The sequence below is a fragment of the Janthinobacterium sp. GW822-FHT07H10 genome (assembly GCF_058798675.1).
The window spans coordinates 246,981-294,391 of the sequence record NZ_JBXAKS010000008.1 but is presented as its reverse complement, the minus strand read 5'-3'; the positions used below and the strand labels follow the sequence as shown (position 1 = coordinate 294,391).

Here is a 47,411-nt window from a genome sequence, read left to right as displayed (position 1 = left end):
TGCCCGAGGCCGTAAAGCTCAGCTGATAGACAGGCTTGCCGGCCGTGCCGACGTCGCGCACCACCGCCTTGCCGGCGTTTTCCGGCGCGATGCTCAACACGGTGGCTGCCGTGAACGGGCCGCCCGTGGCGCCCGCCGTCAAGTCGACATTGACCGTCAGGCCGGCCACCACCGTGGCGCTCTGGCTCACCACCTGCGGCATCGGATTGACGGCGACGCTGGCTTTCACCGGCGCCGAAGTGCCGAAAGCGTTCGACAGGGTGTAGCTGAAGCTGATGTCGCCGCTAGTACTGGCGGCAGGCGTGTAGATGATGTCCATGCCGCTGACCACCGCCGTGCCGCTCGTCGGCGCCGTGGTGATGGTCACCGCCGTGAACGGGCCGCCCGTGGCGCCTTCCGTCACGTGCAGGGTCAGTGATGCGCCGGGTTCGAGCGTGACGGTCTTCGCCACCGGCACTGGCACCGGCTGCGGCGCCACGCTCAGGCTGACCGTAGCCGGCGCGGAAATACCGCCCGCCCCCGTCACGGTGTAGCGGAAGCTGTCCGGACCGAAGTAGTCGGCATTCGGCACATAGGCCACCTTGAAGGCGCGGCCGCTGCCGCCCCCTGCCGCGCCGGTCGCGACGACCGTGACGCGGCCATGCTGCGGCGGCGTGACGATGGTCACATCCGTGATCGGGCTGCCATCGGCAGAAGCGATCGTCAGGCTCACTTCCTGGTTGGCCGTGGTGGTCGCCGTTTCATTGACCACCGGCGGCGGCGCCTGGTTCACCTGCAGGGTCAATGCCTGTTGCACCGTGAACTGGTTGGCATCCTTCGCCTGCAAGGTGAAGGCAAAGCTGCCGGCCGCCGTCGGCGTGCCGCTGACGACGCCCGTCGCCGTATCGAGTGCCAGGCCGGCAGGCAAGGCACCGCCGGCAAGCGCATATGCGTATGGCGCGACGCCGCCGGCCGCCGTGAAGGCCTGGCTGTAGGCGTCGCCGACGCGGATGCCGGCCAGGCTGGCTGGCGTCAGGGTCAGGGCCGGCGCGGCCACTGCCAGCGTATAGCTGTTGGTGGCGCTGAACGGCGCGCCCACGCCGGTGCTGCTGTCGGTGACCTTGATGCCGAAGTTGAAGCTGCCCGCCACATTGGTGGTGCCGGACAGCACGCCGGTGGCCGCGTTCAGGCTCAGGCCCGTCGGCAGACTGCCGCTGCTGATGCTGTAGCTGTACGGCGCCGTGCCGCCCGCCGCCGTCAGCGTCGCGCTGTACTGCGTCGCCACCGTCGGATTGGGCAGGCTGGCCTGCGGTATGTTGACGCTAGCCGACCCAACCACCACGGTATAGCTTTGCGCACCGGTGAACAGATGCGCATCTTGCGCTTGCACGGTCAGCGTGAAGCTGCCCGCCTCCGATGGCGTGCCGCTCAGCAAACCGCTGCTGCTCAGGGTCAGGCCGGCCGGCAGGCTGCCGCTCGTGAGCGTGTAGGCATACGGTCCGACGCCGCCGCTGGCCGTCAGTTGCTGGCTGTATGCCGCGGCCGCTGCCGCTGCCGGCAGCGTGCCCGGCGTCAGCGTGATCGTCGGCGCGCCGATGGTCACCGTATAGCTGTTGGTCGCGCTGAACGGCGCTCCCACTCCCGTGCTGGCGTCGCTGGCACGCAGGCTGAAGCTGAAACTGCCCGCCACGGTCGCCGTGCCGGACAGCACGCCGGTGGCCGCGTTCAGGCTCAGGCCCGCAGGCAGGCTGCCGCTGCTCACGCTGTAAGTGTACGGCGCCGTGCCGCCCGCCGCCGCGATGGTGGCGGTATAGGGCGCTCCCGCCGCTGGATTCGGCAAGCTGGCCGGCGTCAGGCTGACCGTGGGCACGCCCACGGTAATGGTCACGGTGGCTGGCGCCGACGTGCCGACGCCGTTGCTGGCCGTATAGGTAAAGCTGTCCGGCCCGCCATAACCGGCCGTCGGCGTATAGGTGATGCTGGTGCCGCTGGCCGTCGCCGTGCCGTGCGAGGCAGCGGAGGCCACGGCCACGGACGTCGCCGCGCCGCCGCTGAGGTTCAGGGTAATCGGGTTGGCGCTGCTGCCGTAGGCCACGCTGGCGCTGACGGCGCCGGCAACGGGCGCGCCGGCCGCCACGGTGACGGAATAGGCGCGCGACCCCGTGTAGGGCCCGGCGCCGGTGCTGCTGTCGGTGGCCGTGACGGTAAAGTTGTACGGGCCTGCCGTCGTGGGCGTACCCGACAGGGTGCCGTCCGGCGCCAAGCTCAGGCCCGCAGGCAGGGTGCCAGCGGTGATGGCATAGCTATGTGGCGCCGTGCCGCCGGTGGCAACAATGCCCTGGCTGTAGGCGACGCCGGTCGTCATCGCAGGCAAGACCGATGGCGCCACCGTGACCGTCGGCGCCGACACCGTCAGCGAATAAGCGCGCGCGCCGGAATACGGGCCGCTGCCCGTCGAACTGTCCGTGGCGCGCAAGGTAAAGTTGAAGACGCCGCCGGCCGTCGGCGTGCCCGACAGCACACCGCCGCTGGACAGGCTCAGACCCGCAGGCAAGGCGCCGGCGCTGACCACATACGCGTACGGCGCCATGCCGTTCGCTGCCGTCACGTTCCTGCTGTAGGCCGTCCCCACGGCGGCTGCGGGCAAGGTGCTAGGCGCAATCGTGATGGTGGGGCCGCTGACCGTGATCGTCACGGTGGCCGGCGCCGAAGTGCCGCTGCCGTTGCTGGCCGTGTAGGTAAAGCTGTCCGGCCCGCCATAACCGGCCGTCGGTGTGTAAGTGATGCTGGTGCCGCTGGCCGTTGCCGTGCCGTGCAAGGCGCCGGACGCCACGGCCACGGACGTCGCCGCGCCGCCGCTCAGGTTCAGGGTGATCGGATTGGCGCTGCTGCCGTAGGCCACGGTGGCGCTGACGGCGCCGGCCACGGGCGCGCCGGCCGCCACGGTGACGGAATAGGCGCGCGCCCCCGTGTAGGGCCCGGCGCCGGTGCTGCTGTCGGTGGCCGTAACGGTGAAATTGAATGGCCCTGCCGCCGTCGGCGTGCCGGACAGGGTGCCGTCCGGCGCCAGGCTCAGGCCCGTGGGTACGCCGCCGCCGGTGATGGCATAGCTATACGGCCCCGTGCCGTTCGCGGCAACGATGCCCTGGCTGTAGGCGACGCCGGCCGTCATCGCCGGCACGGTTGTCGGCGCAATGGTGATGGTCGGCGCGGAGACCGTCAGCGTGTACGCGCGCGTGCCATTGGCGGCCAGCGAGTCCGTGGCGCGCACGGTGAAATTGAAGGTGCCGCCGGCCGTCGGCGTGCCCGACAGGCTGCCTGCGCCGGACAGGCTCATGCCCGCAGGCAGGCTGCCGGCCGTGAGCGCGTAAGTGTACGGTGCAGTGCCGCCCGTCGCGCTCAGGGTCGTCGTCGAGTAAGCCTGGGCCACCGTGCCATTCGGCACAGTGGCAGGCGACAGCGCGATGGCGGAAGTGATGGTGACGTTGTAGACGATGGGCTGCCCCACATCGTCCCTGATGGTAAACGTGTCCGATGTCGCGCTGAGATTGGTATTCCGGTAGCGCACGGCATTCGTGACATTCGAATCTTCCAGCGTGCCATGCTGCGGCGGCACCAGGGTGCCCGTCAGGCCAAACTGAGAACAGGCCGAATTGAGATAACTCTCGTAATATTCATCTCCCGCCACCACAGTGATGGCGCGCGGACTCGGGCAGACACTGGCGGCCTCGGCCTCGTACGAGCACAGGGACAGCACGGCAAACAGCAGGGCCGCCGCCAGTCGCATCAGCCACGACGGCCATCGCAGCATGGCAAGCGGCGTACTGCGCGTGCCGGGTCCTGAATAGTCAATGCCGCGGGCAGGTGCGGTCAACCATCCAAATTTCGCGAAATTTAGAGACATTATCTTCTTTCAGTACATTTTTAAAACCGGACCTTGCCCGGATATGGCAACGCTGACATCCGCGCCATCCCCAACTGAAAGGCTTCCCAGCATGCTTGAGCCTTGCTTTGCGTCAATATATGCTACTACGAGCGACAAATAACGCAACTCCAGGATGTTGTCAAAAACAACTACATTTAACAATAATCAATTGTCGTGCGTAAATATACTCACTGATAGCCCATTTAACAACAATCTTGGCATGGCGCACCGTAACAGACCGTATCTTTCACCAGTCGTTGCCGTGGATATTGAGGAGCGCCGGCGCCGCAGCACCATATTTTATATAGGAAAAATCAGGAGATTACCGCGCATTCCGTTGGAAAAATGAAATTTGCCTGACAAACACCAAGTAAGGAAGCGGTGCATCATTTCCTTGTCGCAACGGTACGGTAGCGTTGCTGGCAGAACACAACTGGACGCCTGCGCATGCCGCATGGACAGCGCGCGGCGCAATCCGCACCGCGCCTCCCAGTGCAGGAGGCTGTCACCTTGCTAGCGACCCGCCTGCCAATGCCATGCGTGCCGCCACTTCAGGCGGGCGGCACGGCGCACCGGGCAGGGCGCCCGGCAAGCCGCGCCGCTGGCATTGCGTGCTTACTGCATCGCCGCCTGCAGGCCCGGCGCGAACTCGGCGCCGTGCTTGATTTGCGCGGTGGAGGCCTTCAGGGCGGCGCCGATCGGCTCCGCGCGGCCATCGAGGCATTTGCCGAGGAAGTTTTCCGTCACCGCGTTGAAGGCGATGTTATTCACGGGCCGGGCAAAGCCATGGCCCTCGTCGGGGAACAGCACGTAGGTGACGGGTATGTCCTTGGCCGCCATCGCCGCCACGATCTGGTCCGACTCGGCCACGTTCACGCGCGGGTCGTTCGCGCCCTGGCCGATGAGCAGCGGGCGCTGGATATGCTGCGCAAAGTTCAGCGGCGAACGCTCCTTCAGCAGCGCCTTGCCCTCTTCCGTGTTCGGGTCGCCCATGCGTTTGTAGAAGCGCTGCTTGCCCGCTTCCCAGTACGGCGGGATGGTTTGCAGCAGGGTAAACAGGTTGGACGGGCCGACGATGTCGACGCCGCAGGCGAAGGTCGTCGGCGTGAACGCCATGCCGGCCAGCGTGGCGTAGCCGCCATACGAGCCGCCCATGATGGCAACCTTGTCGGCGCTGGTGACGCCGCTCTTCACCGCCCATTGCACGGCGTCGAGCAGGTCGTCATGCATCTTGCGGCCCCATTGCAGGTCGCCGGCCGAGATGAACTGCTTGCCAAAACCCGTCGAGCCGCGGAAATTCACCGACAACACCGCATAGCCGCGGTTGGCCAGCCACTGGTGATAGCTGTTGTAGCCATACGTGTCGCGCGCCCACGGGCCGCCGTGCACCAGCAGCACCATCGGCACCGGGCGGGCCGGCAACCCGCCAGCCCCCGCGGCGGACGCTGACGGCAAGGTCAGGTAGGACACCAGGGTCAGGCCGTCGCGCGCCTTGATTTCCTGCGCATACATGGGCATCAGCGGCGCGCCTTCCAGCTCGGGACGCGTGACATACAGCCGCGTCAGCTTCTTGCCCTTGCGCTCGTACAGCCAGCTCGACACCGGCGCCGTGACGGCGTCGACGGCGACCAGCCATTTATCGTCGGCATCGGTACGCGACGTCACCGTGAACTGGCCCCGCGTATGTTTCTTCAGGTAGGCCAGGTCTTCCTTCAAGTCCTCACCCAACGGCAAATAATCCTGCTGCAGGTACTCGACCGCATAGGCTTGCACGCGGCCCGTGCGCGTATCGTACAGCGCGTCCGAAATATCGGCGCGCGCATCCTGGGCCACCAGCGTGCTCTTGCCGCTGGCGACATCCTGCGCCAGCAGCGCCGACGTATTGCGGCCGCGCGAATCGGTCCAGTACAAGGTCTTGCCGTCGGCCGTGAACGCCAGCGGCGCCGTCGTCTGTGCGTCTTCCAGGCCCACATCGGCCAGCGGCGTGGCCTCGACCTTGCCATCCGCGACGCGGTAATACGCCGTGCCGCCATCGCCGCGCGCCTTGCTGGCGATGCGCAGATTGAGCGATTCGTCGGCCACGTAGCCGCCATAGCCGTCGTTCTGCTGCACCAGGGTCAGCTTGCCGCTGGCCAGCTCCAGGCTGTACACGTCGTGCCAGCGCGCATCGCGGTTATTGATGCCGACGAGGATGCGGTCCTTCACCTTGCTGCTGATCTGGATTACGCGCACGCGGGTTTTCTCGAATGGTGTGTAATTGATCTGCTTGCCGCTGGCCACATTCACGCCGTACAGCAGGAAATTCTCGTCGCCGCCCTTGTCCTGGATGAACAGCAGCGTCGTCGAATCGGGCGACCAGAAGCTGCTGCGGATGGGCCGTACCTTTTCCTGCGTCAGCGGGCGCGCCTGGGCAGGATCGCTGGCCGGCGCCACCCACACATTGAGCACGCCATCGCGCGGCGCGATCCAGGACAGCCACTTGCCATCCGGGCTGATCTTGCCGCCGGACTTGCTGGGATTGCCAAAAATCTTCGCCCGCTCGATCAGCGGCGCCTCCTTGGCAGGAACTTGGGCGTGCGCCGGCAACACGCTGGCGAACAACAGGACAGGCAGGACATAGCGAATCATGAACACCTCATGGTGGATAAATGAAGGGAAACAGCACACGTGCATGTGCCAGCAAATCATAGGCGAAAGCCGTGTTGCCAGCTTGACTACGGCGACCGGAGACGGAAATCGGGGGACAGGATGGAGAAAACGGGGGATGAAGCGATCTGTCGAGCCTGCACGGCAAGCCGATGCGCCTGCATATCGCGTTGTCGGCCAGCCTGCGGCCCGATAGCGACAGATGCGCCAAATCGCGCCGCCGCATGCGCTCGGGCTTCCTGGCGCTTGCGGCAATGACGGCAATGGCGGAGTAAAAATGCTGAGCCTGACAGCCGATGTGCAAGCGATTGCGACGACATCCAGACCGGCCACCGTTCGCGCATGCGGCGATCAGCCGCGGTCGCGCTCAAGTGGCGGAGCCCTCCCCAACAGCTCGGCCTGGCCACCCGCTTGCGCGCCGCGCCAGCAAACTGCGCCAGTCTCGCTGCTGCCTGCGCGCCGGTCGGGCCCGGGCAGTCCGCCCTTTGCAGCGGAATGCGACATGGCGGTCGTTCGGTACCGGCGGCGGCATCCCGGCCAAGCTGCCGCCGTACACCTGATGGCGGCCGCTGACAGTGTTTCCTGGACAGTTAAACCACAGCAGCGCTGAACGTTTCGGGCTGCCGCGCAAGCAGATGAGACAGCCGTTGAAGACCCGCCTGCAAGCGCCCACGGTCCTTGATGCTGCCCAAGGAGATCCGAATTGCATTCACGTATGCGCTGCCCGTTGCGAATGCCTCCGCCGGCGTGACCGCGATGCCGGAGCTGGCGGCGGCCCGCGCAAGCTGCGTAGAGTTCCAGTACGCCGGCAACTCGAGCCATACATGCAGGCCGTCGCCAAAGCCGCTGTAGCGTCCCGCCAGAATATCGCGAGCCATCCGGTGGCGCAGGCGCGCCTCCCTGCGCACGCCTTCCATCAATCCGTCAGCCGAACCGTCGAGTATCCACTGAGTGGCGAGGGCGGCCGTCAGAGGGGCGGCCATCAGCGCAAATGACCTTAGCGCGACCAGGAAACGTTCGCGCTCGACCGGGTCGCGTATCAGCACGAAGGCGCCCCGCAAGCCGGGCGTCAGGCATTTCGACAGGGTTGCGATGTAGTACACCTGTTGCGGGGCAAACGTGGCAATCGGCGGCGGCGGGGCATCGGCAAGGAGCCAGTAGGGATCGTCCTCGACGATGCGTACATTGCGGCGCTTCGCGATGCCGGCGAGCTCCTTGCGCCGGCGCTCCGGCATGGTGATGGCGGTCGGATTCTGCAGTGTCGGATTGAGGTAGACCAGCCCGGGCTTGTGCTGGCGGCACGCTTCCTCGAGCATCTCAGGCACCATCCCGTGCCTGTCCGCTGCCACCGCAATGACGTGCCGGCCGAACTGGGTCGCTGCGGCACGCAAGCCGGGATAAGCCACGGGCTTCGCCAGGATGACGTCGCCAGGCGCCGTCAGCGCAATGATCAATGCGGCGATCGCCGCTTGCGCACCCGGACAGACAAGCAGCTGCCCTGCATCCACATGTCCAAACATCGGCGCCAGCCATGTGGCTCCAGCCTTGCGGTCGGACTCGCTTCCCCCGCCCAAGTGGTAAGTCATCAGTAATTCATTGTCTGCCCTCATCAATACTTGAGACAGACCTTGTTTCAGCATATCGTCGAAGTCCACGCCATCCGGCGGTGGCGGGGTATTCATGCTCAGGTCGAAGATCGCGGTCAATTCGACTTTTGGCGCCGCGACATATGTGCCCCGGGCGCCGCGGCCCTCCAGCAAGTTGCGGCGCCTGGCTTCGTCGTAGGCGCGCGTGATCGTCGTCAGGTCGACATCCAGCCGTGCCGCCAACTGGCGCTGCGGAGGCAGGCGGTCCCCCGGGGCCAACGATCCGTCTGCCACCGCCGCCTGCAAGGCATCCGCAATCTGCAAGAAACGTGGCCCCCTGTTCCCGGCCAATCGCGGCAACCAGATAGTCAAATCGTCATCTTGCATGGTTTTCAACTGGGACATTTTGTCTCAATGTATGGAAATTGTTTTCAAGTAGTATGCTTCAGAACGTGGAGCAATACCATTCTTGCATGGCCGTTGCCGACGTTTTCTCCTCTCTCATCTGCATTGGCAAGCCACTGCGCCGGATGCCATTGTTATTTCATGGCTAGCTATAATGAAAGATTCAAACAGGATGCCTGGGGGGATGGCTGGAACAGAAGCTGCTGACGCAGCGTTTTGAGGTAGCGCTCCTCATGGTAGATAGTGTCAAGTAATAGACTGGAAATACTCAAAATGATGGATTGGACCCCTATAGTCTTCGTGACGTTCAAGGCTCTCGTGCTCTGCACGGGCATGTTCTTCGCCATCAAGTGGCATTACGATCAAGGGAAGAAGGACAAGGACAAGGCGAAGCAGAATCGCGCGGTGCTGCGCGCGAGCGGCAAGGTGGTCGCCATCTTCATGCTATCGCTGCTGGCCTTGGGGATCGTCACCTTCGTCGTCGTCAGGATGGCCGGTTTGGAGATGACCTTCCCCTGATGGCAAGGAATGGCCGGCCGAAATCCAGTGATGCGGCGGCGATCGGGCAGCGGCGATGGGGCACATCGCTGTTAGCCCCTGATGGCTTGCCGATTAATCGTCGCGCGGCGATGCCGATGCCATTACCAGCGCGGGCCCTGCCCCGCCTGCCGATGCGGCCGTGGGCATTGGCACATTGCCCCTGAATTTGATTTGATGTCATCTCTGCGCAGCGGGCCCACCCGGCGGCATTGGATGTAGGCTGCCCATCTGTCACGCGTAAACGGAAAAACCCAGCACCGATATTAGACAATTATCTAATATACAGTGCTGGGTTTCTATACAGCTTGCGCCGTAACTCCTTGAATCTAATGGTCGGGGCGAGAAGATTCGAACTTCCGACCCCATGCACCCCATGCATGTACGCTACCAGGCTGCGCTACGCCCCGACGAGGTGGGAATTATAGCAGAGGCTTTTAGGTTTTTGCCATGCTTTCCGCATGATTCATATCGAACTGCGCAAACTTTTTTGCATGGCCCCGGCAAGCGCCCTATTCGTTCAGCAGCAGCGCCGTCAGGACGATGCGAAAGCCCGCGATCAGCGGCTCGACCTTCACCGTCGGATTATGAATGAAGCGCACGGGCAAGCCCTGGTAAATGGCGACCAGGGCATTCAGCCGGCCTTCCAGCATTTCCTCGTCGGCCGGCAAGCCGCGCTTGATGCGCGCATCGCGGATGATGGAGAGAAACAGCTGGCGCGAACGCTGGTCCGAGCATTGCAGCATTTCGGCGATCGCCGGATTGCGCGACGCCTCGGCAAAAATTTCCAGCGGCATCATCCACGTTTTCGGGTCCAGCGCTTCGAGCACATGCTCGCCCGCATTGTCGATCACGGCCTGCAGCGGGTCTTCGCGCTGCGCCAGGTCCTGCATCAGGTTCGACACCCGTTCCGTATTCTGCATGACGAAGGCGGCGATGATCGCATCCTTGCTGTCGAAGTAATTATAGATGTGGCCCGCGCTCATGCCGGCCGCTTTCGAGATCTCGGCCATGCTGGCGCCGTGGAAGCCGCGGCGGCTGAAGCAACTCTCCGCCGCATCGAGCACCTGCTTGCGCCGCGTGTTGGCGCGCTCGGGATCCGGATGCTTCTTTTCAACTTGGTTCATGATTTTCCAGTAGCGCGCCGGCCCTGCCCTTGCGGGCAAGGCCGGCGTCGGCGTCCCCGTGATTATTGGACGCCGCCAGCCGCCGCGACGGCTGTCTGCTCAGGTTGCCATCCGCCGCCCAGCACCTTGTACAGGGTCACCAGGTTGGTCGACTTGGCCAGGCGCGCCGTGATCAGGCTTTGCTGCGCCGTGTACAGCGCGCGCTGGGCCACCAGGGCGTTCAGGTAGGACTCGGCGCCCTGCTTGTAGCGCGCATCGTGGATGGTGTAGCTCTTCGTCGACGCTTCGACCAGCGACTCCTGCGACTGCAGGCGCTCGTCGATCGTGCCGCGCTGGGCCAGCGCATCGGACACTTCACGGAAGGCGACCTGGATCGCCTTTTCGTATTGCGCCACGGAGATTTCACGCTGCACCTTGGCGATATCGAGATTGGCGCGGTTCACGCCGCCATCGAAGATCGGCAAGCTGATCTGCGGCAAGAAGCTCCAGGTGCCGCTGCCGCCCTTGAACAGGCCGGACAGGTTGTCGCTGACCGAACCCGCCGTCGCCGTCAGCGAAATGCGCGGGAAGAAAGCCGCGCGCGCCGCGCCGATGTTGGCATTCGCGGCGCGCAGGGTGCGCTCCGCCGCCAGCACGTCGGGACGGCGTTGCAGCACATCCGACGGCACGCCGGCCGGAATGTCCGTCAGCGCCGTCACAGCGCCAAACTCGGCTTGCGGCAGCAAGTCGGCCGGCACGGGGCCGCCCACCAGCAGGACCAGCGCGTTTTGATCCAGCGCAACCTGGCTCGTGTAGACGGCCACGTCGGAACGGGCCGATTCGACACTGGTCTGGGCATCGTACTTGTCCAGGCCCGAGGTGGCGCCGGCACTGAAGCGGCGCACGGCCAGGTCATACGACGACTGCTGGCTCTTCAGCGTGTCCTGCGCCACGCGCAGGCGCTGCTGGTCGGCCACCAGGTTCAGATAGGTGCTGGCCACTTCGGCCACCAGGCTGATCTGCTGTGCACGGCGTGCTTCTTCCGTGCCCAGGTATTGCTCCAGCGCGCTATCGGACAGGCTGCGCACGCGGCCGAAGAAGTCCAGCTCGTACGCCGACACGCCCAGGTTCGCCGTGTACTGGCGGTTGATGGACGCTTCGCCCGTCGGGCTGGCGTTTTTCGAGATGCGCGTGGCCGACTGGCCGCCGGACGCCGACAGGGTCGGGATCAGCGCGGCGCGTTCGATGCCGTAGGTGGCGCGCGCCTTCTCGATGTTCAGGATCGAGACGCGCAGGTCGCGGTTGTTGGCCAGCGCCAGTTCCAGTACCTGGCGCAGGCGCGCATCGGCAAAGAACTCGCGCCAGGCGACGTCCGCCACCGGCTTGGCGTCGGCGGCGGCCGTGTCGGCCTTGTAGGAAGGACCGGTCGGCCACGCCGTCGGCGCCGGCGCTGCCGGACGCTCGTACGTGGGAGCCAGGCTGCAACCGGCCAGCAAGGCCAGTGCCGCCATGGAGAGTAGCGTTTTTTTCATATTAATGCGCATCCTTAGAAAGCGTGACGGCTGGCGCACCAGGCGTGGCGGGCGCGTCCGACTTCGAGAAGAAGCCGCGCACCAGCACGAAGAACACCGGCACGAAGAAGATACCGAGGAACGTGGCCGTCAACATGCCGCCCAGCACGCCGATACCGATGGCGTTCTGGCTGCCGGAACCGGCGCCGCTGGAAATAGCCAGTGGCAACACGCCGAGACCGAAGGCAATCGAGGTCATCAGAATTGGGCGCAGGCGCAGACGCACCGCATGCAAGGTCGCGTCGATCAGCGACATGCCCGATTCCTGCATTTCCTTGGCGAACTCGACAATCAGAATCGCGTTCTTCGCCGACAGGCCCACCACCGTGAGCAAGCCCACCTGGAAGTACACGTCGTTCGACAGGCCGAACATCCACGTGCCGAGCACGGCGCCTATCACGCCCAGCGGCACGACCAGCAGCACCGAGAACGGAATCGACCAGCTTTCATACAGCGCGGCCAGGCACAGGAAGACGATCAGCAGCGACAGCGCGTACAGCTGCGGCGTCTGCGAACCGGATTCGCGCTCTTCCAGCGAAACGCCGGTCCAGCTGAAGCCGATGCCAGGCGGCAGCTTGGCCACCATCTCTTCCATCGCGTTCATGGCGGCGCCCGTGCTTTGGCCCGGTGCCGGCGTACCGAGAATCTCTACCGACGGCAAGCCGTTGTAGCGCTCCAGGCGTGGCGACGCGTAAATCCACTTGCCGGTGGCAAAGGCCGAGAACGGCACCATCTGGCCAGCGGTATTGCGCACGAACCACTTGTTCAAGTCTTCCGGCTGCATGCGCGAGCTGGCATCGCCCTGGATGAACACTTTCTTCACGCGGCCACGGTCGAGGAAGTCGTTGACATACGAACTACCCCAGCCGACGCTCAGCACGCGGTTGATCTCGGCGATCTGCAGGCCCAGCGCGGTGGCTTTCTGCTGGTCGATCTCGATCTTGTACTGCGGCGTATCTTCCTGGCCGTTCGGGCGCACACCCACCATGGCCGGGTTTTGCGAAGCCATGCCCAGCAGCTGGTTACGCGCCGCCATCAGGGCGTCATGGCCGACACCGCCGATATCCTGCAGCTGCATGTCGAAACCGGTGGCGTTACCCAGTTCCAGCACGGCAGGCGGGGCGAAGGTAAATACCATCGCGTCCTTGATCTGCAACAACTTGCCCATGGCGCGACCGGCCACGGCAGGCGCCTTTTGCTCCACGGCCTTGCGTTCAGCCCAGTCTTTCAGGCGCACGAAGGCGATACCCGTGTTCTGGCCGTTACCGCCGAAGCTGAAACCGGCGACGGCAAACACGGAAGCGACGTTGTCTTTCTCGCTGTTCATGAAGTGGTCTTCGACCTGTTCGATCACTTTCAGGGTGCGCTCTTGCGTGGCGCCCGTCGGCAATTGAATCTGCGTAAACAGGATGCCCTGGTCTTCTTCCGGCAGGAACGACGTAGGCAGACGCATGAAGATGAACACGAGGCCGGCCAGCAACAGCACATACAGCAGCATCGAGCGGGCGCGGTGGGTGATCATGGCGCCAACCATGCCCTGGTATTTGTTGCTGCTGCTGTCGAAGCTGCGGTTGAACCAGCCGAAGAAGCCCTTGTTCGTCGCGTGATGGCCTTTTTCGACCGGTTTCAGCAGGGTGGCGCACAGCGCCGGCGTAAACACCAGCGCGACGACGACGGACAGCACCATCGACGAGACGATCGTGATCGAGAACTGGCGGTAAATCACGCCCGTCGAGCCGCCGAAGAAGGCCATCGGCACGAACACGGCCGACAGCACCATGGCGATACCGACCAGCGCGCCCGTGATCTGCGTCATGGACTTGCGCGTCGCTTCCAGCGGCGACAGGCCCTCTTCGCTCATCACGCGCTCGACGTTTTCCACCACCACGATCGCATCGTCGACCAGCAGACCGATGGCCAGCACCATGGCGAACATGGTCAAGGTGTTGATCGAATAGCCGAACGCATTCAGGATGCCGAAGGTACCGAGCAGCACGACCGGCACGGCCATGGTCGGGATCAGGGTGGCGCGGAAGTTCTGCAGGAACAGGTACATCACGAGGAATACCAGGATGACCGCTTCGACCAGGGTTTTAACCACTTCTTCGATGGACAGTTTCACGAACGGGGTCGTGTCGAACGCCACCTGGTAGCTCATGCCTTCAGGGAATTGCTTGCTCAGGTTGCCCAGCATGGCTTTCGCCGCGTTGGCCGTGTCGAGCGCATTCGCGCCCGTCGCCAGCTTGATCGCCACACCGGTGGCCGCATGGCCGTTGTAGCGGGCCACGGTGTTGTAGTTCTCGCGGCCCAGTTCCATACTGGCCACGTCCTTCAGGTGCACCATGGCGCCGTCGGTGGTGGTTTTCAGCAGGATGGCACCGAACTGTTCCACCGTCTGCAGACGGCTCTGCGCCGACACGGTGGCGTTCAGCTGCTGGCCCTTGACGGACGGCGTGCCGCCCAGTTCACCGGCCGACACTTCCGCATTCTGCGCCTGCACGGCCGTGATCACGTCCGCCGGCGTCAGGTTGAAGCTTTGCAGCTTGGCCGGGTCGAGCCAGATGCGCATGGCGTACTGCGAACCGAACAGCGTCACATCGCCCACGCCCGCCACGCGGCTGAGCGGATCGACGACGTTGGCGGCCACATAGTCGCTCAAGTCGGTCTGGTCCATCTTGCCGTTTTCGGAAATGAAGCCGAACACCATCAGGAAGTTCTTCGTGGCTTTCGACACGACGAGGCCCTGTTGCGTGACAGCCGTCGGCAGCAGCGGCGTGGCCAGCTGCAGCTTGTTCTGTACCTGCACCTGGGCGATGTCAGGATTGGTGCCGCTGGTAAACGTCAGCGTGATGCTGATGCCGCCAGTCGCATCGCTCGACGAGGCCATGTAGCGCAAGCCGTCGATGCCCTTCATCTTTTGTTCGATGACCTGGGTGACCGCATCTTCCACGGTCTTGGCGGAGGCGCCAGGGTAGGAGCCGCTGATCGAAATCGACGGCGGGGCGATGCTCGGGTACTGCGCGATCGGCAGGCTGAGGATCGAAATCACGCCGGCAAGCATGATGACGATCGCGACCACCCAGGCAAAAATCGGGCGGTCAATGAAAAAACGGGCCATTAATATTCTCCTGAATTAGTGGGCGCTGGCAGCCGATGCTGCGGCAGAGGCTGCAGCGGCAGGCGCGTCAGCGGCCTTGGCCGGCACGGCAACGGCCGGGGCGCCTGGCTTGACTTTTTGCAAGCCTTCCACGATCACGCGGTCGCCTGCGGCCAGGCCGGACGTCACCAGCCAGTCGGTGCCGATGGTGCCGCTGGTGGTCAGGATGCGTTGTTCAACCTTGTTTTCCTTGTTCAGGATCAAGGCCGTGGCCTGGCCTTTCTGGTTGCGCGTCACGCCCACTTGCGGCACGGTGATGGCTTTCTCGTCGACGCCCGTTTCCAGCTGTGCACGCACGTACATGCCTGGCAACAATTCGCCTTTCGGGTTCGGGAACAGCGCGCGCAAGACCACGTTGCCGGTGGTCGGATCGACCGTCACGCCGGCGAACTGCAGCTTGCCCGGTTCGCTGTACTTGCTGCCGTCCGGCAGGATCAGGTCGACCTTGGCCTGGCCTTCGCCGACTTTTTTCAGCGAACCATCGGCCATCTGGCGCTTCAGGCGCAGCAGGTCCGTGCTCGACTGCGTCACGTCGACATAGATCGGGTCCAGTTGCTGCACGGTCGTCAGGGCTTCCGCCTGGCCCGCCGTGACCAGCGCGCCGGCCGTCACGGTCGAGCGGCTGGTGCGGCCGCTGATCGGCGCCGTCACGGTGCTGTATTTCAGGTTGATATTCGCCGATTCCAGCGCCGCTGTGGCGGACTCGACGTCTGCCTTGGCTTGCTCGAAGGCGGCCACGGCATCATCGTATTCCTGGCGGCTCACGCCTTCGATGGCCACCAGCTCCTTGTAGCGGGCCGCTTTCGGGCCGGCCGTCAGCAGGTTGGCCTTGGCTTTCGACAAGGCGGCCTTGGCCGAATTGGTGGCAGCCTGATAGGTGGCCGGGTCGATCTGATACAGGGCCGTGCCCACTTTCACATCGCTACCCTCGACGAACAGGCGCTTCTGGATCAAGCCGCCAACTTGCGGACGCACATCGGCGACCTGGTAGGCATTCGTACGGCCGGGCAATTCGGCACTCATCGGCAACGCGGCCGGATTAACAGTAAACACGACCACCTGTGGCGCTTGCTGCGCATGAGGTGCTTCCTGTTTTTTACTGCAGCCGGCCATGATTACAGTGGCGCACAGAACGGCAATAGCGCCGCTCGTACGCGGCGACGTCAAGGAAAAGGTTGGTTGCATCTTGGACTTTCTGAAAAAGAAGCTGGCTAGTGTCGTTAGAAATGACTAAATTTATTAACGCAGATCAAAGAATGAACGATCATTCTAAAATCGTCAAGCATCGTTACAATTGAAACATAGTAACTATCAAGCGAATTTTATTATCAATGATGCAATAAAATGACGGCAACAACAGGGATAGCGCGCTGGCAGGGTCAGTCGGAAATCAGGCTGGCTGCGGCAAAACGGCAATGCGGGAAAGTTGGATTGAGTGAATACTGTAGCAGGGTAAGGCGATCTTTGCTGAAGCAAGCGACATGTGCGCAACACGCGCTACGCCAGCCTTCGGCACCGCGATAAATATTTACCAATGGTATCGAAAAGGCATGACCGGTGCAGGTGCGCTAAGATGGCTGTCCACAGCTGGCCATGACAGGGAGCGCGGCGATGACAGCACAGGCGCAGGCGGCAATGCCACCGCAGGACGCGGCCGGCCAGCTTGCGCCGCCACTGTTGTCGACGGGGGTGCCGGGCCTCGATACCGTGCTGGCCGGCGGCCTGCTTGCCGAACGCCTGTACCTGGTCGAAGGCGAACCGGGCACGGGCAAGACGACGCTGGCGCTGCAATTCCTGGTCGAGGGCGCGCGCGCCGGCGCACCGGTGCTGTACCTGGCGCTGGCCGAATCGGAAGCCGAATTGCGCGCCGCCGCCCTGTCGCACGGCTGGGACCTGGCCGGCATCGCCATCGAAGAAGTGGCGCCCAGCGACGACATGCTCGACCCCGAACGCCAGTACACAATCTTCCACCCGTCCGAAATCGAGCTGGCCTCGACCAACCAGCGCATCCTGGCCGCCATCGAAAAGCACCGCCCCGCCCGCCTGGTGCTCGACTCGCTGTCCGAACTGCAGTTGCTGGCGGAGAACCCGCTGCGCTACCGGCGCCAGGTCGTTGCGCTCAAGCAATATCTGGCCAGCCGGCACTGCACCACCCTGCTGATCGATGACCGTTCCGCCCTCGACGACGGCTTGCAAGTGCGTAGCGTGGCCCATTGCGTGATCTCGCTGGAGCTGCAAAACCAGGCCTATGGCAACGACCGGCGCCGCGTGCGCGTGGTGAAATACCGCGGCGTGGCGTTTCGCGGCGGCACGCACGACTACCGCATCGCCCATGGCGGCCTCATCGTCTACCCGCGCCTGGTGGCGGCCGACACGCGCCGCGACGGCGACCACCGCCGGCTGTCGAGCGGCGTGCCCGCTCTCGACGCCATGACAGGCGGCGGCCTGGAGGAAGGCATGAGCACGCTTATTTCCGGCCCGGCCGGCAGCGGCAAGTCCACGCTGGCGGCGCAATTCGTGCACGCGGCCACGTCGCGCGGCGAGCCGTGCGCCATGTTCCTGTTCGAGGAAGCGCGCAGCAAGCTGCTGAGCCGGGCCGACAACGTGGGCATGCACCTGCAGGCGGCGCTCGACATCGGCCTGCTGAGCGCACAGCAGATCGATCCGGCCGAGCTGACACCGGGCGAATTCGCCCAGGCCGTGGTCGACGCGGCGGAGCGGGGCGCCCGGGTCATCGTCATCGATAGCCTGAACGGCTACATGCACGCGGTGCCCGATGAGCGCTTCCAGAGCACCTACCTGCATGAACTGCTCAATTACCTGAGCCAGCGCGGCGTGGCCACCCTGCTCGTCGGCGTGCAGCAAAACATGCTGGGCACGTCCATGACCACCTCGGCCGACGCCAGCTACCTGGCCGACAGCGTCATCATGCTGCGCTATTACGAAACGGAGGGCGAGGTGCGGCAAGCCATTTCCGTCTTCAAGAAACGCGGCAGCGCGCACGAGCGCAGCATCCGCCGCTTTGAAATCGCCGCGCAGGGCATCCGCATCGGCCCGGCCCTGGCCGGTTTCCACGGCATCCTGACGGGCATGCCCACCATCGGCGGCACGCCATTTCCCTAGGGCTCGCCATGGAACAGCGCATCCTGATCTACGCGCCGGCCGGCCAGGATGCGGCGCTGGCCGGTCAGGTACTGGCCAGCGCCGCCATCGCCAGCCAGGCCTGCCGTTCGGTCGCCGAACTGGCCGGGCAACTGGCGCTGGGCGCGGGCGGCGTGCTGACCGTCGACGAGGCGCTGCATGCGGGCGCCTGCCAGGTGCTCGACGACTACGCCCGGCACCAGCCGCAGTGGTCCGACCTGCCCATCCTCCTGCTCACGCATGCGCGGCTCGATTCCCTGCCCCTGCGGCAAGCCATCGCCACCCTGGGCAACCTGACCCTGCTGGAACGCCCCGTGCACGTGCTGACCCTGATCACCTCGGTCCATGCCATGCTGCGCGCGCGCCAGCGCCAGTATCAGGTGCGCGAGTCGCAACAGCGCAAGGATGAATTCCTTGCCAGCCTGGGCCATGAACTGCGCAATCCGCTGGCGCCCATCAGGACCTCGGTGGCCCTGCTCAGCCACCTGTATCCGGAATCGGCGCAAGTGGCCACGGTGAAAGGCGTGATCGAGCGCCAGGTCACGCACCTGACGCGGCTCGTCGATGACTTGCTCGACGTGGCGCGCATCACCAGCGGCAAGGTCGTGCTGCAGCGCAAGAACATTAGCTTGCAACAGGTGATCGGCCATGTGATCGAGCTGTGCCAGCCGGCCGCCGCCAGCCGCCACATCGGCATCGCGCTCGACTTGCCGCCAGCGACCGTGACCTTGTACGCCGACTATGCGCGCGTGGTGCAGATCTTTGCCAATATCGTATCGAACGCCGTGAAGTTCACGCCAAATGGCGGCCACATCCACATTACGGCGCACGTGGCCGCTGGCCAGCTGCGGGTGGCCGTGGAAGACGATGGCATCGGCATCGACCAGGACGCCATCCCGCGCATCTTTTCCATGTTCGAACAGGGCCGCACGGTGGCGGGCCAGATGGCCAGCGGCCTGGGCATCGGACTGAGCCTGGCGCGCCAGTTTGCGGAAATGCATGGCGGCAGCATCGAAGCGCATAGCGATGGCCCCGGGCGCGGCAGCCGCTTCGTCGTCACCCTGCCCGCCAGCGTGGCCGAAGCCGTCACAGGCACGCCGCAGGCGGCAGACGCCACGCCGGCCGGCCACGGCCACGGCCACGGCCATGCCGTGCAGGTGCTGGTGGTGGACGACAACCGCGACGCGGCCGATTCGCTGCAGGCGCTGTTCCAGCTGGAAGGCTATGCCGCCGGTGTCGCGTATGGCGGCGAACAGGCGCTGGCGGCCGTCGACGCCGCATGGCCGCAATTGATCGTGATGGACCTGGGCATGCCGGGCATCGATGGCTACGAGACGGCGCGCCAGGTGCGCCAGCGGGCGCAGGGGCGCGACGTGCTGATGATCGCGCTGACCGGCTGGGGCCAGTGCGATGCGCGCCAGCGCACGGCGCAGGCCGGGTATGACCATCACCTGACGAAACCGGTCGATTTCGCCGCCATCACCGCCCTGCTGGGCCAGCACCTGGCGCGCGGGGCCGCCAGCGGGGCTACGCGGACAGAATGAGGCTTATTTCCACTTGCCGCGCAACTCCTGCACCCGTTGCTGCAGCAATTCCGGCGTGGCGGCCTCGGGCGCCACGGGCATGCCCACTGCCAGCGACAGGCGCGAGCGCAAGCCCGCCTTGAAGGCGCGCTCGAACAGGTGGCCATTGCGATGGCTCAACAGATGCCCCCACAAGCCGCGCAGCGCCAGCGGGATCACGGGCACCTTGCTGCGCTCGACGATTTTGGCGATGCCGCCCTTGAACTCGCTGATCTGGCCCGTGCGCGTCAGTTTGCCTTCGGGGAAGATGCACACCAGCTCGCCCTCATGCAGCGCTTGCGCGATATCGATGAAGGCTTTTTCCATCAGGAACGGATCTTCCTTGGCCGGCGCGATAGGGATGGCCTTGGCCGTACGGAAAATCCAGCCCATCAGCGGCATCTTGAAGATGCGGTGGTCCATGACGAAACGGATGGGACGGGGGCTGGCCGCCATGATGACGATGGCGTCCACATAGCTCACATGGTTGCATACCAGCACCGCCGCACCTTCCGCGGGGATGCGCTCGCCATCGACCACTTTCACGCGGTGCACGGTCTGTATCAGAATCCACGCGAGGAAGCGCATGAGGAATTCCGGCACCAGCGAGAAGATATACGCGGCCACCAGCGCGTTCAGGATGGCCGTGACGAGGAACAGCTGGGGTATGGTGAAGCCCTGTCCCAGCAGCACGATGGCCACGCCGGCGGCCGCCACCATGAACAAGGCGTTGAGGATATTCATGCCGGCGATCGTGCGCGAGATGTGTTTCGGGTCGCAGCGCGTCTGGATCAGGGCAAACAGGGGCACGATGAAGAAGCCGCCGAAAACGCCGATCATGACGATGTCGAGCAAGATGCGCGGCACGCCGGCCTGGCTGACGAACGCCAGCGCGTCGACCACTTGCGTATTCGCATACGCATTGCTGGCGAAATACAGGTCGATGCCGAACAGCGACAGGCCGATGGAGCCGAACGGCACCAGGCCGATCTCGATCTTGTGGCCGGACAGCCGCTCGCACAGCAGCGAACCGGTGCCGATGCCGACCGAAAACACCGTCAGCAGCAGCACGAACACGCTGTGGTCGCCATGCAGGAAATCCTTCGAGTAGACGGGGAACTGCGCCAGGATCAGGGCGCCGTAGAACCAGAACCAGGAATTGCCCAGCATGGCCAGGAAGACGGGACGGTTCTTGCGCGAGAAATTCAGGTTGCGGAACGATTCGGCGACGAAGTTCAGGCTCACCTTCAGTTCCGGCTCGGGCGCGGGCGTGCGCGGCACGCGGTAGCTGGCGATGAGGCCGAACAGGGCCACGGCGATGGTGGCGCCGGCCACCAGTTCCACGCCCAGCGGCTTGTGCACGATCAACACGGCGCCGAGGATTTCGCCCAACAGGATGCCGACAAAGGTGCCCATCTCGATCAGGCCATTGCCGCCCACCAATTCCTCGGGCTTCAGCTGCTGCGGCAGATACGCATACTTGACGGGGCCGAACAGGGTCGAATGCACGCCCATGCCGACCACGGCAGCCACCAGCAGCCACAGGGTATGCGTCATCCACCCAGCGGCGGCCACGGCCATGATGGCCAGCTCCATCCATTTCACGAAACGGGCCAGGCCCGCCTTTTCGAACTTGTCGGCCAGCTGGCCGGCCGTCGCCGAAAACACGACATAGGGCAGGATGAACAGGCCTGGTATCAGGTTGGTGATGGTGGACGGGTCGAGCGTGGTCCAGCTCAGCGCATCGTAGGCGAGGATCACCATCAGCGCCGTCTTGAACAGATTGTCGTTGAAGGCGCCAAAGAACTGGGTCCAGAAGAAGGGCCCGAAACGGCGCTGCGACAATAAGGAAAACTGGCTGCTTTGACTCATGGCATGGAGAACCGGACATTAAGGAATTGCTAAAATACAGCACTATCTTGCGCACGACAATCTGAATGTCGCCATCTTGCTTAGCGTCAATACAGAAAGCACCGTGCCGCGCCATGCTGGCCTCTGCCTTGATACTTTCCCTGGTGCCACAAAAATCGCCTGTTTCTTGATAATAAGGTAATGTGCGCATACAAGGGGCGCCTTCGCCCTGCCATCCAGGAAAGCTGCCCCATGTTTGGATTGATAACGCTGATCATATTTGGCTTGCTGATCGCCGCCTTCGTGCAGGTGCTGCAGTACCGCCGGAAAGTGGCCGATCTGGAGTTGCTGACGGCCCGCCTGCGCAAGGACGTCGACAGCGTGCAGGCGCGCCTGCAGGCGCTGGAAGGCCGGCCCGCCATGCCTGCCGCCGCGTCCACGGCTGACATCGCATCGGTGGCGGTGCCCGCCGCTGCCATGCCGGTGCCGGCCCCCACGCCGCCGCCGGCGCCGGTGGCCGCCACGGCCCGCCCGGACGCGCTGGCCAGTACTGCGCCGCCCGCCCCCGCCAGCCCCGTCCCGCTCGACAAGCCAGCGCCAGCAAACGCGGCAAGCACGGCAGCCGCGACGCCCGCAGCCAGCGCCCCTGCGCCCAAGTCCGCTGCGGCCCCTGCCGTAGTCAACACGCCATCGTGGATCGCGCGCCCGGACGGCCTTGTTGCCAAGGCGAAGAACTGGCTATTCACGGGCAACCTGGTGGCCAAGCTGGGCTTGCTGATCCTCTTCCTCGGCGTCAGCTTCCTGCTCAAGTACGTGTCGGCCCAGGTGACCGTGCCCATCGAGCTGCGCCTGGCCGCCATCGTGCTGGCCGACATCGCCCTGCTGGCCTGGGCCTGGCGCATCCGCCTCAGCCGCCCCGGCATCAGCCTGCCGCTGCAGGGCACGGCGCTGGCGATCCTGATGCTGGTGACGTTTGGCGCCTTCCGCCTGTATGAACTGATACCGGCCGGCCTGGCCTTTGCCGTGCTGTTCGTGCTGACGGCGTTTACGTGCCTGCTGGCCGTGCTGCAAAACGCCGTCTGGCTGGCCGTCTTCGGCATCGTCGGCGGCTTTGCCGTGCCGCTGCTGGTGTCGACGGGCAGCGGCAACCATATCGGCCTGTTCAGCTATTACGCGCTGCTCAATGCGGGCGTCTTCGCCATCGCCCTGAAACGCGCCTGGCGCGTCTTGAACGTGCTGAGCTTTGGCTTCACCTTCGTCGTCGCCACCACCTGGGGCTTGCTGCGCTACACGCCCGAGCACTACCTGTCGACGCAGCTGTTCCTCATCCTGTTCGTGCTGTTCTATGTCGGCATCGCGATCGCCTACTGCGCGCGCCAGGCGCCGCGCCTCAGGCACTACGTCGATGGCACGCTGGTCTTCGGCACTCCGCTGGCGGCCATGGGCCTGCAATATGGCCTGGTCCAGCATTTCCCGTTCGGCCTGGCCTTTTCCGCGCTGGTCGCCGGCCTGTGCTACACGGGCCTGGCCGTGGCGCTGTGGCGCCGCGACGGCTTCCGCCTGCTGGCCGAAGCCTTCCTCGCGCTGGGCATCGTCTTCGGCACCCTGGCCATCCCGTTCGCCCTCGACGGCCGCTGGACATCGGCCGCCTGGGCGCTGGAAGGCGCCGGCATCGTCTGGGTCGGCTTGCGCCAGCGCCAGACCCTGGCCTGGGCCTTCGGCTTGCTGGTGCAGGCGGCCGCCTGGGCTTCCTTCCTCATCGCCATGCAGGAACTCGATGCGGCATCGGCCCTGCACGCCAACATCTGGCTCGGCTGCGCGCTGCTGGCCGCCGCCGCGCTGGTGATGGCCTACAGCTTCCGCCGCCACGGCAGCCCCCTGTACCCGGAATTCATGAGCAGCCTGTCCGTGCTGTTCCTGGCCGCCGCCACGGCCTGGCTGCTGGGCGGCATCTGGAGCGAAATCCTGCTGCGCACGGAGGCGGCCACCCAATTGAATCTGCTGACCGTCAGCGCCCTGGGCGTGGCGGCCCTGCTGGCCTGGCTGGCGCGGCGCGAGCAATGGCATGCGCCGCGCGCCCTGTTGCTGGCCGTGCAGGTGCTGGCGGGCCTGGTGCTGCTCAGCCGCGCCAGCTGGGCCTGGGACCAGCACCAGGCCAATCTGTTCGACGGCTCCTTCCTCAGCGCCCTGCTGCTGGGCGCCGCCGCCTTTGCCAGCACCTGGTTCACCGAGCGGCGCGCGCGCGGCGGCGACGCGCTGCCGGCCCTGGCAGCGCGCCCCCTGCTGGTCTGGAGCGGCTTGCTGTGGTTTGCCGCCATCCTCGTGCCATGCACCAGCTGGCTGCTGCGCCTGATCGATGGCGACTTGCGCATGCAGCCGCACGCGGGCGAACACTGGCTGGCGCTGTACCTGATTGCCGTCAGCGTGACGACGCCCGTGTTGGCGCTGCTGGCGCGGCGCCTGGCGTGGCCGCAGCTGCGCTGGTTCAGCGTGGCAGCGTGGATCGGCCTGGGCCTGTGGAGCGCCAACCTGCTGCTGGCGCTGTACTTGCGCGACTACCTGCCCACGCGCCTGTCCTGGCTGGCCCTGGCGGCCGCCCTGGCTGCCGGCGAATACCTGCTGCTGGCCTGGCCCAAGGCCGGCTGGCAACTCGACGTGCGCGCGCTGCGCCTGTTGCATACCGTCCGCACGGCAGCGCCGTGGCTGATGCTGTGGCCGGTCGGCGCCATGCACGTCAACGCCTGGCTGGCGCGCCATGAAGACGGCGTCAGCCCCGCCTGGGCCCGTTATTTGCCGGCCTGGGCCATGATGCTGGCGCTGGCCTGGCTGATCCGCCGCTGCCGCGCGACGGCCTGGCCCGTGGCGCCGCTTGCCGCGTGGTACCAGCGCTATCTGATACCGCTGGGGGCGGCCTGGTCGCTGCTGCTGATCGCCGCGTGGAACGTCTTCGACGATGGCGCCATGGCGCCCCTGCCCTATCTGCCGCTGCTCAATCCGCTGGACCTGAGCACGGGCTTCGCCATCCTGCTGGCCATCGCCAGCTACCGCCTGCTGCCCGCAGGCCAGTTGCCGCTGCCCGCACTGTGGCAGGCGCGCTTGCCCGTCGTCGCCGCCTGCAGCGTGTATGCCTGGTTCAACCTGATGCTGCTGCGCACGGTCTCGCACTACCTGGGCGTGCCATACACCTTCGACGCCATGCTGGCTTCGCAGTTCGTGCAGGCGATGCTGTCGCTGGTGTGGAGCATCACGGCGCTGCTGCTGATGCGCCATGCGGCCCGCCACCAGCGGCGCCAGCAGTGGAGCCTTGGCGCCGTGCTGCTGGGGCTGGTCGTCTTGAAACTGTTCCTCATCGACCTGTCGAACGTGGGCGGCATCGAGCGCATCGTGTCCTTCGTGGGCGTCGGTTTGCTGATGGTCCTGATCGGCTACCTGGCGCCCTTCCCCAAGGCTGCCGCGCCGGTGCCAGCCGAACCGCAACAAGGAGCAGCATGAAAACCACACTCATGTTCGGCATCGCGTTAATGGCAGGCGCCGCGCTGGCCGCGCCGTCCCAGGACAGGCCGCAGGACTACGGCTGGAGCATGCCGGTGACCGTGACGGCCGGCGCGGGCATCGTCAAGCTCACATTGCCCAGAGAACTCTACCTGCACGCCAGCTCGCCCAGCCTGGCCGACGTGCGGCTGTTCGATGGCGACGGCAAGCGCCTGGCCTATGCCATCGGTGCGCCGCCTGCGCAATCGGCGACGCAGCGGACAGCCATTCCAGCCCGCATTTTCCCCGTGACGGGCGCACCGGCAACTGGCGACGGCTTGCAAGGCATCGACATCCGTACGGCGGAAGATGGCCGCTTGCTATCGGTCAGCACCCGCGCCGGCGCGGCAACCAGCACGACGGCGCTGCAAGCGCTGATCCTGGACCTGGGCAAGCAAGCGCCAGACAAGCGCATCGCCGCCTTGCGCTTCACGCCACCAGAGCGCACGGCTAATTACAGTGCACAAGTGCTGCTGGAAGTGAGCGACGACCTGAAGCAATGGGATGCGATCGGCACCACCACCTTGAATTGGCTCAGCAACAGCGACACGCAAACGCTGGCCAACGACAGCATTGCCTTTGCACCGCGCGCTTTCCGCTACGCGCGCCTGAGCTGGCAGGAAGGCCAGCCGCTGGTGTTTGCAGCGATTGCCGCGCAAGCCGTCAGCGAAACCGAGGCGGCGCCGCCACGCGCGAGCATCGTGCTGCGAGGTGTTCCAGGCAAACTTGCCGGCGAATGGGCGTATGCCACGCCGATCGCCATTCCCGCCGACAGCATTGCGCTGCAATTCAAGGAGAGCAACGTGGTGCTGCCCGTCACACTGGGCGTGTATCGCCAGAGTACTCATGTGCCGCAGCGCCGGCTGTCCCTGCACCGGCAAACGCGGCCGGCAAATGGCGAATATTTTGAGCCGCTGCTGAGCACCAGCTTTTACCGCATCAGCGAGGCTGGCAAGGAACGCGTCTCCGGCGACCTGACCATGCCGGTGGTGCAGACCACGCAATGGGTGCTACGGCCCGAGTCGCAAAGTACGGCGATGCCGGCCAGCGTGCCGCTGTTGCGCCTGGGCTGGACGCCGGATACGCTGGTGTTCCTGGCCGGCGGCAAGGGGCCATATCATCTGGTGTTCGGACGAGTCGACGCGCAACCGGTGGCGCAGCCGCTGTCACAGGTGGCGCCCGGCTATCGCGACGGCGAATTGCAGGCGCTGCCGATTGCCACAGTGGGCGCGTTGACGGCGCGCGCTGGCGCAAGCGACGCCGCGCCAGCATCGGCTCACACCGGTGCGCCATGGCGCCTGGCCGCGCTGTGGGCCGCGCTCTTGCTGGGCGTGGCCGTGCTGGGCTTTTTCGCCTGGCGTTTGCTGACGCAGATGAAAGAGGAACAAGGCAGTAGCGACAAGCAGGAACATTAACGGCTTGGCCGCGATATCGTTGCCTCACTGCCGCAGCAACGCCTTGAACGTCTGCGGCATCCACGGTCGTGCTGCCAGCATGAAACTGATGGCCAGACGCTCATCGCCAGGCAGGCGCGCGTCTTCCTGGTGCTGCTGCGAAAACTCCACCGCCACCTGCTTCAATCGCTCGAGCAAGGCCGCCGTGGACTTCTTCGACAGCATCACATTCACCAGGCGCAGCAATTCCGTTTCGCCATCGAATTGCGAATTCAAATAATCGCCATACGCTTCCTTTTTGAAATACGTGTGGATGGGACCGTTCGGTATCCAGGCAAACGTGCGCGCCACCAGCAGTTTGACCCGGTTATTCGGCAGCAGTTCCAGAAAACCGATCTTGTCGAGGCGCAGCAGGTATTTCACGGCTTGCGCCTCGCTGATGTCGTAGATGGCGACGATCTGTTCCAGCGGCAGCAGGTTCAGGGCGGACACGGCCACCACGAACAGCCTGGTGTCGTCGATGATTTCCTTTTCCTGCGCATATGTCAGCCCCGTGATCAGCGTCGGCGCCGCATGCGCCGCCTGCACGGCCAGCGCCAGCTGCTGAAAATCGCTGCCGACGGCCACGAGGATCTGGTCCAGCCGCTGCAGGGTGAATTGCTTCTGCGAAAACATCCGCTTGACGCTGGCTTCGGACACGCCGATGCGCTGGGCCAGTTCGGCATACGTGACGGAGCGCGCTTTCAACAGGCGTTTCAAGGCCTCGATCAGGGCGTGGGTTTGCGGCATGCACTTCCTTTATAAAAATGGCATTGCTTCGGCAAGCAAAAAAGTAGCGGAAAACGCTACCCGCAGTATGCCTGCCCGCTACGAGTAGCGTTTTCATTGACCAATTGCCCACAGTCTACAATGATGGCGTTGCCACTTGGCACACTTGAAGGAGAAACACATGAAACGCCTGCTGCCCCTCTGCCTGTCCCTGTCGCTGTTGACGCTTTCCGTGGCTGCCCCCGGCCTGGCGCACGCCGCCGCTTCCGAGAATCTGTCGAAAGGCTCGCAAAATCTCAGCCAGGGTTCGGCCGTCGTCGTCGCCGGCTCGCTGTCGATGCTGGTCGCGTCCGGCCAGGTGGTCGTCGCCAGCGTGGAAACCGTGGGCGAAGGCATCGTCATCGTGCTGAAGGGCGCGTCCGAAGCGGGCGGCGCCTCCATCCAGATGAGCACGCAGGCAGCCAAGGGCCTGTCGCTGGCGGCCGGCACCGTAGTCAGTGTGGCGGCGCTGTCCACCGGCCACATGCTGGTCATGTCCGGCAAGGCCATAGCCTTCATCCCGAACGAACTGGGCAAGGCACTGCTGCACCATTCCAAAGTGTAAATCACCATGAAAAACCTGACTTCCATGAAACATCTGCTGGCCACCGCCCTGCTGTGCGCCGCCACCGTGGCGCCGCTGGCCCAGGCCGCCAATTCCGATACCACCAACGCCTCCGACAATGCCAGCATGGCGTCGGCCATCGTGCTGGTCGGCTCCATGTCGGTGCTGGCCGCCGCCGGTGAAATCGTCATCGACAAGGTGGAAGACGTGGCCGACGGCAGCGTCCTCGTGCTGAAAAGCACGGCCAGAGGCAGCGCGCAAGCGGCCACGGCCTCGGTCAAGTTGAGCCAGCAAGCCACGCAAGGCCTGTCGCTGGCGGCCGGCACGGTGGTCGACGTCGTGGCCGTCTCGACGGGCCATATGCTGATGCTGTCGGGCAAGGCCATCGCCTACCTGCCGAATGCGGCCGGCAAAGCCATCCTCCACCATTCGAAAGCGTAAACCATGAAACGCCTGACTGTCATCGTCCTCAGCCTGGCCCTGGCCGGCGCCGCCCACGCGGGGCGCTCGTGCGAGGAAAAGCCGACCGACGCGACCACCCTCGTCAAGTCGATGGACCTGGCGCAGAAGACCCTGCAGGCGCTCGACGCCTCGGGCGCGCAAGTGGCGCTGGTGGCGCGCGCCGGGCAGGATCTGTCGAAATACAATGTGCGCTATTCGCACATGGCGCTGGCCTGGCGCGACCACCCGAAGGGCCGCTGGCTGGTGGTGCATGAACTCAATGAATGCGGCACGGCGCAATCGTCGCTGTACAACGAGGGATTGGGCAATTTCTTCATGGATGACGTGTACATGTATGAAACCCTGATCCTGATCCCAGGCCAGGATACGCAGCAGCAACTGGCGCGCCTGCTGGCCAGCAACACGCCCAAGCGCCTGCATGAGGCGCACTACAATATGCTGGCCTACCCGTTTTCCACCAAGTACCAGAACTCGAATCAATGGGTGCTGGAAACACTGGCCGCCGCCAGCAATGAGCCTGGCAAGATCGAGACGCGCGCCGAAGCGCAAGGCTGGCTGCGCGGCGCCAGCTACGCGCCGCAAACGCTCAGCATCCCCGCCGCCACGCGCCTGGGCGCGCGCATGTTCCGTGCCAATATCGCCTTTGACGATCACCCGTTCGAGCGCCGCATGACGCGCCAGATCGACGTCGTCACCGTCGACTCCATCACCCGCTTCATGCGCCAGCGCGAACCGCAGGTACAGGAAATCGTCGTGCGGGGCAATTAGTCCGGCACCATCAAGACCGGCGCGTGCGCCAGCGGCGCCGCGCTGCACAGCACGATGGACAGCTCGGCATGGGGCAAGGTCACGCAGCTTGCCGCATCCATGCCCAGCTTGTAGCGCGCCTCCGCCTCGCTCCAGCGCCGGTAAAACGCCGCCAGCCGCGCTTCAAGCGGCATGCCTTCCAGCTCGGCGACCATCTCCGCGCCAAACGCCTGCCGCGCCAGCGCCAATACGTCGCGCCGTGGGTCGCACACTTCAATATCGAGCCCCAGCGGCGCAGTACGGCTCAGCGCACAGGCGACCCAGTGGCCGCTGTGGGAAATGCTGAAATGCGCGCCACCCTCGGGCGACAGCAGCAACGGCGCCTGGCCCGGCCGTTCTTCCAGCACGATGGCCGGCGGCGGCATGTCCAGCAGTTTTCCCATCGCCGCACGCAGCAAGGCACGTCCCAGCAGGAACTGGCGCCGGCGCAGCGGCCGCGCAAAGCGCGCGTAACGGGCCGTTTCGGCCGGCCCCAGCCACGCTTCATACTGGCCAAGCTGCGCGGCGTCAATGCCGCGGGAATCGAGCAGCCAGATACTGGCGCCGGTGGCAGAGGTGGTTGAGGTCATGGACGTATGTGGCTGCGCAAAGGCGCAGTCTGCCATAAATCGCCGGCGCCGGTCCGGCAAAAAAAATGGCAGCGCGGTTGCCCGTCGCTGCCAGTGCATTGACCGCCTTGCCGGCGCTTGCGCGCCGCCGGTCTGCCCTGCTGCTTACTTAGCGTCTTTCAACTTCACGAATTCGCCCTTCAATGCCACGCCCGTCATCATCGTGCCTTCATGGCACTCGAATTCCGTGGTGCTGGAATTTTCGACATTCTTGTAGTTGCTGACGATATTGACGACCGCATCGGCGCCCACCGATTGCGCGCGCTTTTGCAGCGCCAGCATGGCCGACAGGAAAGCCCAGTTGCACGACGTTTCCGCCGACTTGCCGACGCCATTGGTCTTCTGGCTGGTCTTGTCGCTGCTGATGCGCGTGGCGATCGGCGGCGTCGGCTGGTCGCCGAAGAAGAACTGCACGCCATCGCCAAGGCGGCCTTGCGCGTCGTTGGCGGCCATCGCACCGGCGATCGACATCATGTGCTTGTTGTCCGCCGCTTGCGCAGGCAAGGCGGTTGCCAGTGCCGCCGTCATGGCGGCCAGGATCATCATTGTTTTCATGCTGTTTTCCTTGAAAGATAAAGTCATAGTACAAAAGGAGCCATGTGCGCCGCTTGCGTCGGCACAAGCAGGCATCATGGCCGGTAACGCTTGAAAATCAGCGACGTGTTGATGCCGCCGAAGGCAAAATTATTCGACATCACATACTCGCACTCGATCGCCCGGCCTTCGCCGGCGATGTAATCGAGCGGCGCGCATTGCGGGTCGACCTGCTGCAGGTTGATGGTGGGGGCGAACCAGCCTTCGCGCATCATCTCGATGCTGATCCACGCTTCCAGCGCGCCGCAGGCGCCCAGGGTGTGGCCCATGTAGCTTTTCAGCGAACTGATAGGAGTGCGGTCGCCAAACACCTCGAACGTGGCTTGCGACTCGGCGATATCGCCCTGCTGCGTGCCCGTGCCGTGCGCGTTGATGTAGCCGATATCGGACGGCTGCAGTCCCGCGTCGGCCAGCGCCAGCAGCATCGCCTGGCGCATGGTGGCGGAATTCGGCTGGGTCACGTGGCAGCCATCGCTGTTGGTGCCGAAGCCCACCAGTTCCGCGTGGATGGCCGCGCCGCGCGCCTGCGCATGGTCGAATTCTTCGAGGATCAGGCAACCGGCGCCCTCGCCGATGACCAAGCCGTCGCGGCTGGCGTCGAACGGGCGCGGCGTCGTATGGCCTGCGTCATTGCGCGTGCTGGTGGCGAACAGGGTGTCGAAGACCGCCGCCTCGGTGGCGCACAGCTCCTCGGCGCCGCCGGCGATCATCGCCAGCTGCTTGCCGCCGGCGATCGCCTCGTAGGCGTAGCCGATGCCCTGGCTGCCCGAAGTGCAGGCGCTCGAGGTGGTGATGACGCGGCCCGTGACGCCAAAGAACACGCCGATGTTGACGGGCGCCGTGTGCGCCATCATCTTGATGTAGGTGGTGGCGTTGATGCCCTTGGTGGTGCGCTCTTCCATCATGCGGCCAAAGTCGCCGATGGCGCTGGGCGTGCCGGCCGACGAGCCGAAGGAAATGCCCATGTCGCCGCTCTTGAGCAGTGGATGCCCGGCCAGGCCAGCATGCTCGAGAGCCAGTTCGCTGGCGCGCGTGGCCATCAGCGCGATGCGTCCCATGCTGCGCACGGCCTTGCGGTTGTAGCGGTCCGTCAGCGCGAACGGCGCGGCCGGCGCGCCCAGCTGCGTGTTCAAGCCTTCGTAATCGGCCCATTCGCCCATGCGCACGACGGCGTTGCGGTACTCGCCCAGGCGCTGGCGGATGGTCTGCCAGTCGTTGCCGATCGGGCTGATGCCGGCCATGCCGGTCACGACTACCCGCCGGCTCATGCCATGCCTCCGTTGACGGAAATGACCTGGCGCGTGATGTAGCCCGCCTCCTCGCCGACGAGGAAACTGACGGCGGCCGCCACCTCTTCCGGCGTGCCGACGCGGCGCGCGGGGATCATCTTTAGCGCCTCGTCGAGCGGCACGTCGCTGATCATGTCCGTCTCGATCAAGCCCGGCGCCACGCAGTTGACGGTGATGGCGCGCTTGGCCAGCTCCAGCGCCAGCGCCTTGGTGGCGCCGATGATGCCGGCCTTGGCCGCGCTGTAATTGACTTGGCCCCGGTTGCCGATCAGGCCCGAGACGGAGGCCATGGTGACGATGCGTCCGGGCTTGCGGCGCTGTACCATCGGCATCACCAATGGGTTGAGCACATTGTAGAAACCGTCGAGGTTCGTTTGCAGGACGATGTCCCAGTCCTCGCCCGACATGGCGGGAAACGCATTGTCGCGCGCCACGCCGGCGTTGCAGACGACGCCGTAATAGCAGCCATGTTCGGCGATGTCCGCTTCCAGCGCGGCGGCTGCCGCCGCACGGTCGCCGATATCGAATTGCAGCACGCGCGCCGCGCGTCCCAGCGCCTGCACCTGCTGCGCCACCGCGTCGGCCTCGCCGCGCGCGCTGCGGCAATGCAGCACCACGTCAAACCCGTCGCGCGCCAGCCGCAAGGCGATGGCCTTGCCGATGCCGCGCGACGACCCCGTCACCAATACACTTTTACTCATGCTGCGCTCCATTCATACTCTCCTGCAGAAATTGCTTTGCATCCTCGGGCTGGAATACCGTAATCGTCGCTTGCGCCAGTACGGCGCCCGCCATCTCGATACGGCACTCGAACGCGCCCAGTCCATTCTCGCCCTGCAAGGCCTGTTGTACCTGCACCTGCAACACGCTGCCGTCCACAAACAGGGGCACCTGCGCCTCGTAGCGCCGCGCCCCCAGCAAAAAACCGATCTTCACGGGCGCCCCGGCCTGGCGCGCCAGGTAGCCCGCATGCGCGGCGATCGCCTGCGCCATGTATTCGATGCCGACCCAGCTGCCCACGCCGGCCGACGGCGCGTCATAAAACACGCTGCCGGCATGGATGGCCACTTCGGCGCACAGGTTTTCGGCGTCGGCCGACACCACCCGGTCGAGCAGCACCATGGCGCCGGAATGGGGCACCAGCTCGCGGATATCCGGAAAACTCACGCTCCCCTCCCGAACAGCAGGGCGGCGTTCGAGCCGCCGAAGGCAAACGAATTGCTCAGCGCCCAATCGAGCGGGCGTCCCAGGCGCGCGCCGGGCAAGGCCAGGCGCAGCGGCGGCAGGGACTCGTCGGGCACGCCATCCCACAGGTGCGGCGGCAGCAGCCCCTCGGCGTTATCGTCCTGCATCGCCAGCCAGCACAGCGCTGCCTCGATGGCCGCCGCCGCGCCCAGCGCGTGGCCCGTCAGCGGCTTGGTGGAACTGGCCATCGCCGTGGCGCCGAACAGGTCGGACACCACGCGCGCTTCCATCGCATCGTTCTGCGGCGTGGCCGTGCCGTGCAGGTTCACATAATCGACTTGCGACGCCGCGATGTCCGCGCGCGCCAATGCCTGGGCGATGGCCAGCCGCGCGCCGCCGCCTTCGGGATCGGGCGCCGACATATGGTGGCCGTCGGACGATTCGCCCCAGCCGCGCAAGGCCACGGTGGCCGGCTGCGCCGTCATCAGGAACAGGACCGCCCCCTCGCCGATATTGATGCCGTCGCGGTTCGCGCCCAGCGGATTGCAGCGCCGTTCACTGACGGATGCCAGCGCGGAAAATCCGGCCACGGTAAAACCGCACAGGGTATCGACGCCGCCCGTCAGCACGGCGTCGCACAGGCCCATGCGGATCAGGCGCGCCGCGCTGGCCATCGCCTTCGCGCCCGACGAACAGGCGCTCGAATGCACGAGGGCCGGTCCGTCGATGCCCAGTTCATCGGCCAGCATCAGCGCCGGCGACGCCATCTCCTGCTGCCCGTAGTGGAAGGTATCCGGCAAGCCCTTACCCGCCACATGCCGGCCAATCGCAGCTTCCGTCTCGGCGATGCCCGAGGTGCTGGTGCCGATCACCACGGCCACGCGGTCCGCGCCGTAGCGGGCGATGGCCTGTTCCACGGCCGGGCGGATCTGCGCCAGCGCGGCCAGCGCCATGCGGTTGTTGCGGCTGCGCGCGGCGATGCCGTGCCGCGCCACCGATGGCAAGGCCGCAGCGACCACGCCCAGCGGCAGCACTCTTCCCGGCGTATGGGTATCGACGGGCACCACGCCGCTGTGCGCGGCAAACAGTCGCGCGCGCACTTCTTCGCGGCTGGCGCCCAGCGCGCAGACGACGCCGCAGTCATTCAAATACACGGTCAAGCCAGGCATTCAGCTTCCTTCCGGGGCGTTCTGTATCGTCAGGCGATAGCGGTAGCGCAGATTGTCGAGCACCACCGTGCCGCTCCAGCGCGGCATGCCGCTGTAGTCGATCACGGTCACCGCTTCGTCATGCAGGAACAGGGTGCGGCGCAAGCCGCTGTCCTCGATGCGCCAGCCGGCCGGCAAGGCCTGTGCGATCGCTTCGCGCGGCCACAGGGTCAGCTGCATGTCTTCCAGCACGTCTTCGGCGCGCACCTGCGCCGGCAGCATCAGGTGGCGCCACGATGTCATCTCCTTGCCGTCGTAATGCAGCGACAGCACGCGCTGGCCGAATGCCAGGCCCACCAGGTCGAGGTGCGACGGTTCCACCTCCAGCGCCGCATCGAGTTCGTCGATGCGCCCTGCCCGTTCGACGACCAGGTGCTGCTGTACGCTGACCGTGGCGGCCAGCGCCGACGGCGCCAGCTTCAGCCCCAGGCGCGCCGGTGCCGGCGGGGGGGCGCTGGCGCAGCCGGCCAGTGCCAGCAGCAGCGCCGGCGCCCATCGTTGACAGTGCAAAAACATCAGATTTCTCCTGCGGCATCGGCCGCGCTACGGTTGTCGGCTTCGGCAAAGCATGGCGACAGCAGCCACACGAGCGCCGTGCCGATCAGCATGGTCAGGCCAAACGCCTGCAATGCGGCCGTCTTGCTCAGGGCCAGCAAGCCGAAAGACAGAATGGTGTTGGCCGCCGACAGGCCCACGGCCAGCCACGGCGTGTTGTTGCGGCGGTCCGGATGCTCCTGCATGAAGATGCCGTAATCGACGCCGACGCCGAGCAGCAGCATCAGCGCCAGCACGTGGAACAGCTGCAGCGGCAGCCCCAGGTAGCCCAGCAGGGCCAGGGCCGCCACGCTGGCCAGCGCCGTGGGCGCCAGCACGCGCCAGGTGCGGCGCCGGTAACGCGGCAGCAGCAAGCCGAAGACCACCAGATAGGCGCCCAGCACGACGGCGCCCATGTAGACGCGGTAGCGGCCAAGCACCGAGGAAATCTCGGCTACCTTGTCGACCCACTGCACGCCGGGCAAGCCGTCGGCCGCCCGCGCCAGCAGCGGAATGGCCGCATACTGCATGCCGCGCAGGGCGACGATGGAGGCATGGCCGCCTTCCACCTTGCCCAGCCACAAGTGGCGCCACGGCTCGCTGGCCGGCACGTCCAGGAAGGCGTCTATCGACAGCGGCTCCCCCGCCTGAGCCAGCTGCGCGCGCACCTTGCCGGCCCATTCCGGTCCTTCATCGACCGATTGCGCCAGCAGGTCGAGCGCGGCGCCCGGCTGCAAAATGGCGGCATCGAGCAGCGCGCGGCGCGCCGCCTGCGTCTGCAGCGACGGCACCCAGTTCGACATGGCCTGGTAGCCGCTGAGGTGCTTTTGCGCGATCAGCGGCAGCAGCCGCTGTTTCAGCGCTTCCTCGCGCTGCAGCACGGCTTCCGCGCTATCGCCGCGCACCAGGTAAAACTGCACCGGCGTGGGCGCATCGAGCAATTTGCTCAGCTTCATCTGGTCGCGTATCAGGTGCGCGGGCGGCGTTTGCAGCAAACGGATATCGTCGTTGACGCCGAGGCGGCTGATGCCAAAGACCGCGAACAGGATGAACAACACGCCGCCAATCAGGGTGGCGCGGTTGGCGCGCAGCAGCGGCCAGCGCGCGCGCGCGGCGCCATAGTGTTCGACCAGGGCGCCGCTCTTCAGGGTGCCGCCGTTGATCAGTGCGGGGAACCAGAAGACCACCGTCAGCCAGGCGAACACCAGGCCGAGGGCGGAGAACACGGCCATGTGGCGCAGGCCGGGGAATGGCGTCAGCGCCAGCCCCATGTAGCCGATGACGGCCGCCAGCAGGGTCAAGCCCAGGCCAGGCAGCAGCCGGCGCAGCAAGGTGCGCGAATCGAGGGCGGGGTCGGCGCCCAGGCGGTTGCACAGGAAGTAAATGCCGTAGTCCTGCGCCACGCCGATCAGGCTGGCGCCGAACACCAATGTCATCAAATGTATCTTGCCAAACAGCAGCCAGCATACGGACAGGGAACCGAGGCAGCCGATGCCGATCGACAGCAGGATCAGCGAAATCGGCTTGATCGAGCGGAAGGTCAGCCACGTCAGCAGGATGATGCCGGCCAGCGAACCGAGGCCGATGGTCGACATTTCCCCTGCCGCCTGGCTGCTGGCGGCGGCCGCGTGCAGGATCACGCCGGCGCTGATGATTTCCACGCCGGGCACGGCCAGCCGCGCCGCCGCTTCGGCCTGCGCCAGCAGCGGCAGCACGGTTTCCTGCGCCCCCAGCGAAAAGGCCGGCACGCTCAGGGTCATCGGCAGCAGCACATACTGGCGTGTTCCGTCGGCAACGAACAGGTGGCCGTCGCGCGGACGCACGGGCGTTTCCTGCGCGCGCTCCTGCACCCAGCCGCCAAACAGGCCAAACGGATCGTCTTGCCAGGCGCCCAGCTTCGGCCCGCCGAACGGACTGTAGAGCTGGCTCAGCGCGGCGTCGCGCCAGAACGCGGGCGCTTCCTGGCGCAGCTGCGTTTCCTGCGGCGCCGTCAGCAAGGTCAAGCGATGCTGCTGGAACAGCGCCAGCCAGTCGTTTTGCGTCTGCTCGTCGAGCGGCGTGGACTGGAACAGGCCAGCATGGCGTGCCAGCACGGCGCCGTAGGCGTCGGCCGCGCGCTTCGCATCGCTCCATTCGGCGGCGCCGACCAGCACCACCACGCGCTGCTGCGCCGCGTCGACCATGTGCGTAAACGATGCCTGCAGCACCGGGTCGCGCTCCTGCACCGGCAGCAAGGCGAGAATGTCGGTATCGGGCACGATGCGCTTGCCCAGCCACAGATAGGCGTTATGCGCGAGCAGCAGCGCCACCACCAGCGCCCAGGCGATGGCGAGCAGGCGTCCGGCATTGCGGCCGCGGTTCGTCAGGGAAGTCAAAACAGGGCCGCCTCTTGTGGCGTGATGGCGGCCGGTCCCGTTTCAATCGCCGAGAACACGATGCTGGTGCGGTCGCCGCTCGCCTCGCTGATGCTGATGTTTTTCACGAAAGCGCCGCCATCGAGGCGGATGCTGCCGATCGCCTTGGCCAGCGCCGGCTGGCGTGCCTTCAGCGCCACCTGCCAGGTGCCGCCATCGATGCTGCCATCGACTTCAAACAGGGTGTCGAGCTGCGCCAGGTCGCCGGCCAGCAGCGAAAACAGCACGCTGTTGATCATCTTGACCACCGGCTCCGTCTTCGCATCGAGGCGCATGGCCACGCGCTCGCCCTGGAAATGCACGATCTCGTCGCGCGTCAGGCGCAGGGTATTCGGAAACGGCTGCAAGGTGCGCCACAGCACGCCCTTGCCGGCCACCACGCAAAAGCGGCCATTCGACGCCAGCGCCTTCTTCATGCCCGCCAGCTGCTTGCTCTGGTCAAAGCGGCCGCACAGCTGCTGCGGCTTGGCCAGCATGGCCTCGATCTTCGCCACGGGCGCGGCCGCGTGCAGCGGCGCCATCGCCATCAGGCACAAACCCGCCAGCAGGACTTTGATATGTTTTTTCATACGGCCTTCAATCCCAATTTTTCAAACAGTATCGGCGGCGAGGCAAAGCACATCTCGCCGCTGGCGATGTCGACGGCCACCTGCGTCGTGCTGGCGCGGTTCAGGCGCTTGCCCGTCGCGCTGTCGCTGACCAGGTACTCGATCTTCAAGCGGTCTTCCCACTCCACCAGGTCGGCGCGCAAGGTCAGGCGCTGGCCGAACGTGGCGGGTGCCACATAGCGCAAATGCATGTCGATCACGGGCCAGGCATAGCCGGACGCCTTCATGTCGACATAGTTGTAGCCGATGCTGTCAAGCAGCGCGCAGCGCACCACTTCGAGGTATTTGACGTAGCGGCCATGCCAGACGATTTCCATCGGGTCCAGGTCGAAGAACTGCACCTGCATCTCCACTTCGGCATGCCAGCGGCTGGGCGTGGCCCTCTTGCCGCGCACCTTATGCGTCTCACTCATTGCCGGCTCCGTACAACGGCCAGGCCTGGGCGCGCATGCGTTCGAGCAGCACGCGCAGCTCAGGATCGAGACGGCGGTCTTCCTCGACGGGCGCGATATCGGCGGCCAGCGCCTCCAGCATCGCTGCCAGCGCCGCTTGCGGCGGCACGTCGGGATTCACCTTGCAGCGCAGCCACACGCCCTGGCGCACCGTGATCAGCAGGGCCGCAGCCACCTGCTCGCACAGTTCCAGCACGCGCAGGCAGTCGCGCGCGGCGATGGTGCCCATGCTGACCTTGTCCTGGTTGTGGCATTCGGTCGAGCGCGAAAATACCGAGGCCGGCATGGTCAGTTTCAGCGCTTCGGCCGTCCAGGCGGAGGCGCTGATCTGCAATGCCTTCAAGCCGTGGTTGATGGCCGCGCGCGGTCCCGTGGCGCCCGACAGGTTCGCCGGCAAGCCCTGGTTGTAGCGGCTGTCGACCAGCAAGGCCATCTGGCGGTCCAGCAAGTCGGCCAGGTTGGCCACCGTGTTCTTCATGCTGTCCATGGCGAAGGCGATATGGCCGCCGTAGAAATGGCCGCCATGCAGCACGCGCTCGCCTTCGGCGTCGATGATGGGATTGTCGTTGGCGCTGTTGAGCTCATTCTCGATGGACGAGCGCAGCCACGGCAAGGCGTCGGCCAGCACGCCGATCACGTGCGGCGCGCAGCGGATCGAATAGCGGTCCTGCAGGCGCTTGCCGTTGCGTTCCCAGGAATCGGTGGGCAAATCGGCGCGCAGCCAGGCCGCCACCTGCTGCATGCCCGGATGCGGCTTGACGGAAAACAGGGTTTCATCGAAGTGATGCGCATTGCCGTCGAGCGCGAACGAGGCCATGGCCGTGATGCGCGTCGTCAGGCGCGTCAGGTATTCGGCACGCTCATACGCCAGGCAGGCCAGCGCCGTCATGACGGCCGTGCCGTTCATGATCGCCAGGCCTTCCTTCGGCCGCAGGCGCAGCGGCGTGATGCCCGCTTCGCGCAGCGCCTGCTCCGCCGGCACCTGTACGCCGTCGCGCCACACTTCGCGCTCGCCGCACAGCACCGCCGCCAGGTAGGACAGGGGCGTCAGGTCGCCGCTGGCGCCGACCGACCCTTCCGATGGAATCAGCGGCAGCAGGCCGGCGTCGAGCAGGCGCGCGATCTGCGCCAGCAGTTCCACGCTGACGCCGGAAAATCCTTTACTCAGCGACGCCAGGCGCGTAGCCATGATGGCGCGCGTCTGCGCCGGCGTGAAGAATTCACCGAGGCCGCAGCCGTGATAAGTGTACAGGTGGTGCGGCAGCTCGGCCACCAGTTCCGGCGGCACGGTCACCGTGCACGAATCGCCGTAGCCGGTGGTCACGCCATAGATGGTGCCATCCTCGCGCAGCAGGCGGTCGAGGAAATCGGCGCCGCGCGCGATTGCCGCGCGAAAGACCGGGTCGCTGGAGAGTTCGGCGCTGGCCCGGCCATGCGCGATATCGGTAATGTCTTCGATGCGCAGGCGCTCGCGGTCGAAGCGGACGGCGCGCCGGGTGTTTTTCAGGTCAGCGAGGTGCATCGGGAGTATCCAGTCTTGAAGTATCGGGGAGTTGCCAAAAATCGTAAAAATTGAACCATTCCAGCGGCGCGCGCAGGCAGTGGTGCTGCAGCCGCGCCGCGTAGGCGGCGGCCAGTTCGTCCAGCATGGGCTCGCGCGATTTGCGCGGCAAATGCAAGGACTCGCGGAACAGTTCGAAATGAATTTCCGAGCGCTGGCCGATGCGCATCGAAAACAGCAAATACACGGGGCATTGCAGCACGCTGGCCAGCACATACGGGCCGACCGGGAATGCGGCCGCCTGCCCCAGGAACGGCGCCACGGCCACGCGCGGCTGGGGCGAGACGGGAATGCGTTCGCCGGCGATCACCACGAACTCGCCCTGCGCCACTTTCTCGGCCAGCAGCATGGCCGTGGCCGGCGTGATTTCCGTCACCTGCATCAGATTGAGCTGGCTGTCGGGGTTCAGGCGCTCCAGCATGCGATTGAACGCCTGCGCGTGGCGCGTGTGCACGAGCACCGTCAGCTTCAGGCGCGCATTGCGCTGCGACAGCACGCGGCACAGATCGAGGTTGCCCAGGTGGGCGCACACCAGCAAGGCGCCGCGCCCCTCCTCCAGACAGCGATTCACGCCGCCTTCGCCATCGACGCCGTGCAGGCTCACGCTGCGCGTGTCGTACAGCCCGCCCCACAGCAGCATCTTGTCGAGGATGGTTTCCGCAAACGCGGCAAAATGCCGCAGCACGCTCAGATTCGCCGGGCCGCCGCAGGCCGCGACGCGCTGCAGATACGCACGCGAGACGCGGCGCGCGCGGGCATGCGTCAGCACGTACCAGGCCAGCACCGGGTACAGCACGATGCGAAATGGCCAGCGGCCGAAGACGCGGCAGATCCAGAACAGCAGGCGCATGCCGGCCACGAAGCTGATTTCGTTGAAGCCGGACCAGTGTCCGCGCGGCTGGTGCGACGCCGTCGTCATCGCGCGCGCCAGTGGCGTGCCAGCAGGCGCGGTGCGCGCCACAGCATGCCGAAGAACAGGCGCGCATGCATGCACGAAATCAGCACGTTGTCGCGCCACAGCTCGAAATGCGAGACGCCGTCGCTGGGATAGCCAACTTTCGTGGGCAGGTTCGCCATCTCCAGTCCATCCCAGTACAGGCGCACCAGCACGTCGGTGTCGAAATTCATGCGCTGACCCAGCTGACGCCTCTCTGCCAGCACCATGAAAGGCGCCAGCGGATAGACGCGGAAGCCGCACATGGAATCGCGGATCTGCAGCGACAGGGTATTGATCCACACCCAGACATGCGTCGCATAGCGGCCGTAGTAGCGCGCTTTCGGCACCGAGGCGTCGTACACGGGATAGCCGACCACCACCGCCGTCGGCGTGGCCTGCGCCTGCGCCAGGAAGCGCGGCACATCGTCCGTCTCGTGCTGGCCGTCCGCGTCGATCTGCAGCGCATGGCTGTGGCCTTGCGCATGCGCGTGGCGGCAGCCCGTCAAGACCGCCCCGCCCTTGCCCTGGTTGCGCGCGTGGCGCAGCAGGGTCACGCGCGACGGATGCGCGGCGGCCAGCGCATCCAGGGTGCGCGCGCCGGCGTCAAGGCTGCCGTCGTCGACGAGGATCAGCGGCACGCCGTGCGGCAGCAGGCGCTCCACCACGGCGCCGATCGCATGCTCATGGTTGAACACGGGGATCACGATGCAGGGATGAAAACGCACTTCAGTCACCGCGGGCTCCGGCGCGGCCAAAGCGCAGCAGCGAGTGGCAATAGCCGATGCCGTCGCGCGTGGTCAGCAATTCCAGGCCGGCCTCCTGCGCCAGGCGGATATAGTCGGCGCTCTGGTAAATCTTGCTGTTACCGCTGGCCATGGCCGTGAAGTACGGCGACGTGTTGATCAGGCAGTAGGCGGCGATATCGTATTGCTGGCGGTCCCAGAAGGTGTCCATGATCAGCACCTGGCCGTTCGGCCCCAGCGCCTGCGCCACGCGGCGCAGGATGCTGGCGATGGCCGGCTCGGAAAAGCAGCTGAGGAATTGGCTCATCCAGATCAGGTCCATGCCGGGCGGCAGCGGCGCCGCGTCGTCAAGCAGGTCGCAGGCGTGCAAATGGGCCCGCTCGCGCACGCCAGCGTCACTCAGTGTCCGCTCGGCCACCGCCAGCTGGCGCTCGAGGTCGACCAGGTGCAGTTCCACGCCTGCATGGTAGGCCAGCGCCGCGCTGGCGAACTTGCCCGTATTGGCGCCGATATCCATGATGCGGCGCGGCGCCGTGGCGAAGACGTCCGGGAAAATCTCGGGGAACGAGGTGTCCGAATAATGGTGGTCGAAGGCGAACCAGCTGCCCTTGGCCGGTTCCGACAGCGCCGACAAGCCCTGGTACAAGGTTGGCCAGTCGCCCAGCGCGGCCAGCCCCAATGGCTGCTCGGCGTCAAGCGAGCGGTCGAGGTCGAACAATCCCTGGTAGCAGACGTCATGCATGAAGTCCAGGTTGACCTGGGTGATGCTGTCCGTCAGCATGCAAAAACCTACCTTGTCGAGCACATACGCGCCGTCGCGCAGCGATACGACGCCGGCCGACAGGCACGACTCCAGCGCCACTTTCAACGCATACTCGGTCCAGCGGCCGCTGGCAGCCATGTCGGCGATCGTCAGGCCGCTGTGGCCCGTGTCGGCCAGTGCCTGCAGCATGCCGCGTTTCCACGCATAGCGCACGCATTGAAAGACGACGGGGCCGAAAGCGATTTTTTGCGCCTCAAAACGGGCGGCAAAGGCGGTCTGGCGTTCGGGTGAGAATTTTTTATCTAACATGCGCTCGCTGCTGGAGTGGGTGTATCGGCGCCGCCACCGGGAACGGCAGCGGCATTCGGGTGAAACAGGATGCGGCCGCTGGCATGCTGGCCAGCGTCCGACAGATAGCGAAACTGCAGGCTGGCCTTGAGCGCGTCATATTCGAGCGCCAGCCGCACGGGACGGTCCGGCAGCACCGGCTGCTGGAATTTCAAGGCGTGCATGGCGCGGAAATGCGCGGGCAATTCCAGGTGCTGGCGCGCAAAGTGCAGCGCCCACTCCACCTGCACCACGCCAGGCAGCAAGGGCGCGTCCGTGAAATGGCCGTCGAAATAAAACAGGTTCGCGGGCACCCGCAGCTCGAGCAGCAGCCGTGGCGTCTCGCCCTCGGCCGAGCGCTCGAGCAGCTGCGCATGCGGCAGGCGCGGCGGCTTGTCCACCGGCGCCAGCAGGGCCAGCAGCAGCGCCTGCGTCGTCTTGCCCTGCGCATTGATGGGCAGTTGCTCCAGGTAGCGCCAGCGGCGCGGCAAGGCGACGGCGTCGACCTGGCCGCCCAGCGCCAGTTGCAGCTGGCGATTCAGGGCCAGCTTGCCTTCGGCGTCGAGCAACGCGCGGCCGGCGGCGCTGCAGACGATAAAGGCGGCCACCTTCTGGCGCTCGCCCGCCGGCGCGTCGCACAGCAGCACGCGCGCATCCGTCACCAGCGGCGTGGCCAGCAAGGCCGCCTCGATGGCGCTCAGCGAAATGCGTTTTTCCTCGATCTTCACGATGCGGTCGCTGCGCCCCAGCAGCTGGAAGCGCCCTGGCACCGTTTGCCGCGCGCGGTCCGCCAGGCCTAGCCAGCCATCATCGGCCAGGTGCGCCGAGCGCACTTCCAGCGCGCCGTCGTCCAGCAAACGCCAGTCCACGCCGGGAAAGCCCTGCCAGCTTTCGTCGTCAGGGCGCTCCGGCGCGCGCTGGCGCCAGGCCACGCCGCCCGTCTCCGAACTGCCATAGATTTCGCGCGGCACGCGGCCAAGCAGATTGCCCGCCGCCAGCGCGCTGTCCAGGGCCAGCGGACCGCCCGACGAAAACACGGCGCGCAGCTGCGCGCGCGCGCCGGACCAGTCGAGGTGTTCCGGCAGGCGCTTCAGGTGCGCGGGACTGGCGGCCAGCACGCACGGGCCGCGCGCCAGCAAGGCCGCCAGCTGCTCCGGATAATCCACGCTGTGCGCATGCACGGCGCGCCCGGCGGCCAGCGGCCACAACACCTTGAACAGCAAGCCGTAGATATGCTGGTGCGAGACGGTGGCGACGACGGCGGCGCCATCGGCGTGTTCGCCAAACAGCTGCTCCAGCGTGGCCACTTCGCTGGCCAGTTGCGAGAGTTTTTTCGGAATGGCCTGCGCCGCGCCCGTGCTGCCGGAGGTGTACACCACCAGCGCCGGAAAATCGTCGGCGAGCACTGTCCATGCGCGCTCGGCCAGGCTGTCCGCTGGCAGGGGCAACGGCGCATGCGCGGCCGGGAACTGCCCCAGAAAGCCATCCACGGACGCGGCCAGCGAAGCGCAGCTGGCCGGCAAGGTATCGGCCGTCAGCCAGATGGTCTTGCCCGCCTGCCAGGCGCCCAGCAAGGCGGCGCCAAACTCGATGCTGTCGTCCAGGTACAGGGCGAAATGGCGGCCTGCCTGGCGCTCCAGCAGATCGGCCCACGCCGCCATGCGCGCGGCAACATGCGCGTGATCGAGCATGGCGCCATCGCGCCAGCCGATTGGCATGGCTGGCGGGCGGCCATGCATGGCCAGCGCCAGGCGCGCCAGCGGGGAAATCGGCGAACGTGTTTCAGGCACGGGTACTTCCGGCAACGAGGATTCAGACATGGTGCAAACGCTTAAAACGCAGGCGGACGAGATACTCGCCGCCAAATAACAGGGCCATCAGGACATAGGCGATGACGCCCGTGTACAGCGACCAGACGGCTTCGCTGGCCCACAGCGCCGTGCCCAGCGCGATGCCGCCATTGACGATGAAGAAACCGCACCAGACCTGCGTCACGCGGCGCGTATAGCGCACGGCCGCGGGTGGAAAATCCTTCTCGCGCAGGCGCGCCAGGCGCTCCACCACCGACGGCGGCGCCCACAGGCTGTAGCCGAAGGTGGCCAGCAAGACGGCGTTGACGAGCACCGGATACAGTTTCAGCGGCAGCAGCAGGTTGCTCCACAGGGCGATGGCGGCCAGCAGCAGCGCCGCGGCCACCGACCAGCGCGCGGCGCGCTGCAGCTTCAGCGCGGGCAGGCGGCAGGCGGCGGCCAGCAACAGCAGCAGCGCCAGCCAGCGCGGCTCGACCTGGCCGTGACCGAACCAGATCGCCAGCGGATACAGCACGGTCAGCAGCAACGCGACGGCATTGAGCAGCACGCGTTATGCCGCCTGTTCCGTCGCCGACATCGCGCGCAGCGCCTCGACCACGTCGTCGATCGTGCGGATGGTCTTGAACACTTCCGGCTGCAGGCGCTTGCCCGTCAACTGCTTCAACTTGACCGCCAGGTCGACCGCGTCGATGCTGTCGATATCGAGTTCCGCATACAGATTCGACTGCGGCGTCAGCGCCGCCGGATCCAGCTCGAACATTTCAGCCAGCAGTTGCACTACCCACGCGTACAGTTCATCGCGGCTCATTGCGCTCATATCTACCATTTTGCTGCTCCTTACTTCTTTCTGTGAGTGTCAACCATGGCCGCCAGCGCCCGTACCGAGGCAAAGTGGCGGCGCGTATCGGCCGAATCGGCCGACAGGGAAATGCCGTATTTTTTTTGCAGGGCGACGCCCAGTTCCAGCGCATCGATCGAATCGAGTCCCAGGCCCTCGACAAACAGGGGCGCATCCGTATCGATATCGGCAGCGCTCATGTCTTCCAGTTGCAGCGCCTCGATGATCAGTTCCTTCACTTCGTGTTCAAGCATGTTGTTCCTGTTTCCCGCTAAAGTAATGTTGCAGATGAGTGGTCAAGGTGCGCGCCGCCATCACGTCGCTGGCGCCACCGCCGGTAAACTCGTCGATCGCCAGGTCGTCCTGCACGGCGATCTCGAAATGCGCGCGGCGGGCCGGCACGCGCCACCACGGCTCGCCCTTGCCCAGGGTCCTGGGCAGGCAGCGGATCAGCACGGGCGTCACGTCGCGGCGGCCGCGCACGGCGATATTCGCCGCGCCCCGCTTCAGCACCACCTCGCCGCTGCGTGGCGTGCGCGTGCCTTCCGGGAAAATGATCAGGTTGTTGCCGCGTGCCAGCGATGCCAGGCAAGCGTCCACCAGTTCGGCGCCGCCCGTATTGTTGATATAGCCTGCAGCGCGCACGGGACCGCCCGTAAACGGGTTGTTCCACAAATCGGACTTGACGATGCAATCGGCCTGCCTGACATACGCCATCAGGAAAATCGTGTCGATCAGGGTCGGATGATTGGCCAGGATCAGCAAGCCGCCCCGCTCCAGCTTGTCGAGACCGCGCAAGTCGTAGCGCAGCACGCCGAGAAAACGCATCAATCCGATGTAAAAACGGAAGCTCCAGCGGATGACGGCGCGCGCGCAGGCAATGCGCGTTTCGCGCCGCCATACCAGCAACTGCAACAAGGGGAACACCAGCACGCGCAACAGCAAGCCGCCCAGGCCAAAAGCGGCAAAACTGAATGCGGTCGCGATGGTGCGCCAGGCTATCGACAGGCCGGCGCGTACAGCCCCCAGCTTATGCATGGCGGCTCCAGCGCCAGGTCTGGCGGTTGGCCGCATGTTCGAACGCGCGGGCTTCGCCCAGCATGAAACGCAGCACGGCCAGGCTGCCGGGCATGGCATCGGCCGCCACCGGCAACGCGTCGTCGCTGCCGCGGGCGCGCCACGTCAGGCCAAAACCCGTGTGCGGGGCAGCCTCGGCCTGCAGCAGCCAGGCAAATGCATGCGGCTGCTCATGGCAATCTTCAAAGGCCTCGAATGGAAACGGCAAGGGACACTCCGCCAGCACCAGCAATACCTGCGCCGCGCCATCGGCCAGCAGGCTGCACGCCTCGATCACTGCGGCCTCGAGGCTGGCGGCACCGGCGGCGACAGCCAGCTGGTTCGCCGTATCGGCGCGGGCGATGGAAAACAGGCCGGCGCTGGCATTGTGCACGGCCATGCCGAACGCGGTCGGCGACAAGGGCTCGCCCTGGGCCAGCGCCGACAACAGTTCGACGGCGCGCGCCACCTCGCCATGGCGCGAGCAAAAGACCAACGGAATATCGCGCTGTTCGCCCAGGCAGGCGTACGCCACTTCGAGTGCCATCTTGCCCAGCTGGCCGGCGCGGCGGCGCAGCATCGGCGCCATCGCGCGCACACCAGGCTCGCCGGCGACGGCAATCGGCGCAACGGGCACGGTGCTTTGCGCCCACGCCTGCCACTGCTGCTGCGTTTCCAGGCCTGGCGCCCAGGCGGCATGTCTGACAATTGAAAAACGGACACCATCGGTGCGCATATGCATTTTCCTGAGTTCAAAAAAAGGGCGAACTCACGTCAAAACTGCGCAAAAAGCCCCGCCGGCGTTCTTTTCAAATTATAAACTAAGGAAGTCAAAATAACTAAAATAAATGGCCCTGCGGCAACTTTTTAAATGGGGAGCCTAAAACCCTGTTTTACGGAATACGCCGCCCCAGTTACTATTTGTAACATCCCATCTATTATCTTCCGAGGAAAAAAGCGTCGCTCGTCAGCAAACAAGCTGCATTCTCAAAAAAGAGGTTTTTTTATCAACAATAAAAAGAAGCTCTCTTTTACGACCACAAGAGCGTTGTTTTTAGATAACACGCACAGCATGGCGCGGTGGCGCGGCAAACGCAGGCATCGGACGCCACCGGCCAGCGCGCCGTCTATACAAACTCCAAAAAAACTGGCATCCCCCATTCCCGCCACGCGGCATGCCACGATGCCCTCCACATATGTCAGCGAGGATTACACCGGCTACGCTGCAGTAACAATATAGAGCGCTTGCTTTATGCCCATGGCCGCCAACAGATTCAACTTTGGCGGCGTCACCTTTCCGCCATGGAGAAGAATGGAGCGATCGGCAATACCAGCGGGGAAGGGAACCAGGATGAGTGTGCCTGGGTGGCTTGCCACTCTGTGCAACGGGGCAGAAAGGCGGCGGCCGGCATCAGCATCAAGGCGCTGCAGAAGTCGGCGCCGGCCAGGTG

The 47,411-nt window shown here is 65.5% G+C and carries 38 protein-coding genes and 1 tRNA gene; 8 read left to right on the top strand and 31 right to left on the bottom strand.

What is annotated here, in order from left to right:
* From AC1RDJ_RS19475 to AC1RDJ_RS19465, 3 genes are all read right to left on the bottom strand, one after another.
* A partial coding sequence (locus tag AC1RDJ_RS19475; RefSeq protein WP_493028433.1) for a beta strand repeat-containing protein occupies positions 1-3,790 on the bottom strand: 3,790 nt, incomplete at its 3' end.
* 729 nt (positions 3,791-4,519) lie between these two features.
* Positions 4,520-6,532 carry a S9 family peptidase gene (locus AC1RDJ_RS19470; RefSeq protein WP_493028432.1) on the bottom strand — a complete coding sequence of 671 codons (2,013 nt, stop codon included), beginning with the start codon at positions 6,530-6,532 and terminating at the stop codon, positions 4,520-4,522.
* A gap of 608 nt (positions 6,533-7,140) precedes the next feature.
* A complete protein-coding gene (locus AC1RDJ_RS19465; RefSeq protein ID WP_493028441.1) occupies positions 7,141-8,523 on the bottom strand; it encodes an aminotransferase-like domain-containing protein in 1,383 nt (460 codons plus the stop codon).
* Between the two features lie 291 nt (positions 8,524-8,814).
* Between AC1RDJ_RS19465 and AC1RDJ_RS19460 the strand changes: the two genes are divergently transcribed.
* A complete protein-coding gene (locus AC1RDJ_RS19460; protein WP_289885597.1) occupies positions 8,815-9,060 on the top strand; it encodes a hypothetical protein in 246 nt (81 codons plus the stop codon).
* 351 nt (positions 9,061-9,411) lie between these two features.
* On the opposite strand, the gene AC1RDJ_RS19455 is transcribed toward AC1RDJ_RS19460, so the two are convergent.
* From AC1RDJ_RS19455 to AC1RDJ_RS19435, 5 genes are all read right to left on the bottom strand, one after another.
* Positions 9,412-9,488: transfer RNA gene (locus AC1RDJ_RS19455), tRNA-Pro, on the bottom strand.
* A 102-nt stretch (positions 9,489-9,590) separates the two neighbouring features.
* Positions 9,591-10,205: a TetR/AcrR family transcriptional regulator gene (locus AC1RDJ_RS19450; protein ID WP_071322616.1), complete on the bottom strand. Its 615-nt coding sequence runs from the start codon at positions 10,203-10,205 to the stop codon at positions 9,591-9,593.
* A gap of 62 nt (positions 10,206-10,267) precedes the next feature.
* Positions 10,268-11,716, bottom strand: a complete 1,449-nt coding sequence (gene adeC / locus AC1RDJ_RS19445; protein ID WP_289885595.1) for an AdeC/AdeK/OprM family multidrug efflux complex outer membrane factor — start codon at positions 11,714-11,716, stop codon at positions 10,268-10,270.
* Between the two features lies 1 nt (position 11,717).
* Positions 11,718-14,873: an efflux RND transporter permease subunit gene (locus tag AC1RDJ_RS19440; RefSeq protein WP_493028430.1), complete on the bottom strand. Its 3,156-nt coding sequence runs from the start codon at positions 14,871-14,873 to the stop codon at positions 11,718-11,720.
* A gap of 15 nt (positions 14,874-14,888) precedes the next feature.
* On the bottom strand, positions 14,889-16,097 hold the full coding sequence (locus AC1RDJ_RS19435) for an efflux RND transporter periplasmic adaptor subunit (protein WP_493028429.1): 1,209 nt from the start codon (positions 16,095-16,097) through the stop codon (positions 14,889-14,891).
* Positions 16,098-16,547: 450 nt separating this feature from the next.
* Between AC1RDJ_RS19435 and AC1RDJ_RS19430 the strand changes: the two genes are divergently transcribed.
* Complete coding sequence (locus AC1RDJ_RS19430; RefSeq protein WP_071322612.1) at positions 16,548-18,035, top strand: ATPase domain-containing protein; 1,488 nt, start codon at positions 16,548-16,550, stop codon at positions 18,033-18,035.
* 8 nt (positions 18,036-18,043) lie between these two features.
* Positions 18,044-19,597, top strand: coding sequence for a hybrid sensor histidine kinase/response regulator (locus AC1RDJ_RS19425; protein WP_493028428.1), 1,554 nt, complete (start codon positions 18,044-18,046; stop codon positions 19,595-19,597).
* Positions 19,598-19,600: 3 nt separating this feature from the next.
* On the opposite strand, the gene AC1RDJ_RS19420 is transcribed toward AC1RDJ_RS19425, so the two are convergent.
* Positions 19,601-21,487 (bottom strand): MFS transporter, encoded by a 1,887-nt coding sequence (locus AC1RDJ_RS19420; protein WP_071322610.1) that lies wholly within the window; start codon positions 21,485-21,487, stop codon positions 19,601-19,603.
* Between the two features lie 231 nt (positions 21,488-21,718).
* On the opposite strand from AC1RDJ_RS19420, the gene AC1RDJ_RS19415 reads away from it, so the two are divergent.
* The gene (locus AC1RDJ_RS19415) at positions 21,719-24,958 is read left to right on the top strand and encodes a DUF2339 domain-containing protein (protein WP_493028427.1); all 3,240 of its coding nucleotides are present in this window, start codon (positions 21,719-21,721) and stop codon (positions 24,956-24,958) included.
* Positions 24,955-26,412, top strand: coding sequence for a DUF3999 family protein (locus AC1RDJ_RS19410; protein ID WP_493028426.1), 1,458 nt, complete (start codon positions 24,955-24,957; stop codon positions 26,410-26,412). The genes AC1RDJ_RS19415 and AC1RDJ_RS19410 overlap by 4 nt, the downstream gene beginning before the upstream one ends.
* A gap of 24 nt (positions 26,413-26,436) precedes the next feature.
* Here the strand turns inward: AC1RDJ_RS19410 and AC1RDJ_RS19405 are convergent, their stop codons facing one another.
* Positions 26,437-27,180, bottom strand: a complete 744-nt coding sequence (locus AC1RDJ_RS19405; protein WP_071322607.1) for a helix-turn-helix domain-containing protein — start codon at positions 27,178-27,180, stop codon at positions 26,437-26,439.
* 160 nt (positions 27,181-27,340) lie between these two features.
* Between AC1RDJ_RS19405 and AC1RDJ_RS19400 the strand changes: the two genes are divergently transcribed.
* From AC1RDJ_RS19400 to AC1RDJ_RS19390, 3 genes are read left to right on the top strand one after another with little or no spacing between them, the layout of a single operon-like run.
* Positions 27,341-27,763: a hypothetical protein gene (locus tag AC1RDJ_RS19400; protein WP_289885588.1), complete on the top strand. Its 423-nt coding sequence runs from the start codon at positions 27,341-27,343 to the stop codon at positions 27,761-27,763.
* Positions 27,764-27,769: 6 nt separating this feature from the next.
* Positions 27,770-28,204, top strand: a complete 435-nt coding sequence (locus AC1RDJ_RS19395; RefSeq protein ID WP_156894705.1) for a hypothetical protein — start codon at positions 27,770-27,772, stop codon at positions 28,202-28,204.
* 3 nt (positions 28,205-28,207) lie between these two features.
* Positions 28,208-28,993: a DUF2145 domain-containing protein gene (locus AC1RDJ_RS19390; RefSeq protein ID WP_493028425.1), complete on the top strand. Its 786-nt coding sequence runs from the start codon at positions 28,208-28,210 to the stop codon at positions 28,991-28,993.
* Here AC1RDJ_RS19390 and AC1RDJ_RS19385 read toward each other — a convergent pair.
* The 21 genes from AC1RDJ_RS19385 to AC1RDJ_RS19285 all read right to left on the bottom strand — a co-directional run bounded on the left by AC1RDJ_RS19385 (position 28,990) and on the right by AC1RDJ_RS19285 (position 47,142).
* Complete coding sequence (locus AC1RDJ_RS19385) at positions 28,990-29,601, bottom strand: 4'-phosphopantetheinyl transferase family protein (protein ID WP_289885587.1); 612 nt, start codon at positions 29,599-29,601, stop codon at positions 28,990-28,992. The two genes, AC1RDJ_RS19390 and AC1RDJ_RS19385, sit on opposite strands and share 4 nt — an antisense overlap.
* A 144-nt stretch (positions 29,602-29,745) precedes the next feature.
* Positions 29,746-30,195 (bottom strand): excinuclease ATPase subunit, encoded by a 450-nt coding sequence (locus AC1RDJ_RS19380; protein ID WP_071322602.1) that lies wholly within the window; start codon positions 30,193-30,195, stop codon positions 29,746-29,748.
* 74 nt (positions 30,196-30,269) lie between these two features.
* Entirely contained in the window at positions 30,270-31,502 is a 1,233-nt protein-coding gene (locus tag AC1RDJ_RS19375) for a beta-ketoacyl-ACP synthase (protein ID WP_493028424.1), read from the bottom strand.
* Positions 31,499-32,224 (bottom strand): 3-oxoacyl-ACP reductase FabG, encoded by a 726-nt coding sequence (fabG, locus tag AC1RDJ_RS19370; RefSeq protein ID WP_232251060.1) that lies wholly within the window; start codon positions 32,222-32,224, stop codon positions 31,499-31,501. The genes AC1RDJ_RS19375 and fabG overlap by 4 nt, the downstream gene beginning before the upstream one ends.
* On the bottom strand, positions 32,217-32,690 hold the full coding sequence (locus AC1RDJ_RS19365; RefSeq protein ID WP_493028423.1) for a hotdog family protein: 474 nt from the start codon (positions 32,688-32,690) through the stop codon (positions 32,217-32,219). The genes fabG and AC1RDJ_RS19365 overlap by 8 nt, the downstream gene beginning before the upstream one ends.
* Positions 32,687-33,877: a beta-ketoacyl-ACP synthase gene (locus AC1RDJ_RS19360; protein WP_493028422.1), complete on the bottom strand. Its 1,191-nt coding sequence runs from the start codon at positions 33,875-33,877 to the stop codon at positions 32,687-32,689. The genes AC1RDJ_RS19365 and AC1RDJ_RS19360 overlap by 4 nt, the downstream gene beginning before the upstream one ends.
* Positions 33,878-34,432 carry a DUF3261 domain-containing protein gene (locus tag AC1RDJ_RS19355; RefSeq protein ID WP_493028421.1) on the bottom strand — a complete coding sequence of 185 codons (555 nt, stop codon included), beginning with the start codon at positions 34,430-34,432 and terminating at the stop codon, positions 33,878-33,880.
* A complete protein-coding gene (locus AC1RDJ_RS19350) occupies positions 34,432-36,816 on the bottom strand; it encodes an MMPL family transporter (RefSeq protein ID WP_493028440.1) in 2,385 nt (794 codons plus the stop codon). Before AC1RDJ_RS19350 ends, AC1RDJ_RS19355 begins: the two co-directional genes overlap by 1 nt.
* A 5-nt stretch (positions 36,817-36,821) precedes the next feature.
* Entirely contained in the window at positions 36,822-37,433 is a 612-nt protein-coding gene (locus AC1RDJ_RS19345; RefSeq protein WP_071322598.1) for a LolA family protein, read from the bottom strand.
* Positions 37,430-37,885, bottom strand: a complete 456-nt coding sequence (locus AC1RDJ_RS19340) for an acyl-CoA thioesterase (RefSeq protein WP_493028420.1) — start codon at positions 37,883-37,885, stop codon at positions 37,430-37,432. The genes AC1RDJ_RS19345 and AC1RDJ_RS19340 overlap by 4 nt, the downstream gene beginning before the upstream one ends.
* Positions 37,878-39,446, bottom strand: a complete 1,569-nt coding sequence (locus AC1RDJ_RS19335; protein WP_493028419.1) for an HAL/PAL/TAL family ammonia-lyase — start codon at positions 39,444-39,446, stop codon at positions 37,878-37,880. The genes AC1RDJ_RS19340 and AC1RDJ_RS19335 overlap by 8 nt, the downstream gene beginning before the upstream one ends.
* Positions 39,433-40,404, bottom strand: a complete 972-nt coding sequence (locus AC1RDJ_RS19330; protein ID WP_493028418.1) for a lysophospholipid acyltransferase family protein — start codon at positions 40,402-40,404, stop codon at positions 39,433-39,435. The genes AC1RDJ_RS19335 and AC1RDJ_RS19330 overlap by 14 nt, the downstream gene beginning before the upstream one ends.
* Positions 40,401-41,156, bottom strand: coding sequence for a glycosyltransferase family 2 protein (locus tag AC1RDJ_RS19325; RefSeq protein ID WP_071326281.1), 756 nt, complete (start codon positions 41,154-41,156; stop codon positions 40,401-40,403). The genes AC1RDJ_RS19330 and AC1RDJ_RS19325 overlap by 4 nt, the downstream gene beginning before the upstream one ends.
* A complete protein-coding gene (locus AC1RDJ_RS19320) occupies positions 41,149-42,237 on the bottom strand; it encodes a class I SAM-dependent methyltransferase (RefSeq protein WP_071322595.1) in 1,089 nt (362 codons plus the stop codon). The genes AC1RDJ_RS19325 and AC1RDJ_RS19320 overlap by 8 nt, the downstream gene beginning before the upstream one ends.
* Positions 42,231-44,075 carry an ApeI family dehydratase gene (locus AC1RDJ_RS19315; RefSeq protein WP_493028416.1) on the bottom strand — a complete coding sequence of 615 codons (1,845 nt, stop codon included), beginning with the start codon at positions 44,073-44,075 and terminating at the stop codon, positions 42,231-42,233. Before AC1RDJ_RS19315 ends, AC1RDJ_RS19320 begins: the two co-directional genes overlap by 7 nt.
* On the bottom strand, positions 44,068-44,613 hold the full coding sequence (locus AC1RDJ_RS19310; RefSeq protein WP_289885578.1) for a COG4648 family protein: 546 nt from the start codon (positions 44,611-44,613) through the stop codon (positions 44,068-44,070). The genes AC1RDJ_RS19315 and AC1RDJ_RS19310 overlap by 8 nt, the downstream gene beginning before the upstream one ends.
* Before the next feature lie 3 nt (positions 44,614-44,616).
* On the bottom strand, positions 44,617-44,883 hold the full coding sequence (locus tag AC1RDJ_RS19305) for an acyl carrier protein (RefSeq protein ID WP_442905932.1): 267 nt from the start codon (positions 44,881-44,883) through the stop codon (positions 44,617-44,619).
* Positions 44,884-44,903: 20 nt separating this feature from the next.
* A complete protein-coding gene (locus tag AC1RDJ_RS19300) occupies positions 44,904-45,158 on the bottom strand; it encodes a phosphopantetheine-binding protein (protein ID WP_493028415.1) in 255 nt (84 codons plus the stop codon).
* On the bottom strand, positions 45,151-45,942 hold the full coding sequence (locus AC1RDJ_RS19295) for a lysophospholipid acyltransferase family protein (RefSeq protein WP_289885577.1): 792 nt from the start codon (positions 45,940-45,942) through the stop codon (positions 45,151-45,153). The genes AC1RDJ_RS19300 and AC1RDJ_RS19295 overlap by 8 nt, the downstream gene beginning before the upstream one ends.
* Positions 45,935-46,696 carry a beta-ketoacyl synthase chain length factor gene (locus AC1RDJ_RS19290; protein ID WP_071322589.1) on the bottom strand — a complete coding sequence of 254 codons (762 nt, stop codon included), beginning with the start codon at positions 46,694-46,696 and terminating at the stop codon, positions 45,935-45,937. Before AC1RDJ_RS19290 ends, AC1RDJ_RS19295 begins: the two co-directional genes overlap by 8 nt.
* A 251-nt stretch (positions 46,697-46,947) precedes the next feature.
* Entirely contained in the window at positions 46,948-47,142 is a 195-nt protein-coding gene (locus AC1RDJ_RS19285; RefSeq protein WP_493028414.1) for a hypothetical protein, read from the bottom strand.
* Positions 47,143-47,411 lie beyond the last annotated feature (269 nt).

Bases quoted from the DNA above. Each gene is read 5' to 3' on its own strand.
- AC1RDJ_RS19400 (WP_289885588.1), top strand. From the start codon at position 27,341: ATGAAACGCCTGCTGCCCCTCTGCCTGTCCCTGTCGCTGTTGACGCTT.
- AC1RDJ_RS19330 (WP_493028418.1), bottom strand. From the start codon at position 40,404: ATGACGACGGCGTCGCACCAGCCGCGCGGACACTGGTCCGGCTTCAAC.
- fabG (WP_232251060.1), bottom strand. From the start codon at position 32,224: ATGAGTAAAAGTGTATTGGTGACGGGGTCGTCGCGCGGCATCGGCAAG.
- AC1RDJ_RS19435 (WP_493028429.1), bottom strand. From the start codon at position 16,097: ATGCAACCAACCTTTTCCTTGACGTCGCCGCGTACGAGCGGCGCTATT.
- AC1RDJ_RS19450 (WP_071322616.1), bottom strand. From the start codon at position 10,205: ATGAACCAAGTTGAAAAGAAGCATCCGGATCCCGAGCGCGCCAACACG.
- AC1RDJ_RS19290 (WP_071322589.1), bottom strand. From the start codon at position 46,696: ATGCGCACCGATGGTGTCCGTTTTTCAATTGTCAGACATGCCGCCTGG.
- AC1RDJ_RS19430 (WP_071322612.1), top strand. From the start codon at position 16,548: ATGCCACCGCAGGACGCGGCCGGCCAGCTTGCGCCGCCACTGTTGTCG.
- AC1RDJ_RS19345 (WP_071322598.1), bottom strand. From the start codon at position 37,433: ATGAAAAAACATATCAAAGTCCTGCTGGCGGGTTTGTGCCTGATGGCG.
- AC1RDJ_RS19415 (WP_493028427.1), top strand. From the start codon at position 21,719: ATGTTTGGATTGATAACGCTGATCATATTTGGCTTGCTGATCGCCGCC.
- AC1RDJ_RS19390 (WP_493028425.1), top strand. From the start codon at position 28,208: ATGAAACGCCTGACTGTCATCGTCCTCAGCCTGGCCCTGGCCGGCGCC.
- AC1RDJ_RS19385 (WP_289885587.1), bottom strand. From the start codon at position 29,601: ATGACCTCAACCACCTCTGCCACCGGCGCCAGTATCTGGCTGCTCGAT.
- AC1RDJ_RS19470 (WP_493028432.1), bottom strand. From the start codon at position 6,532: ATGATTCGCTATGTCCTGCCTGTCCTGTTGTTCGCCAGCGTGTTGCCG.
- AC1RDJ_RS19465 (WP_493028441.1), bottom strand. From the start codon at position 8,523: ATGCAAGATGACGATTTGACTATCTGGTTGCCGCGATTGGCCGGGAAC.
- AC1RDJ_RS19355 (WP_493028421.1), bottom strand. From the start codon at position 34,432: ATGTTTTTGCACTGTCAACGATGGGCGCCGGCGCTGCTGCTGGCACTG.
- AC1RDJ_RS19395 (WP_156894705.1), top strand. From the start codon at position 27,770: ATGAAAAACCTGACTTCCATGAAACATCTGCTGGCCACCGCCCTGCTG.
- AC1RDJ_RS19315 (WP_493028416.1), bottom strand. From the start codon at position 44,075: ATGTCTGAATCCTCGTTGCCGGAAGTACCCGTGCCTGAAACACGTTCG.
- AC1RDJ_RS19320 (WP_071322595.1), bottom strand. From the start codon at position 42,237: ATGTTAGATAAAAAATTCTCACCCGAACGCCAGACCGCCTTTGCCGCC.
- adeC (WP_289885595.1), bottom strand. From the start codon at position 11,716: ATGAAAAAAACGCTACTCTCCATGGCGGCACTGGCCTTGCTGGCCGGT.
- AC1RDJ_RS19360 (WP_493028422.1), bottom strand. From the start codon at position 33,877: ATGCCTGGCTTGACCGTGTATTTGAATGACTGCGGCGTCGTCTGCGCG.
- AC1RDJ_RS19405 (WP_071322607.1), bottom strand. From the start codon at position 27,180: ATGCCGCAAACCCACGCCCTGATCGAGGCCTTGAAACGCCTGTTGAAA.
- AC1RDJ_RS19410 (WP_493028426.1), top strand. From the start codon at position 24,955: ATGAAAACCACACTCATGTTCGGCATCGCGTTAATGGCAGGCGCCGCG.
- AC1RDJ_RS19420 (WP_071322610.1), bottom strand. From the start codon at position 21,487: ATGAGTCAAAGCAGCCAGTTTTCCTTATTGTCGCAGCGCCGTTTCGGG.
- AC1RDJ_RS19380 (WP_071322602.1), bottom strand. From the start codon at position 30,195: ATGAAAACAATGATGATCCTGGCCGCCATGACGGCGGCACTGGCAACC.
- AC1RDJ_RS19335 (WP_493028419.1), bottom strand. From the start codon at position 39,446: ATGCACCTCGCTGACCTGAAAAACACCCGGCGCGCCGTCCGCTTCGAC.
- AC1RDJ_RS19305 (WP_442905932.1), bottom strand. From the start codon at position 44,883: ATGAGCGCAATGAGCCGCGATGAACTGTACGCGTGGGTAGTGCAACTG.
- AC1RDJ_RS19460 (WP_289885597.1), top strand. From the start codon at position 8,815: ATGATGGATTGGACCCCTATAGTCTTCGTGACGTTCAAGGCTCTCGTG.
- AC1RDJ_RS19300 (WP_493028415.1), bottom strand. From the start codon at position 45,158: ATGCTTGAACACGAAGTGAAGGAACTGATCATCGAGGCGCTGCAACTG.
- AC1RDJ_RS19295 (WP_289885577.1), bottom strand. From the start codon at position 45,942: ATGCATAAGCTGGGGGCTGTACGCGCCGGCCTGTCGATAGCCTGGCGC.
- AC1RDJ_RS19375 (WP_493028424.1), bottom strand. From the start codon at position 31,502: ATGAGCCGGCGGGTAGTCGTGACCGGCATGGCCGGCATCAGCCCGATC.
- AC1RDJ_RS19425 (WP_493028428.1), top strand. From the start codon at position 18,044: ATGGAACAGCGCATCCTGATCTACGCGCCGGCCGGCCAGGATGCGGCG.
- AC1RDJ_RS19440 (WP_493028430.1), bottom strand. From the start codon at position 14,873: ATGGCCCGTTTTTTCATTGACCGCCCGATTTTTGCCTGGGTGGTCGCG.
- AC1RDJ_RS19340 (WP_493028420.1), bottom strand. From the start codon at position 37,885: ATGAGTGAGACGCATAAGGTGCGCGGCAAGAGGGCCACGCCCAGCCGC.